This window comes from Crocinitomix catalasitica ATCC 23190 (genome assembly GCF_000621625.1).
Taxonomy (GTDB): Bacteria; Bacteroidota; Bacteroidia; order Flavobacteriales_D; family Crocinitomicaceae; genus Crocinitomix; species Crocinitomix catalasitica.
Genome location: NZ_JHXV01000001.1, coordinates 230,687 through 288,357, shown reverse-complemented (window position 1 = coordinate 288,357; position 57,671 = coordinate 230,687). Strand labels below are relative to the sequence as shown.

The window sequence follows — 57,671 nt, the reverse complement described above, 5'->3', positions numbered from 1 at the left end:
TCAAAATTTAAAACATTAGATTTTGGCGGATCCGAAATTGAAGGAGTCGCTAATTTCTTTCGTAAGTTTGGTGCAAGTGATCAAGAATATTTCAGTTACACGCTTGATAATTCACCTTTTTGGTTTAAATTTCTTAAAAAATTGAAGCATAGATAAATGAATACAGACAAAAATAAAACCATTCTTATTATTGGCAGCGCTGGAGGATTAGGTACAGAATTGATTCAATATTTTGAAGATAAACTTTATCAATTGGCGCTACATTTCCATGATCAATCTCCAACTTATACTGATAATAATATCAAAACTTACCAAGCAGACATTACAATTGAAAGCGAAGTGAGTGAAATGATCAAAGCGATTTATAAGGATTTTGGTAAAATTGATGTCGTGATTCATAATGCAGGTGTATCACGAAATAATATGTCTTGGAAAACAGACAAAGCAGATTGGGATGAAACAATTGCAGTGAATTTAACAGGACCGTTTTTAGTCAGCAAATACGTGACACCTTATATGCGAGATGCGAATTTTGGACGAATCATTTTCATGTCCTCTGTCGTAGCGCAAACAGGGTTTATTGGCACTGCTGCTTATGGAGCTTCAAAAGCAGGACTAATCGGCCTAACAAAAACATTAGCGAAGGAATTGGCCAATAAAAACATTACCGTCAACTCAATTGCATTAGGGTATTTCAATGCTGGAATGATCAATGATGTTCCATTGGACATGCAAGAACAACTCAAAACGCAAATTCCAGTAGGCAAACTAGGCAACCCACAAGATTTAGCAGCATTGATTGCCTTCATCATTTCAGACGAATCAAATTACTTAACGGGACAGGTACTTAATTTAAATGGCGGATTATATGCCTAACCATACAATTGTTAACTTGAGTGAAACAGATGCTATTTTACAGCATTATATGAATGAAGTTCGAGACGAGAAGATACAATTGGATCAAATGCGATTCCGTAAAAACTTAGAGCGTATCGCATTTTTAATTGGTTATGAAATCAGTAAAAAACTAAGTTATAAGGACGTAATAACACAAACTCCTTTGGGTAAATCCAATGGAAGAGAATTACAAGACACAGTCGTGATTGCATCCATTTTACGTGCAGGATTGACAATGCACAACGGTTTATTAGACTTGTTTGACAAAGCCGAGAACGCGTTTATCTCTGCCTATCGCGAAGCGAGAGAAGACCATGTCGTAAATGTAAAAGTCGAATATAAAGCAGGACCTTCTTTAACGAATAAAACATTAATAATTGCAGATCCGATGTTGGCTACAGGACAATCCTTATGGTTAGCATATTTAGCTTTAATCAAGAATGGTCAACCCAAGAAAATATTTGTATTAGCTGCATTGGCGAGTGAAGAAGCCATTCATTTTTTAAAACAAAATTTACCAGAAAACATTGAGATTTGGGTAGGAGACATCGATCCACTTATCAACGAAAAATCATATATTGTTCCTGGTTTGGGAGATGCAGGCGATTTGGCCTATGGTACAAAAATATAGGCATGCGGTATATCTATACATTAGGATTCATATTAGGAACATTTAAGTTTCTATTTTCACATTGGTCAATTCACGTTGCGGCTTTAGGGAATGATATTGAGTTGACTTTCTTTCAGCTTTTTATTCCAACTACTGCAGGAGCACTAATTACAATGATTATTTTCTATTTTTCGAGTGAAGCACTCATGAAAAGGGCTGCTATAAAACGAAACATTGCCTATCACAATGCTTTAGCTGCAGGCTTACCTTATGTCGAGAAAAAGAAATTCACTTATTTGAATAAAAAAATCGTCAAAATTAAGAATGGCATTGGTATTTATGGCATTACCTTTTTAGCACCACTATTTCTTTCAATCCCTATTGGTTCAGTAATTTGCGCCAAATTCTATCGCCACAAAAAAAAGACATTTCCTTTAATGCTTTTTACAGTTATAGGCTATAGTTTTTTAATGAGTTTTATAATTGCAATCATATTTTAATGCAACATATCCGTCATATTTTTTTTGATTTAGATCATACACTTTGGGATTTTGAAAAAAACTCAACTGAAGCATTGAACGAATTATATCCATTATTCGAATTAGACAAAATAGTTCCAGATCAAGCCCATTTCATGCGGCTATACAAAGATTTTAACCGAAAGTATTGGGTTTTATACAACCATGGAAAAGTAGACAAATACGAAGTTCGATTGAACAGATTTAAGGATACATTTATGCACTTCACCGGCGATCCACATGTTGACTTATCTAAAAAATTAAGTAGTGCTTATTTGGCTAGAAGTCCTTATAAAACTAATTTATTCCCTGCGGCACATTCCACTTTAGCTTATTTACAAGAAAAGTACACCTTACATATAATCACCAATGGATTCATTGAGGTGCAACATTTAAAATTAACAAACTGCGATTTAACCCAATATTTTGAGGTTGTACTTTGTGGTGAAGAAATAGGAACAAACAAACCACATAAATTAATTTTTGAAACAGCTTTAAATAAGGCTAATGCTTTATCGGCCGAATCATTAATGATTGGTGACAACCTTGAAGCAGATATTTTGGGAGCACAAAACGCTGGGTTTGAAACAATCTTATTCAATCCAAACAAAGAGAATTTAACGATTGATTCGATCCAAATAAATCATTTAGAAGAACTTCAAAAACTCTTATAATCAAGACAAATCGATAAAACCTTATTTAGAATCATTCTAAAATAAATAATTGTCTTTTAAAACGTTTCAAATATGTCAACAGATTTCTATTTTTGTCGCTTAATCTAATTAATTCCATAAAGGATATGTCCAAGACTATCAAGATAAGGAAAGGCTTAGATATCAAATTAATTGGTGAGGCTGACAAAGTGAAAGCTACTGTTTCCGCTCCAATATTTGCAATTAAGCCACCTGATTTTCACGGCCTGGTGCCAAAAATGACCGTAAAGGCTGGAGACAAGGTGAAAGCCGGCTCTATAATTTTTACTAATAAGTATCAAGAAGAAGTGAAGTTCGTTTCTCCTATTTCTGGAGAGATTGCTGAAATTGTTCGTGGTGAAAAACGTAGAATATTAGCGGTAACCATCAAACCTGATGCTTCGAATGAAGCCGAATCTTTCGGCAAAATCGATCCTTCTAACATGGACGGTGAAGCTGTAAAAGCAGCGTTATTAGCGAACGGATTCTGGCCATTTATTAAAATGCGTCCATTAGATATCGTAGCTAATCCATATGACAAACCAAAAGCAATCTTCGTATCTGCGTTTGATTCGTCACCTTTGGCTCCTGATTATGATTATATCTTACACGGTGAGAATGATGCGTTCCAAGCAGGATTGACAGCTTTGTCAAAACTGACTGAAGGAAAAGTACATTTAACGGTAAGAAGTGATATGAATATTGACAGTACTTTCACAAGTGCTAAAGGTGTTCAAATCAACAAGATCAACAGTAAACATCCAGCAGGAAATGTCGGTACACAAATTCATCATATTGATCCTATCAATAAAAATGAAATTGTATGGACAGTGAATGCAATAGACGTTGCTTTAATCGGTCGTTCATTATTAGCTGGTCAATTTGACGGTTCTAGAACGGTTGCATTAACAGGGTCGGAAGTTAAAAAACCAAAATATATTAAAACAGCTATTGGAGCAAATATTGCAGCAATAATTGAAGATAATATTGAAGGTGATAATGTACGTTATATCAGCGGTAATGTATTGACTGGTGATAAAGTAGAAACAACAGGTTTTTTAGGTTTTTACCACAATCACGTCACCGTTATTCCTGAAGGGAATGAATCTAAATTCATGATTACCAAAGGTTGGTTAAGTCCAGGACTTAGTAAATTCTCAATCAATCGTTCATATTTTTCATGGTTAATGCCAAATAAAAAGTACAATCTAGACACCAACTTAAATGGTGAGGTTCGATCTTTTGTGGTAACTGGAGAAATGGAAAAAGTATTCCCTTTTGATATCTATCCTATGCAGTTAGTTAAAGCAACGATGTATAATGATATTGATTTAATGGAAAACTTAGGTATTTACGAAGTAGCACCAGAAGATTTTGCTTTATGCGAATTCGTTTGTACTTCAAAAGTTAGCATCCAAAAATCGATTAGAGGTGGATTGGATGTGATCCAGGAAGAATGTATGTAATTTGAATCATAAAATTGAACTGATATAACAATGAAGTCTTTAGAAAATTTAATGCGCAAGTTTGAGCCTACCAAGGACAGCAAGTGGGCAAAGTTTCATCCGGTATGGGACGCTTTGTACACTTTTGCCTTTACGCCAAACGAAACGACGCACAACGGAGCACATATTCGTGACGGTATTGACCTTAAACGAACAATGTTCACAGTAATCATTGCTTTAATTCCATGTCTTTTATTCGGTATTTACAATACTGGTCACTGGCATTATGTTGCACTAGGTGAAGCTGGTGGATATATGGATTTTTTCGGTGATAAATTAATTTACGGTTTATTACAAGTCTTACCAATTGTCATCGTATCATACGGTGTTGGTTTAGGAGTTGAATTTATCTTCTGTATTAAAAACCAACATGCTATCCAAGAAGGTTTCTTGGTATCTGGTATGTTAATTCCACTTATCGTTCCTGCTGACATTCCTTTGTGGATGGTTGCAGTAGCTACAGTATTTGCTGTTGTGCTCGGTAAAGAGGTGTTTGGTGGAACAGGAATGAATATCGTAAACATTGCCTTAACTGCTAGAGCATTCCTATTCTTTGGTTATCCAACAATGATGTCTGGTAACAAAGTATGGATGTCTGGAATTGCTGAAGCTGGTGATAAAGTTCCAGAAGGCGTTACAGGAGCTACACAATTAGGAGATCTTGCATCCTTCACATTCCCGCAAGAGGAATGGACCTTCCAGTCAGGTATTAGTGGTTTCACTGATCACTGGAGTATTTGGGATTCATTTGTTGGAATGATTCCTGGATCAATCGGAGAAACTTCTGTAATTGCTATTCTAATTGGTGCTGCTATTCTATTATATACAGGTATCGCAAGCTGGAAAATCATGACTTCTTTTGTATTGGGTGGTCTTGCTGTAGGTTTCTTAGCAAACACATTTGCTGTTAACCCTTATATGGAATTAGATCCTTTACACCATATGGTAATCGGTGGTTTTGCATTCGGTGCTGTCTTTATGATAACCGATCCTGTAACAGCCTCACAAACCAGCACGGGTAAATATATCTATGGATTCTTAGGAGGTGCATTATCAATTACAATTCGTGTATTCAACGGGGCTTACCCTGAAGGAGTAATGATGGCTATTCTATTCATGAATATTATGGCACCGATGATTGATCACTATGTTGTTCAATCAAATGTTAAACGAAGATTAAAACGACTTAAAACCGCATAATCATGGCAGTAAATAAAGATAAGAATAGTTATACGTTCCTATTTGCCATCATCATGGTGGTAATAGTAGGATCTTGCTTGGCTGCAATTTCTATGGGATTAAAACCCGCACAAGAAAAGAACCAAGTGGTTAAAAAGAAAATGGACATTTTAAATGCCATTAAAATTCAAGATGTATCGCGTTTAAACGCTATCGAATTATACGATAAGTACATCTTAGAAGACGAATGTATTGTATTAAATGAAAAAGGAGAAATCACTGGTGCAGTTGCTTTTGATGTCGACATTCAAAAAGAATACAAAAACAAAAATTTACCAGTTGCTGAAAGACAATATCCTTTATATGTAGCTGAAATTGATGGAAGCAAAAAATATGTAATTCCAGTAATCGGTTCAGGATTATGGGGACCAATTTGGGGTTATATTGCTGTATCTGAAGATAAGAAAACTATCTTCGGTGCTACTTTTGATCACAAAGGAGAAACACCGGGATTGGGTGCTGAAATCAAGCAGTCTTTCTTTACTAATCAATACGACAATGAAACTATTTCTGAAGACGGAAATTATAAGAAGATTAAAGTCGTAAAAGATGGTAGCGGTACTGAGCCTCAAAAAGTAGATGGAATTACTGGAGGAACGATTACTTCAAAAGGTGTTGAAGAAATGGTTGACCGAACATTGCAAGTTTATGTAAATTACTTTAATAAATAATTGATTGATCATGAGTGAAAATCAAGAAAAAATAAAAGCACCAAAAGAGCCATTGTTTTCTAAGAAAAACAAACGATTGGTGATAGAACCTTTAAATGATAATAACCCGGTTACATTACAAGTATTAGGGATTTGTTCGGCTTTGGCAATTACAGTGTCTATTGAGCAAGCCTTAGTAATGACTGGTTCGGTATTCTTTGTATTAGGTTTAGGGAACGTAATTATTTCAATGTTGCGTAATTTAATTCCTTCTCGAATTCGAATTATTGTTCAATTGGTTGTTGTAGCAGCTTTAGTAATTATTGTAAATGAAATCTTAAAAGCATTTCTACCTGACATGGCAGAGAAACTTTCGGTATTCGTTGGATTAATTATTACGAACTGTATAATCATGGGACGTTTTGAAGCATTCGCAATGGCGAATAAACCATGGCCTTCTTTCTTAGATGCTGTTGGTAATACTTTAGGATACGGATTTGTTTTGGTACTCGTTTCTCTTATGAGAGAGATACTAGGAGCAGGTAAATTCTTTGGTATTCCATTATTCGGAGATAGAATTGAAAATACAGGTTTATACAAATTGGGGTATATGGATAATAACTTCATTATTCTAGCACCTTTTGCCTTATTTGCAGTTGCCATTATTATTTGGGTACAACGTGCCAGAAACAAATCATTAATTGAAGAACATTAATTTAGACGGACATGGTAGATTATATTAACATTGCCTTAAAAGGTATATTTATTGAGAACATGATTTTTGCCTACTTCTTAGGCATGTGTTCTTATTTGGCCGTTTCAAAAACGGTAAAAACAGCAGTAGGTTTAGGTGCAGCAGTAATCTTTGTATTAACTGTTACCGTTCCTGTTAACTGGTTGTTAGAAAATTATGTATTGCAAGCTGGAGCTTTGTCTTGGTTAGGTGATGAATACGCAACAATGGATTTAAGTTTCCTTTCATTCATTATGTTCATTGCGGTAATTGCTTCAATCGTTCAGTTGGTTGAAATGTTGGTTGAGAAATTTGCTCCTGCACTTTATGGTGCATTAGGTATCTTCTTACCGCTTATCGCCGTTAACTGTTCTATATTGGGTGGTGCTTTATTCATGCAAGAAAGACAGTATTCAACTATTGGTGAGGCAACAACTTTCGCTGTTGGTTCAGGAATTGGATGGTTCTTAGCAATTGTTGCAATTGCAGCAATCAGAGAAAAAATAAAATACTCAAATGTACCTGCACCTTTAAGAGGATTAGGAATTACATTCATCATCACTGGTTTGATGGGAATAGCATTCATGAGTTTTAGTGGAATTAGTTTATAATAAGGAGTAAGAATGGGACAAGTTGTTATAGTTACAGTAATCGTTTTTGCAATAATCACACTTTTGTTAGTGAGTTTATTGCTATATGTTAAAGCTAAAATTTCACCTGCGGGTAAAATAAAAATTACCATTAACGGAGATCACGTTTTAGAGGTTGACGGCGGTAATACTTTATTGAGCACACTAAGTAATAATGGTATCTTTTTACCATCTGCTTGTGGCGGTGGTGGAACATGTATCCAGTGTACTTGCCAGGTGAATTCTGGTGGTGGTGGAATTCTACCTACAGAAGAACCTCATTTCTCTCGTAAGCAAATTGCTGACAATTGGAGATTAGGTTGCCAAGTAAAAGTAAAAGAAGACATGGAGATCCATGTTGAGGAAGAAGTATTGGGTGTAAAAGAATGGGAAGCAAAAGTAGTTTCAAACTACAATGTTGCAACTTATATCAAAGAATTCATTGTTGAGATTCCAGAAGATATGGATTACAAAGCAGGTGGATATATCCAAATTAAAATTCCTAAATGTGTTGTAAAATTCTCTGAAATGGATGTTACAGCACATCCTCAAGATCACCCAGGTGAACCTAAAAAATTCGAAAAAGATTGGGCTGAAGGACCATTTGCATTGCGTAATTTAGTAATGAAGAATGACGAAGAGGTTGTTCGTGCTTACTCAATGGCTTCTTACCCTGCTGAAGGAAGAAAGATTATGTTGAATGTGCGTGTTGCCGCTCCTCCTTTCGACCGTAAAACTGGTACTTGGATGAATGTTAACCCTGGTGTTGCTTCTTCTTATATCTTCAACTTAAAAGAAGGTGATCCAGCTATTATTTCAGGTCCTTATGGTGAATTCTTCATCAACGATTCTGACGCGGAGATGTTATATATCGGTGGTGGTGCAGGTATGGCACCAATGAGATCTCACTTATATGAATTATTTAAAACGATCAAAACTGGCCGTAAAGTAACTTATTGGTATGGTGGTAGATCTAAAGCTGAATTGTTCTATATCCACTACTTTAGAGATCTAGAAAAAGAATTTCCAAATTTCAAATTCTATATGGTATTGTCTGATGCATTGCCAGATGACAATTGGGTAGCGAAGAAAGATATGGATGATCCTAATGGAGACGGATTCGTTGGATTCGTTCACCAAGCAGTGATCGATCAACAATTGTCTAAGCACGAAGCTCCTGAAGATATAGAATTCTATTTCTGTGGACCACCAATGATGAACCAAGCGGTTATAAAAATGTGTGATGATTGGGGAGTTCCACCAGAGAACGTAAGATTTGATGACTTTGGAGGATAATTAATCTTCCTTTATAAAATATAAAAAACCAACCTGTCTACGGTTGGTTTTTTTTTTGTCTTATATTTTTAATCTATGATACAAACACTTGTAGTTTTTAAGTTTAATATACTACAGTATCTCATACTATTGTCCGCTTTCTCAAAATTCCTAAAACTTGGTAATCTAAATGAATAATAAATTATAATATTGTCGAAATCAAATTCTTATCCTAAATTCGTACTTCTTTATAAAACACTAAATTACCGCATCACATTGAAACATGGATAACAATAATTCATTCAAAAGCAAGCTGGTCAATAATAAAAGGCATATTGTAAATACTGTACTTGTTATTTTTTCATTGGCATTGATTTATGAGATAATCCGTGATTCATTGAGACCTTCTGATTTTGATGGCTACGTTCGTGCAGGAAACGCAGTGCTAAGTGGGCGATTTATTTATGCCGATCATTTTAATACTTGGCCTCCATTATTTTCAATTTTCAGCGTTCCCCTAGCTTGGGGAGATAGTATAAGTTTTTTTATTGTTCGGTTTGTTTGGAATTTAGGAAGTCTTATGGCTATGTTGGGAACTATTCTACTAACTGTTTCTATTTGTTTTCAGGAATCTATTCAACAAACTCGGAAACGTACTTTGTCCCTTTTACGGAATCCAATTGTGCTCATTCCTTTAGTTATTATGTTGCGTTATATATTGGATAATATGGCAAATGTTCAAATCAATATATACTTACTCTTTTGTTCTGTCTTGAGTATCTACTTATTCATCCATAAAAAGTTTGCTTGGGCAGGACTGTTAATTGCATTAACAATATCACTGAAAGTTTACACCATATTTTTCTTACTCTACTTTATTTATAAACGTGCTTATCGTTTAGTAGGGTTCACTTTTGTATTCATCATTGTTTTGAATTTTATATCCTTATTAGTTTATGGATTTCAAAATGCACACGACTTATATCTTCATTGGTTAACAATTAGCACCGAACAAGCCTATACAGCTATTCATAGAAATCAATCACTCTTTGCGATGTTCTTCCGATTTCTAACAACCGAGGATCCAGAGCAAAGTATGTACGTCAATTTTATGAATTTAAATCCAGAAAAAGTAAGAACAATGGTTTACGCCTTTATAGCTCTCATAGGAATTATACCTCTTATATTATTCAGAAAAAAACACGCCAAAACAGATCATTTTCAGGCTATCCTCGAATATTCAATAGTTTTCACCGTTATACCATTATTAACACCTATTTCGTGGAAAGCTTATTTCATATTTTTATGGTTCCCTTACTTCGTTCTTTTTTTAATTCTTTTTAAGTACAAACCAACAATCAAAAACACCCAACTAAACATTCTAAAAGGAATGCTATTTGGATCTATTTTACTTATTGTATTTTCAACGGAATTAATTGTTGGACGTTATGTTTCAGACTGGTTGGAAGCTTATTCGGCAATCACAATTGGAACCATTCTATTAGTTGTCATACAATTTATGATTTACATAAATCACCACCAATTTTCAATAAAAAGTTTAAATAACAATCAAGATTTGTAGTTGAGAACTTATAACATTCTTTGAAACCAATCTAATAAAGTCAAGTGAGTATTGAAACTTTCGTACTTTAAAGCTTTAATCTTTTTTATGCATTTGATTATAATAGAAATTAATGCTTAATTTAAAAAAATAAAAAAAACGACTGAACACGAATATGCGCGAATTTTTCTCTGTCAATAGAATCATTATTCTTTGTGTATTGGGATCAATTATAAGGCTAATATTTGGATATATCTATACACCTTGGCAGCAAGCGCCTGATCATTTAGCATGGGAAATTATCATTGAGCAGGGTAACCTACAATATGATCACTTAATTCATTACCCGCACGAAGGGGGTAGTTTTTTAATTTCATTACTCGGACAATTCATTGAACTGTTCACAAATATTAGTTCATTGACAATTTCAGCTTTTATACTCGACTTTGTCATTCGTTTCATTCAAATAAAAATTGTTAAAAAAATTTTCAACATTAAAATAGCCACACTGTTTGGCGTATGGACAGTTTTTGCCACACCGACCATAATTCCTTGGGGAACTGTAAATTTTGGCTTACACGCCCTCTCTGCTATTTTTCCTTTCCTCCTATTATTATTACTTCATCAAAAAAGAGACACGATAAAACATCACATTCTATGTGGAGTTTTCTTGGGTGTCGCCTTATGGTTTTCATATATTAATTTAATCTTAATCCCGGCATTCTTTCTCTATCGTTTGATGAGTCGCACCGACATAAAGAGATTGCTCTACTCTCTTTTAGGGTTCATAGGTGTAATAATACTCCATATTTTAGTTAGAAAGTTTTTAGACGCCGGTTTCCAGTTAAACGAATTAGGATTAACCTCTATCAGAGGAGTTGATTTTTCAATACATGATATTGATATCCTAAACCGACTTACGAATCTCCCTACAGTAGTTGCTAATTCAACATTAGCCATCCCACAATCAAACCTCTATATGCCATCATTGAGGTTACTCTACTATTTCGTTTTTATCGTGGCTTGTATTGGCATGATCATTTATCATAAAAAAAACAATTTTGCTTATAGTAACTATATGATCATTCCGATTATCATTTTCTTTTTAGTTGTTTATACATTCAGTCCATTTTTTGAATTAAGAGATATGGGTAGCTATATCTATTTTAGACATTTAACTTACATCTTACCATTACTGTCGCTATTTATTATTGCTGGTTTGTCATCTTATCGCTACAAGGTGATACTTATTGCTTTTTTTATTCTAGGTATGGTAAGAACGGGACAATTATTCACAACTCAAATATCACCTAAAAGTGATGGCATAACAAAAGCTGCAGGATGGATAATTGGAACGAAGTTAGGACACGACGCAAAAGCAATTGTTACAATTATTGAAGATAATCCCGATTCAAAGATTTTATTAAGGCAAGGTGTCGGATGGGGAATTTCCGCATCCTTATTATTCGACAATGACAATTTAGATAAAATCGAGGCTGAAACAAAACTTATAGAATTGGTTGAATTAATTAGCACATACCCAAAAGCCTATCAAATCGATTTACTTGAGGGAGTCAAATTCTCTTTTAATGAAGGCTTAACACCTCGATTAAATCCAGAATTGCGTCTAAAAATTGAGCAAATAGTCAATAGTAAGAAATAACCATTCTTTTTCCATAAATATTAAACAAAATACACTTTTTAAACTAGTTTTATTATTCAGTTGGTGGTTAAAAATCATTCTTATCTTTACTGTCATTCCAATAGTAGATGTTTGAATTTCAGCGGGAAATAGAATCTTTAGACTTAGAAATATATGAAAGAAAAAACGATAGTTATAGGTGCTGGACCAGCTGGAATAAGTTGCGCTTATGAACTGCGTAAAAAAGGTGTTGATGTAGAAGTCTTTGAAGCGAGTAAAAACATTGGTGGAATGGCTAGAAGTTTCGATTTATGGGGTCAAAGAGTAGATATTGGACCTCATCGCTTTTTTTCAAAACAGAAAGAAATCAATCATTTTTTTACAGAACTTATTCAAGATGACTTTACTGTCGTTGATCGTCAAACTCGAATTTACTATAGGAATCGATTTTTTGATTATCCTTTAAAATTAGGTAATGTATTATCTAATTTACCTCTTTTAGTGATTTTTCAAATTTTATGGTTTTTTGGAATCGAAAAAATCAAACCGAAAAAAAAAGCTGAAAATTTTGAGGAATGGATTACGAATCGTTTCGGAAAAAAATTATTTGAAATTTTCTTTAAACATTATACAGAAAAACTTTGGGGCATAAAATGTACTGAGATTGATGCCGATTGGGCAGCACAGAGGATCAAGACACTCACTTTAATGGGAGCCGTTAAATCTGCCATAATTGGGAATAGAGGAAATAAGCACAAAACTTTGGTTGACCAATTCGCATATCCTAAAAACGGATCTGGCACTTTGTATGAACGAGCAGCAGATTATATCACAAATAATGGAGGTAAAATAAATTTAGAAACACCCATCAAAAAAATCATTTTAAATGAGAAGGGGAATAAAGTAGAAGGCGTCGTATTATTAGACGGAACTATCGTCGAGGCAACATCAGTTGTTTCTACTATGCCCATAACAACACTCATTAAAGGATTTGAAAATGTACCTGAAAAAGTAATGCATGCGGTCAACCAACTGAACTTTAGAAATACAATTTTAGTGTATTTAGAAATTGACAAAATTGATTTATTTGAAGACAACTGGATCTATATTCATTCACCTGAAGTTAAGCACGGAAGAATAACAAATTTCAGGAACTGGTGTCCAAGTTTAAATAGAGATAAAAAAACGACAATATTGTGCCTTGAGTTTTGGTGTTTTGAAGAAGATGAAATTTGGACAGCACCAGAGAAGAATGTTGTAGATATGGCAAAAGATGAAATATACAAGATTAATTTAGTTTCAAATGAAGTCAAAATTCTCAACACTAAAGTTTTAAAAATTCCAAAATGTTATCCGGTATATAAAACAGGCTATCAAGACAATATGAATCCTATTATTGATTACTTAAATAGTATTGAAGGCCTCTACCCTATTGGAAGATATGGAGCATTTAAATACAACAACCAAGATCATTCGATTTTGATGGGGTTATTAGCTGCGGAAAAAATTGCAGATCAAAAACCGATTGACTTATGGCAGATCAACACAGATACAGAATACCAAGAGGATGGAGAGATAAAAAACGTTTTAGCCCAATAAATCTACCTTCAACATTGCTTCTACGGTTTTAATACAAATCCACACCCAAAACTAATATTAGTTTCACTCAAAAAACCAATTTCAGGAATTATAGCCCATTTATCAAAATTATTAGAAAAGGCTAAATTCAATGAAAAACCCGGATAATCGATAGGATTAAATTTAAGTTCAGGCGTAGATATATCCATAATTAAGTGAAGTTTTGGAATTAAAGTCAATCTGAAATACGGATTAAAATTAAATAAGCCAACATATAATCTCGGGTTAAAAGATACGGCATGATAATCGCCATAAAAATAATACTGTGCAGGTAATCCTAAAGTAAGACGAACTGGGTGCATAGAGTTTTTAGGATCTCTGCCAAGTGCCCATTTGAATTGTGCTTCAATAAAATTTTGACGAACCCCTTCTTTCAAAAAAGTATTCTCATATCTCACTGAAATATTAGTTTTTTCCCCTATTCCAACTCCGAATCTAAATCCATAACTTAACTCTCGTGTCGACCAAACCGTGTCTTTAAGTGTCTGTGATCTTTCACCATCTTGACTTATACTTGCCGTTCCAGAAACCTTACCTTTTTCTAATATTTGAGCCGTCTCATAATTCAAATTCACCAAACTCACACAACTTGAAAACATTGATATTAAAATAAAAAAGGCATAAAAGTGGAAATTCAATAGTTTCATAACCAGTAAAATATGAAATTTAATTCACAAATACATCAAAATAATACCTTATCTTAATTCCTTTCAGGGTAAACATATTCCGCTCCCATTGTCTCATATCCTTTATCGTGAAACGCTTTGGTTACAATAGGTTGAATACAATAATCGTTTCCAACCTGTCGTCTTGTTTTATCAAATCCTTCTACTTTCTCAAGATTATAAAAAATACCCCAATAACTAATTATCGCAGTCTCCTTTGGGTTGGCTAAATAAATCGAATCAACCTTAAGATTAAATTGTTGCGTTCGTTCAACCAAATTGAATGCGTTTGCTGGAATTTCAGCACCATATAAATAATTCCATTGCCATTGAATAAAATGATCGCATACAAAAACAGCTTTAAAATCACCCTTTTTGACTTCTTCATGCAATGCATTAAAAGCTTCAAGTTTATTTACATCAGAAGGAAAAAAATCCCGTTTTTGCCGTGGGCCAGCACCGATTCCAATCATAAATAACACCAGCATCACAACCGACAATGAACGATTCAATTGATCAGCCAATAAGTCTTTAGACATGAAAAGCAGTAAAAATAAAACACCAGTATAAATTGATATTAAATAGCGAGGAATATAAATTCTCATTGACAACGCTACGAAGAAGATAAGTAGCAAACCAAAAACTGACAATAAATAATATATTTTCTTTTCATTTGAAATTTTAAGGAATAATCTAACAGCTAAAAAACCTATTAATAGCAAGCATATCGACAATCCAATTTTCCACCATAGTGGAATCTCCATATCAGCTGTGAAATAAGTAAAGTTCCCAAACGAATGGAGAATTCCTTTTCCATATATGAGTCCCCTATCATAAAAAGCAGAAAAATCAACATCAAGACTAGGTGAATTCCAAACCAAAACATCTTGAAAATCCAATGATTTTATTCCGAATATAAACAAAACTGAGATGATTCCTATTATAAGCAAGTTCAATATTGACCCTCCTTGTGACCTCCAATTAAATAAGAGTAATGGTAAAATGGGTATCAATAAAAAGACGTGAGATTCGAAAGCGACTGCCAATAAAAAACCTATGATCAAATAGTTTAAAATAGAGAATTTGAATCGACTAGACAAATAAAACAGAATAGAAATGGCGCAAAAAGCCGTGACATACCCACCTCTAACCATGCCTGCCCAAAGTGTCCAGCTGGGGAAACATAAAACAGCAACAACAATCAAAAAACTTAGTTTTAAGGGCTGACCGCGATTAAGTAAACCCTTAAATAGAAATGTAGTTCCCAGCGCAAACAAGGTTAAACCACCCAATCGCAAGGCCCAAACACCAGTACCGATTAATTTGATCCAAAAAGCAACCGAAAAAACTTCAAAAGTGCTTAAACCATACTTCTGACCATAAAAATAAATTGGAAAGTGTTTACCGGCGATTAAATCTTGCGCCATTATGCCAATTATTCCTTCGTCACCGTCGAACCAAAAAGCATTCGATAGAAAATGAGGCAAACGGAACAAAATAGCAAGTCCAAAAAATACGATGAATGAAAAGGCAAAAAACAAAATTGGTTTCTCTTGTAATCGCGAAATAGAATTAAAAATAGAATCGATTAGTTTCACTCAAAAAAGTTTTGGTTCATTTGAAGAAATACAATATAAGTAATAATAAATTTTCTATGATTTATGCTATTGGATTTATTGAAATCAACTATTTTCACATTACAGCTTTTGCAAGATTGCTGAAGCCAATAATCACAAAACATCCAAAACTAATAATAAAAATGAGTGCAACACTTAAAACGCTGATTTCGCTGTTCATTTTGGGACTTTTTTCATGCAGTTATTTGCCCGAAACAAAATCAGAGCATCCGAACTTGATAATAAAAGAAACTGCTGAATACATAATACTAAGTACTATTTCAACAGATAATAGCCAATCTGGCATTATGTTCTATCCTGGAGGATTGGTTGACCCTCACGCTTATATCAAACCACTTGAGAAGTTTGCATTGGAAGATAATCGAACTGTCCTTATTCTAAAAGTCGCTTCTAATCTTGCCATTCTAAATTCGAAAAAAGCATCTACTACCACCAACAAAATAGCAAATGTAGATCGTTGGATTCTTGGGGGGCATTCTTTAGGGGGAAGTACAGCTTGTATTGATATTTTCAATAACCAAGATGCTTTTGAAGGTTTGTTTTTATTGGCATCTTATTCCACAAAAGAACTAGCAGATATTCAAATTCCAATCATTTCAATCACCGCATCCCATGATAATGTTTTAGACCTTGGAAGTCTCAATGAAAACAAAGTAAATCTACCTGAAGCATTGATGATTGATTCGCCCGAATTGCTGCCGAATGAAAGTACCATAGGTAAGACGATATATTACAACATTGAAGGAGGAAATCACGGGCAATTCGGAAATTATGGAGCACAAAAAGGAGATGGAGATGCAACGATCACCACAGACATGCAACATTTACTTGTCTTCGACATGTTACGCAAATTTTTAACTATTAACGATCTTTAAAACTAAGCATCATGAAAAAAATACTTTTGTTCCTGTTCGTTTTTAAAATTTCCATTGCGACCTTATTCAGCCAAAATATTGAATTGAATTTAAAGTCATTTTATGGGGTATGGAACAATGAATTATCTGGCTATTATTATGGCGGTGGTGAAATAGAAATCTTGTACGAACAACCATTATTAAGTGGCGCGTTAAGAACAGGATTGGCATTCCGTTCTGTTGACTGGGGAAACCAAGCTTCAATAAATATAGGATATAAAACAGCATTTATAGTCAGAGATAAATGGATGTTAAACGGCACTACTACGGCAGGAATTGGAATGGCTTTATTTTACAAGAATCCGCAATATATTTGGTCACTTGGATTCATGCCTGAATTAACATGGCTCAGAAAAAAAAGAATGGATTTCAATATTGGTATCGGTTTTCGTTACACGAGTAACCCTGCTTATAAAAATTACGGAGCAATCAATCAGCTTTTTGAATTCCCATTAAAATTGGGCATCATTTATAAATTGAAACAGACTTCATAATTTTTATTCTCAAAAGAATTGCATTAACGAAAGATGTTTAATTTAAAGTCGTTTTTAATATAACCGCAACTATGGAATTACCTATCATATTGGTTTTCATTATTATTGGAGTAAGTGTCTTACTCTTTATTACGGAGTTATTTCCAGTTGATAAAATTTCATTTTTTATAATAGTTGCCCTCGTTTTATTGCAATTAACCAGTCCTGAGGAAGCAATTAGTGGTTTTGCCAATCCTGCAACCATAACCATTTTAGCCCTTATGATTTTAGCAATTGGCCTCGAGGAAAATGGTGTAATACAATTACTATCTGAAGGAATTAAAAAGTTAAAAATATTGCCTCTCATTTTATTGACGCCTGCTTTTATGATTATATCTGCTGGAATTTCTGCCTTTATAAGTACTACAGCTGTCGTTATCATTTTTATAAAAATAGTAAACCAACTATCTGAAAAATACGGATTCTCCACATCCCGTTTATTAATGCCTATTTCATTCGCGGGAATTTTAGGCGGCAGTTGCACATTGATGGGGACCTCTACGAACCTCCTTGTAAATGCCATCGCTAAAAACAATGGCGTTGAAGCTTTTACTTTTTTTGAATTCGCTTGGTATGGTATCGTTTTCTTTTTGATTGGATTGGTAGTAATGACAATTGCTTCACAATTTTTACCTAAACAAAAGGACACAAGTTTGTCTAGTGATTATGAAATTAACTCCTACGTTTTCACAGTTAAGGTTACTGACGAATCACCTTTAATTAGTCAAAAATTCGAGAATATTGAGTTCTTCAATAATGATGATACTAAAGTATTAAAATTGATTCGAGATCAGCAAGTCATTAATGATCCTGGTAAATATGTCAAATTGATGGCCAATGATAACTTGATTTTAATGAGTGATTTGGAAAATCTTCAATCCTTTATTAAAGAAAATGGTTTTATTATTAATGAAGAAAGGCAAAAACAACTGAATGAGTCAAACGATAAAGACGAATCTGAATATAAGATGACTTATGTTGAAACGTTAATTCTACCAGGATCTAATTTAATTGGAAAAACACTCGGTGGATTGCGACGTATCTCTTTTCAAGGAGCGTACCCGATTGCCATCAAAAAACGGAAAAACATTCGAAATACGCGAGAGCGTTTGCTTCGAAAAAACATTAAAGAAATCAGTCTAAAACCAGGTGATAGAGTATTACTTGAAATGCAAGAGCATAAAATTTCGGATTTATATAAAATTGAAAACATTGCGATCTTAAACGAACATGAATTTGAACCTGATGTGCCGAATTATAAAAGATTACTCGCACTTGGTATTTTACTATTTGTAATTTTTCTTGCAGCGACTAGCATATTAAGTATTTTGACAGCCTCTCTGGTCGGCGTCGGAATTATGCTTTTAACAAATATAATTCGACTAGAAAGCGTCTATCAAAAAGTAAATTGGCAAATCATTTTTCTATTGGCTGGAATGATTCCTTTGGGAATTGCAATGTCTAATAGCGGTGCTGATGCTTGGTTATCAAAACATTTAATGGTAATGTTGAACGATCAAGCTCCTTTTATTGTTTTAGGACTTCTATTTGGATTAACAATGTTGATGTCTGGTGTTATGTCCAATAATGCAACAGCCATTATTATGACACCTATTGCTATAGCAGTAGCAAGTGGATTAGGATTGGATATTAAACCGTTTTTATTGGCTGTAATGTTCGGTGCCAACTTTAGTTTTTTTACACCTGTTGGCTATCAAACCAACACATTGATTTATGGAACCGGTGCATATAAATTTAAACACTTCTTGGTTATTGGAGGAGTATTGTCTATCACACTATGGCTCGTTGGCACCTTCTTATTGTCAATGAATTTATAATATGATATTCACTGATTATATCATAAAACTGTTGTTAACCAACGCACAACTATTCCAAATCACTCATTAAATAAACTATCTTTGCGTCGAATTTTATTCTAAATACTGTGCATACACATTTTCAATATTTCGCAAGTCCCATCGACCAAATTGAACTTCCAAAAAAGTTTACATTCCCTTTTTATTATGAGCCACATACTTTGAGCATATTAGCAGCCAAGGAGGTTCAAAATTATTTAGAAACACAGACTGACTTTGAACATAATTTTGGTTTAGACAATACTAAAAAAGGAGCAATAATAGGAAAAATGTTCGGTGTATTAGTCGTTGAAAACCAAAACGGAGAAATTGGATACATTTCAGCAGTTTCAGGGAAATTAGCCGATAAAAACGAACATATAAAATTCGTTCCGCCCGTTTACGACATGTTGACAGAAGCATCTTATTATTTAAAAGAAAAAGAAGCTTTAAAATCATTAGACATTGCGATAAACGAATTAGAAAACAACACCAAATACATCGCCTTATTGGCGCATTTCAAGGCAGAGAATAAAAGAGGTGCAATTGACATTCGAGATAAAAAAGACGCATTAAACGCAGCAAAAAGCGCGAGAAAAGAACAAAGAACAAAAGCAAAGTCGATATTGTCGTCAGAAGAATATGCGGCACTTGAAGAGACCTTAAAAAAGGAAAGTTTAGCGTCTAAATATTTCTTTAATGATGTCACAAGGTATTGGAAGTATACTTTACAGCCGATTAAGGATGAGATCGCGGAATTTGAAGATCGGATTTCGGCATTAAAAGCTGAAAGAAAAGCCAAATCAGTTGCTTTACAACAGTTTATTTCAGATCAATATCATTTTTTTAATTCGAAGAAAGAAATCAAGAATTTATCCGAATTATTTGAAGACACTGCCATTCAAAATTTACCAGCAGGCTCGGGAGAATGTGCAGCTCCCAAATTATTACAATATGCTTTTCAACACGATCTAAAACCGATTTCGATGGCGGAATTCTGGTGGGGACAATCCCCTAATAAGGAAGTACGTAAACATCAGCAATTCTATCCTGCTTGCCAAGGGAAATGCAAACCTATTTTAGCTCATATGCTAGCAGGAATCGAAATGGATAAAAATCCATTACTTGAAAATCCTGCTGTAGGCAAAGAATTGGAAATCATTTTTGAAGATGACGAATTGCTTGTGATATACAAACCTGAGGATTTTTTATCCGTACCTGGCATCCACATTCAAGATTCAGTTTACACCCGAATGAAACTAGAGATTGAAGACATATCTGGACCAATAGTAGTCCATAGATTAGACATGTCAACTTCGGGATTATTACTCATTGCGAAACACAAAAGAGCCCATAAGTTTCTACAACATCAATTTATTAAAAGAACAGTTACGAAGCGCTATACTGCTTTGTTAGACGGGCTCGTTAAAGAAGATAAAGGAACAATAAATCTTCCGTTACGGGTAGATTTAGATGATAGACCTAGACAATTGGTTTGCTATGAACATGGGCGCCCATCAGAAACACGCTGGGAAGTGGTTGAACGTAAAAATGGAAAGACCAAAGTCCACTTCTACCCTATCTCAGGACGCACACATCAGTTGCGCGTTCATGCATCCCACACAGCTGGATTAAATATTCCAATTGTTGGGGATGATTTATATGGTACAAAAGCTGATCGCCTCTATTTACATGCGGATACTTTAGAATTTACGCATCCTACTACAAGAGAGAAAATGACCTTTTATAAGGAAGCTGAATTCTAACTGTTCTTTTTAAAAAACCAATTAGCTCTCGCAGCTGAACCTAGACACTTAAAAACTTAATAAACAAATCGTTAATTGAACTATTTATTTTTGTTTTTTTAAGCAAATCATGTATTTTGTCTATATTTGGAATAGTAAAAAGATTATGTAGAGATATGAGTCTACATTACCCAAATATCAACATCTTTTTAATACCTAACTTTAATAAAAAGACAGCTATCCCAAAACAGCATGCAAAGACGCGAAGAAACTATTTTATTAGATAACCTTTTCGATGAACTTTTCCCTATAATGCGAAGCATTACTGGGCCTGGAATTGAGGCATCCATGAAGATTTTCAAGAGATATATGCCATTGGTAATTACCAAAACACCAAGTGGAAGTGAAGTCTTCGATTGGACAGTGCCACAAGAATGGCATTTTAAAAAAGCTGTACTTAGAGGTCCTAATAACAAAATTATTTGTGATGCTGATGTATATAATTTACACGTTTTAAACTATTCGGAAAGTGTAGATAAAAAATTGAGTTTAGACGAACTTTTACCACATATTTATACGAATCCTAAATTGCCTCATTCAATACCTTACGTCACATCTTATTACAAAAAGAAATGGGGCTTTTGTTTAAGTGAAGACCAAAAAAAAAGCCTTAAAGAAGGAATCTATCATGCAAAAATAGAAACCAAATTTGTTGATGGAGGATTGCCTATCGCCCAATGTATTTTACCAGGTGAAAGCAGTAAAGAGATTTTATTGACAAGTTATTTATGTCATCCTTCAATGGCGAATAACCAATTGTCAGGACCATTGGTTATTTTAGCTTTATACAATAGAATAAAAGGGTGGAAAAAAAGAAGGTATACCTATCGATTTTTATTAAATCCAGAAAACATTGGTTCTATTTGTTTTTTGAAAGAACATGGTAGTCATTTAATGGAAAACCTGAAGTCAGGACTTGTTTTAACTTGTTTAGGGGGACCGTCCAATGAGCTAAATTATAAACAAAGTAAAGAAGGTAATTCTTTAATGGACGTGGTTGTTTCTAACTTTCGAAATAAATCGTTGATGCCTATAAATATCATTCCCCATAGCGGAAATGATACCTCAAATAAAAGTCCGTTTAGTTCAAATGGTTTTAACTTACCAATGGGGCAATTTTCAAGAATCCTAAACAATAGAAATGACGAGTATAAGAATTCACTTGATAATAAAAACACAATGCGAATTGAGAATCTAGTTGAAAGTACCAACGTCATTGAAAAAATATTAAAATATGTTGAAATTTGTGGGAATCCGATTAATATGAAACCATTTGAGAAACCTCAAATTAGTAGAAGAGTCGCATCACCCAATCTAAATTCAAAAATAAATGGAGATAATTCTTACGATAATCAATTAGATAGTAATAAAGAACTTAATTATCGAATGATTCTTTTAAAAATGGCTAATGGAAAAAATAACCTATTTGACATCGCCGAAAAATGCAATTGTTCAGTCGATCAACTAATACCAATTGTAGAATTATTAGAATCAAAAGATATAATTAAATACAACGAAAAAACTCCAATAATATAATCAGTTTCATCCTCGGGAATGATCCGAATCAAGAGAAGATCTTATTCCTGCCCTAGTACTTGAAACAAGGCCAAGTTGAAATGATTTTTGTGACCATCACTTTCAAAAATAAGCGATCGAATTAAAAAATTCTTAATCATTGAGAATTACCGAGGCAAGAAAATATGTCCTAGCATTTCAATTCCGCTGATAATAGTGGAATAGAGCGTTTTTTTATATTAATAAATTAAGAGCAGACTCATATATCCCATTCAATTGTATTCTCTTCTTTAAAATCAATTGCCTATATTTATTGCTGTGTAGCTCAGAACTTTTCAAATTCACCCGTTAGGATAATCATTGTCTTACAATGAGGAATTGCTAATTGGGAGCTATTATAATTAATTGGTGGAATTATAATAAATTCAAAGCAAAGATATATCTGCAAATGAATACAAAAAAAAAGTATCTAATTTTCTTTTCAGTAACCCTGGGACTTATCATTTTTAACCAATTAATTATCCAATACTTCTTATATCAAAAAAATGAAGACGCGCGCATTATCAATATAAGTGGTAAGCAAAGAATGCTCAGTCAACGTGTAAATTTACAGACATACCAAAACTACGTAGACAACGATAAAAACAAGGAATTAAATCAAACTATTACAACTTGGAAAAAATCTCATATTGGTTTAATGGAAGGTGATCCTGAATTAGCCATTCATGGAACATCCGATGAAAAAATTTATTCCAAATTAGAGAAATCGCTAGTAATTATTGAGAAAATTGAAGACATTATCCAGCGCACAAGTCCTATAAACAAAGCTGCATTAACGCAAATAAATGATGAAGTTGATCAATTCTTAGTGGTAATGGAAACAATTGTAAACGATTTCAATAAAAAAGCTGATCATAAATTATTGCTGCTCGTAATAATTGAAATACTCTTAGCCCTTCTAACTCTGATCTTTATTTTCTTTGAAGTGAATTATGTGATCAAACCAGCTTACATAAACATTTTGAAACAGAATGAAGCCATGCAAAAAATCGCGTGGCAACAATCACACGAGGTTAGAAGACCACTAGCGAATATTCTTGGTTTAGTCGATGTACTTGAAAGAAATAAATTCAAAACTGAACAAGAGAAAAAAATGACACTCAAATACTTAAAACAATCGTCTAACGAATTAGATGAGATTATACATGAGATCGTTAAAAATACGAACGCAAATAGTATATCGGTAGACTAATCCACAAAATAACTTTAAAGAAAAAAAAATCGAACTAATTATTGTTGCTTCAATAATTTCGTTTACATTTGCATCGTACACGATTTAATCTTAAACGATATTAAAATGAAAACGAATACAATACAAAATATTCTTAGAGTAGTATTAGGCGCTTTAATGACAACAGCCGGAGTTGGGCACCTTACCTTTCAACGCGATGAATTCTTAGCACAAGTTCCGAGTTGGTTACCATCCAGTCCTGCATTTATGGATTTTGTGGTCTTGTCATCTGGAGTAGTTGAAATCTCTCTTGGCTTATCAATGATATTCCTCTTCAAACACAAAGTAAAAGTTGGTATTGCATTGGCCATTTTCTACATCCTTATTTTCCCTGGTAATATTTCGCAATATATGAACGGTATTGATGCATTCACGTTGGATACTGACCGAAAACGATTGATTCGTTTATTCTTTCAACCTGTACTAATTCTTTGGGCTTTATGGTCAACAGGCGGATTAAAATATTTAATGAATAGGAGGAATAAATAAGCCATTCCTTCTAACTTTGTCGCATCCGTCCTAAAAACAGAGGAATGAAAAAGAAGTTCACCAATCTATATTTAGAAAATCAATTGTGTTTTCCTTTATATGCTGCATCGCGTTTAACAACTAAACTCTATGCGCCACATTTAAAGAAATTGGATATCACCTACCCTCAATATTTAGTTTTATTGATTCTATGGGAACATCAAACGCAATCGGTAAGTGAAATTGGTCAGCAATTAATGCTCGAATCAAATACACTTACGCCGCTTTTAAAACGATTAGAACAGAAAGAAATCATTCAACGCAATCGTTCTAATAAGGACGAACGAACGGTTATTATTTCATTGACCAAAGCAGGAGAAAACTTAAAAGAACAAGCGGCTGTTATTCCAGAGAAAATAATGGGCTCTTTTAGAGATGATAATATTTCAGATACGGAAGTAGCAGCCTTTGAAAAAACACTCTTAAGTTTGGTGAAAATACTCAAAGAAAAGTCGACTAAAAATGAGGAATAAACAGTAAATTAAATGATAAAAAAAATCTTAAAAAAGACACTGCTTTATTCCTCCGTTTTAATCGTATTGTTGGTTATTTTCTATTTTCTATTCACTACTTTCTATCCAAGTTTTGGAGGAGATGTTTCTGAAGAGCGACAACTTAACTACACATCATCACAACAATTTAAAACGGGTCAATTCCACAATACGAGGGATGTCCCAAAGAAGATGAGTTTTTCAGACTTGATGGGTATCGCCTATAAATTTTTCACAACCTCTACCCCAAATGGTCGACCGAAAGCCAACCTTGCAGTCAATCATATAGATTCTATTGAGATCGCTAATTATGTTGGTGAAGCGCGATTAGTTTGGTTTGGACATTCCTCTTTCTTATTCCAATTGGATGGTAAAAACATTTTAATTGATCCCATGTTTGGTATGGTCGCAGCACCTCATCCTTGGTTAGGTGCCAATCGTTTTAATAAGGAAATGTCTATCTCTATCACGCAATTACCTATAATTGATGCCGTGATTTTTTCACACGATCATTATGATCATTTAGATTATGAAACCGTATTGCAACTCAGAGATAAAACCAATCATTTTTATGTACCATTAGGCGTAGGTGTTCATCTTGAGGAATGGGAAATTGGCAGTGACAAAATAACAGAATTAGATTGGTGGGAAGAAGTAAAATTCGAATCATTGACTTTTATTTGCACGCCTTCTCAGCATTTTTCTGGAAGGAAACTGAGCAATAATCAAAGTACATTGTGGGCCTCATGGATCATTCAATCGTCTGATGCCAATATATTTTTCAGTGGAGACAGCGGATATTCGCCCCATTTTAAAGAAATAGGTGAGAAATATGGACCTTTTGATATTGCTTTAATGGAATGTGGGCAATACAATGAAAATTGGCCAGATGTACATATGTTACCTGAAGAAACAGCACAAGCAGGACTAGAAGTAAAAGCTGATAAAATTATGGCCATTCATTGGGCAGGCTTCCAATTGGCGATGCATTCGTGGACAGAACCTATTACCCGATTGAGAACTAAAGCAGCAGAATTAAATATCCCTGTAATCACCCCAGAAATTGGTCAGCTTTTTAATGTGAAAGATTCGACCAATAATTACGAAATTTGGTGGGAAGGATTATGAAATTCAACCTATAAAACGAATGTATGATGAAGAATCTACAAGTATTATTGACCAACCTCATCGGCTTATCTGAAATTGAATGGAATGCATTCCAGCAACAACTCGTTAGAAAAGAATACAAGTCTAAAGAGATCGTTATAGAATCGGGGAAAACAGCCCAAAACATCTACTTTATCGAATATGGATTAATGCGCACTTATCATTTAGAAGATGGAAAGGAGATCAATACGTATTTTGCTTGTGACGATCAATTCATCTCTACTTATTCGAGTTTTATTTCACAAACCCCTTCTTTTGAGATATTAGAAGCGATTGAAGAGAGCATCGTTTATGCTTTATCCTTTGAAACATTAAACACCTTGTACGAAACATCCTCTAAATTCGAAAAACTCGGTCGTATCTTAGCTGAGAAAAACTATTTATGTGTACTTGATCGAACGTATGCCATGCAGACAAAATCGGCTAAAGAAAAATATTTAGCATTCATCAAAACCAACGATAAGAAAATAGTACAGCGTATACCTCAACTTCATATCGCTAGTTTTCTAGGCATAGCACCCGAATCACTCAGTCGGGTTCGGAAAGAAATATCCATTTCTTAACAAATGTCAATGTAGGTAGGTTAGAAAGGTTGTTGCTTTGCATTTTAATTTTAAATGTAAAAAAGATGAGTAACTTAAAACGATCACTCCTATTTATCACAACTGTAATTATTATTATTTTTTTTATTCAAGCCTGTGCGTTAAAACCATTGGCATGGACACCTCCAGTCAAACCTGAATTAACAGGTGTTTTAGCGGAAAACGACCTATTGAAAAACACAAAATGGATTGATTTAGAAGGTTGGTATGGCCCAGAAGATATAGCAGTTGATACGCAAGGAAATTTGTATTGTGGGGCACATATCAGTAAAACAGATTTCTCTGATGGACGCATACTAAAAATAGACACAAATGGAACGGTATCTGTATTTTGCAATACAAATGCTTGGGTAACGGGTTTACACTTTGATGCCAATGAAAATTTAATTTCTTGCGTGCAAAACAGAGGATTGGTTGCTATCGATAAAAAGGGAAACATCACAGATTTAGCAAATGAAGATGCTGAGGGAAATAAATTTTTAATCCCCAACGATGTGGACATTGCCAGCGATGGCATCATCTATTTTTCAAATACATCATCGCAAGTAAAGTTTACCAGGAAAAGCGCCCGCAAAATATTAATGGAAGCAAAACCTGACGGCGGTCTTTACTGTTATGATCCTAAAACAAAAATCGTTCGAACACTTATTGACAGTTCGTTTTTTGGAAACGGCGTTGCTGTATCGCAAGACGACTCATTTGTATTAATGGTCGATTTAACCAAATACCGCATCGTTAGACATTGGTTAAAAGGAGAAAAGAGTGGAGAAACAGACATTTTTATTGAAAATTTACCCGGTTTACCGAATGGTATTTCAAGAAGAGAAGACGGTAGTTTTTGGCTGGGTTTCACAACAAGAAGAGACGATGTATTAGATAAAATTCAACCAAAAAAAGGAATTAAAAAATTCATCTATGCCATTCCACTTTGGATGCAGCCAAAACAAGAACCTTTCGGTATGTTGATGCATTTAAGTGAAAATGGAGAGATCTTAAAAACTTATTATGACACAACAGGTAAGTTCGTTTCTGAAGCCAGTTCGATTGAAGAATACAACGGTTACCTATATTTAGGTGGTGATTTGACAGACCACATTGGCAAGTATCAACTGGTTGAAAAATAAAATCGCAAATGAATCGAATAAACCCCCTTCGTAAGTCAATTAGGCCTATATTTAGATTTCTATATGTACAAATCAAGGAGAAAAAGAGAGGTAATTTAAAGGTCATAAATGGGTAATATCAGTTATGTATTCATATTATTGGCTTTAGTTGCTGAAATAATCGGTACGGTTGGCGGATTTGGATCTTCTGTATTTTTCGTTCCTATTGGCAATTTTTATTTCGATTTTCATTCCGTTTTAGGACTTACAGCCGTATTTCATTTGTCGAGTAATTTGAGTAAAATATTCCTATTCAAACAAGGCATTGACAAGAAATTATTGATGAATATTGGTATACCTTCAGTGATATTTGTAATTCTTGGAGGTGTATTGTCAAAATATATGAATGGGAATTTGCTCGAGATCTTTTTGGCTATTTTTCTAATTGCCTTGAGTGGTTTATTCCTTTACAAAAGAAATCTTGTCATTAAAGCCAATAGAAACAATGCGGTTACTGGTGGAATTCTTTCCGGATTTTCTGCAGGTTTATTGGGAACAGGTGGAGCGATTAGAGGATTGACAATGGCAGCATTTAATTTAGAAAAAAGTGTATTCATTGCAACCTCTGCATTTATTGATTTTTTTATCGACTTCACCAGAACAATTGTTTATTATCAAAACGGTTATATCCATAAAGAACATCTTATTTATCTACCTTTTCTATTGGTGATTGGTATCCTTGGCACCTATATCGGCAAACGTATTTTGAATCATATCCCGCAAGACAAGTTCAAACGCATCTCTTTGTTTTTAATCTTGCTAATAGGAATTATAACATTGGTAAATGTGGTTATTTAATAACTATTAAACAGCCAAAATTTCAACTAATCTATTTTCATTCTAAGTAGATAATTCGTACCTTTAAAGTAAGATCTAGCACGAATAAAATTATTCGTTAGTGGATGCTTATTTAACCTAAATTCAAAACACCAAATGGCATTTATTGATTATTACAAAATATTGGGCATTGCTAAAACAGCAACCGAAAAGGAAATAAAATCAGCCTATAGAAAACTTGCCAGGAAGTACCATCCCGACCTCAACCCTGACAATAAAGACGCCGAATTAAAATTCAAAGAAATTAACGAAGCGAACGAGGTATTGAGTGATAAGGAGAACCGCAAGAAGTATGATAAATACGGAAAGGATTGGAAACACGGTGAGGCACAAGAACAAGCACAAAGTCAGCGTCGCCAATCTGGACAACAGCAAGGTGGCCAACAACAATATTCTGATCAAGAGTTTTCAGACTTTTTCGAATCGATGTTTGGAGGAAGCCGTTCTTCAGCTGGAGGTGGTCGCAGTCCAAAATACAAAGGACAAGATTTTAATGCCGAGCTTCATTTGGACTTAAAAGATGTCTATACATCGCATCAAAGAGTACTTAATGTTAACAACAAAAAAATAAGACTTACAATTCCAGCCGGGGTTGAAAATGAACAAGTCATTAAAATAAAAGGAAAAGGCGGACCAGGATCGAATGGCGGTCCAGCTGGAGATTTATTTATCAAGTTCATCGTCAACAATCATACTTCGTTTAAACGCGAAGGAAACAACCTCTATTCTACTGTTGATTTAGATTTATATACAGCAATATTAGGCGGAGAAATTACCGTTGACACGTTTGATGGAAAAGTTAAACTTAAGATTAAACCTGGAACTAAAAATGAAACCAAAGTAAAGCTCAAAGGAAAAGGATTCCCGGTCTACAAAAAAGAAGGCGAATTTGGCGACTTAATTGTGACTTATCAGATTCAAACCCCTACAAATCTGAGTCCCGAAGAAATTGAGTTATTTAAATCATTACAAAAAATTAAGCAAGGATGAGCGAGCAAGAATTAATACCAACCAAGACCCTCTGTTTACATTATAATATCGACATTTCATTTGTTGATGATTTAAATAAAATCGGTCGAATTCAAATTCAGTTGATTGAAGAGCAACAATATATTCATCAAGATCAAGTTGGTGAATTAGAGAAAATGATTCGAATTCATAAAGAATTAAATGTAAATATTGAAGGCATAGATGTTATTTACAATTTATTGGAAAAGGAACAGGCACTCAGAGACGAAGTAAATAGTTTAAAAAATAGATTGAGGCTTTATGAAAATCTATAAAAAATAGATCTTCTTTATTCCTTTCATTCAAGATTGAACAGTCAAGACCCTGTTTTTTTTTGATCTTGACTGAGACTCAATATAATAATCAGAGAGAACGATAGCGTAAACCTTTTCAATATTTATATGGATTCAACCATAATGTTAAATCATTGTAAACTTCTAAAATTCGAATTTTATGGCGGCTCTAAATTCATTAACTTTGCACCCTGTTTGACTTCGGTTGAATATTAGAATTATCTAAATAAAACAAACCTCATTCGTGAGGAATACAAACAATAGAAATGAGCAAATTAAAAAACAAAAAAGCCATCATCACTGGCGGTGGAAGAGGATTAGGAAAAGCAACTGCAATTGCATTCGCTAAAGAAGGAATTGATGTTGCAATTACTGGCCGTAATGAAGCCGTAATGCAAGCAACTGTTACCGAATTAAAAACTTATGGCGTAAATGCTATTTATTCAGTTTTTGATGTTGGCAATTACGAGGAAGTACAAGCAGGAATCAAAACGATTATTGAAGAATTAGGTACTGTAGATATTTTGGTGAACAATGCAGGAATTGCTGCTTTTGGTTCTTTTAATGATATGGATGTTGCTGAATGGAGTCAGATTATGCAGACCAATGTAATGGGAATGTATTATGTAACCAAAGAAGTGTTACCGCATTTAATCGAGAAAAACGAAGGAGACATTATCAATGTATCATCAACTGCTGGACTGAATGGAAATGCAAATACCTCTGCCTATTCAGCTTCTAAATTCGCTGTTATTGGTATGTCAGAATCGTTAATGAAAGAAGTGCGTAAGAACAATATTCGCGTTTGTACTTTAACACCAAGTACCATTGCTTCTGATATGTCTATCGAATTAGGCATAGCGAATAAAGATTCTGTTGATTCAGTTTTACAACCAGAAGATTTTGCTGAATTAATTGTTGCGGGATTAAACTTACCACGAAGAGCAATGCTGAAAAGTGCTGCTTTATGGTCGACTAATCCGTAAATGAATTAAAACTTCTTCCTAGAGATACGAACTTTAGGAAGAAGTTACTTTTCCTTCAAGCGCTTTTCATTAGCCCTTCTTTTACGTCTTATTTTTTTGTCTTTATATCGTTCTATAAATGCCAGTGATTTTTTTCCGCCTGACACCACATAGCCTCCTCTATACATTCCATTTTTAACAATGAGTCGATCAATACAGTTTCCGTCCTCGTCGAATCTCTTTTTATACTCATCAGCTCGATCTTTTCCCTGCCCACTAATAGCCTCTAATTGACCATTCTCATAATAAGTACTGTATTCCCATTTAATTCCTTTTAAATCTTTGTAAATTTCTTTTGGATTTCCATTTTCATAAAATGATTTATAAGCTAGATCTCGTGGTGGATCATTTCCAAAAATATTGGTAAAAACCTCTAATTTTCGTCGTTCTATCGATGCACATTGATATCTGGGCTCAATAAATACTTCATTTATACTATTGGTTTTAAAGTCATAATAAGTAGATACAATCATATAAAATTCATTTGTATCAGATCGGATGCTAATTTTATGTAATCGATTGAGCAAGGAATCTGAATTCCAATGCGCTTCAGCAAGATTAAAAACCCATTCTTCACCAGTAAAAAAACCGCGCTCGAAAGCGTGTAATTTTGATTGATCTTCATAGAAGTGAATAACATATCCAGTAAAAGGAGAATCATCCTTAAAATAAGTACAATTGGAATCAATAAAGGTTAATGAATCTGATAAAACACAAGTTTGTTTAATCTTTTTAACTGCTCCTTCAATTTCAGTAAAAGTCAACGGAAAATCTTGACTAAAAGACCAAAAAGAACAAACCAATAATTTCATTAAACATAAGCGCATTAAGTTATTACGTTGCTTTTTTTATTATATTGTAGAAGCAAAAATTTTCACCGACTATATATCATGTGCAATACCCAATTTTATGTATTGAATTATTAAATTCACTAACTAAATCAGACAAAAAAAAACGATGAGCGGAGGTGCCGGACATATCATGGACATGATCAATAGAATGAAGCAAAATCGTTCTGCAAAAACATCCAATCGTCAAAAATTCGAACCCAATTCGAACAATTCAAGTGCGATTCCTAATCACAGAACTGAATTCAAAAAAGTTCCACATGAAGAACTTGTAGCAATCAAGAGAAAAATTCATAAGGAATTGAAAAGAGACAAGCAAAAGCAACTATATCTTTCAATTATCGTTTTACTTTTGATATTAGTTGTTTTTTATATTCTATTTTAGAATTTACTTACTAAAACCCTTGTTATCAAACACATCAAGCCGAATTTTTAAATGAATAAATTATTGAATACTATGAAACATACATATAAATACCTCCTGATCTTTTGTTTTAGTTTTTCAATCACAATGCTTTCTTGTCGTAAAAAAGAGGAGAAGTATGAAGGTACTTATTATGGCATTGAAACCCAAACTAAGGTTGACTCTACTGGCGAGATTTATTATATAGACACTACCTATCTTCAGGAATTTACCATTACCTATTCCAAAAAAACATATACTTATACTAAAGTTTATAAGAATGATGAAGGCAGCGTTAATTCCGTACACAAGAATGAGATAATTGACAATGAACATTATCCTTTTGGCGAAGTTTACACAGACGCGCAAGGCAATACAATCGGAGTTGGAGGTCATTTAAAATTTTCAGGGGACAGTATGTATTTCACCTCTTCTCATTCTGTTAATTACGAAGCTGAAACGTATGCATTCAGAGGTAAAAAAAATTAAATTTAGCGCCGATAACAAACCTTATTGGACCATTGTCCTAATGAAATAGACAATCCATATTTAAATTATAGAAATAACATATTACATGCCACCTTTCCATGCCGTAATACGTTTTAAATTTAAATTCTATTCTATGAAATTGTTTTATGTCTTTACTTTTCTATTTCTTTCGTTAAGCTCGACAGGACAAACAATTCTTCCTACAGATTCTTCGCCAGTTGGTACCTCAGTTGCTCCTATAGGTTGGACGATAATTAGAAGTACAACAGATATTTCTGACAGTTTAAACTGGGGAGGAATGATTCCTTGGAGAGGCGTTGTTAACAACCCTCCGAATGGTGATACAGTTTGGGTAAGTGGATTTACAAATGAGATAGTTGGAACAACAATTACAGATCTAATTGTAGGCGTAGAATATTCATTAAATTTTTACATGGCAGAAATTGCAGTTTTTCCTGGAGACTTATATGACGATGGTACATTACTGGTAAATATTGGCGGTGATGACATTTTATACCCTTTTACAGGAGGTTTTGATTATAGCTGGTCTGAAGAAACATTAATATTTACTGCAACAGATGAAAGCATGTTGGTCACATTTCAATACGAAGAAATTAAAAATACTTATTGGAATATATCATTTGCTTCTAATTCGGTAACTGCAGAATGTGACCTGTTAACAACAACTATATCTGAAACGGAATTGTGTTTTGGTGAGGAATTAACACTAAACGCCAGTTCTGTAAACGGAGGAACAATTAGTTGGGATGGTGGAGTCACCAATGGTATTTCCTTTAATCCTCCAGGCGGAACCACAACATATACAGCAACTAGTGATAACGAGGATGATTGTACATTCAGTATCGATATACTTGTTCATAAACCAGAAATTTATGCGAATGTAAGTGAAGAAATTATATGTCTCGGAGATGCTGTAATATTCACAGGTGATGGGCTCGCAGATTATATTTGGGATAAGGAAGTAATTAATAACGAACCTTTCGAACCTGTGAGAGTTGGTCTTGAAACTTATACAGTTACTGGCACAGATGAATTTGGATGTTCTGTATCAGCTATGGTAGATCTATTAGTATCCCCACTGCCCAATGTAAATTTAGAATTTATTATTGGGGGAATTTCATCTCAAACGGGTATACTCGGTGGATGTATTGAAAGTGAAATTCAGTTCAATGATCTATCCACTATTGTTGAACCAGAAGATATTGTAGATTGGGCCTGGCTTTTTGGTGATGGCGAGGGATCGGATGAACAAAACCCGATACATAATTATCTCACTGCTGGCACGTATACTGTAATATTAACGGTAACATCATCTAATGGTTGCAGTGCATCATTTACAAAAGAAATTATTATGTCTGATGGATTATTAATCGATATCGTAACGAATGAACCTACTTGTTATGGCTTTTCCGATGGCTCGGCAACAGTCAGTATTATAGGTAGCGGCACTGAATTTATATTTAACATTACAGATCAAGAAGGGCATGTCCTGAATGAATCTAATTCAAATACGGCTAATTCTTTAAATAGCGGTTGGTATTATTTTGATATTTCTGATGGTTATTCTTGTAGCGCCATCGATTCTGTATTTTTCAACCAACCAAATGAATTAGATATTGAAATGAGTACGGGGGATGTAATTTGCCATGGTGAAAATACAGGTTGGGCTCGTGTAGACGAAGTAATTAATGCGACTGGTGACTATAACGAAATAACATATATCTGGAATCCAAACCCCGCAGATATTGGAGGTGTTTTTGCAGACTCATCCTATAATTTGAAAGCGGGTAATTATGTAGTATCTGTAATTGATGAAAACGGATGTTCTAAAGTGTTTGATTTTGATATAATACAACCTGACTCTATGTATTTTATTGATTTTGGGACAGAACCTGCCCATTGTAGGTTGTATAATTATCAATCCGGAAATGGCGTTGTTTTTGGCGCAGTTATTGGCGGCACATCAGGATATGACTATAAATGGAAAAATCTAGACACAGATGAAACAATCTCAAACTCTACTTGGGGGGCAAGAAATCCTGGTTATTATGAACTAACAGCTACAGATGCTTTAAATTGCACCATAAAGCGAACAATATATCTAGATTCTATTAACCCAATCGCTAATTTCACTGTTGATTCCGAGCAATTTGAAGGAAATTTAAAAGGAACAGCTCCAATCGAAGTCATTCTGACTAATACCTCTGAAAATTTTACGAATCCAAACAATCCATTCGCAGATACAAACTTCTTTTGGAATCTCAATCAACCTAATGCCGACTGGCAATTAAGTCAAAATTATTTTGAAATACTAGATACTACTTACAAAGCAAAAGGTCAATCTTACACTATTGATATTTGCCTTGTAGCACTTAACAAAAATGGATGTTCTGATACGACTTGTAAAACATTAACCATCTTTGAACCAATTTCTTTCTCACAAATAAATGTTTTTACACCAAATGGAGATGGTATAAATGATGTGTTTTCCTTCGAATATAAATCTGCCTCAATTTCTGAATTCAATTGTGTTTTTGTCAATAGATGGGGCAATACTATCTTTGAAATGAATAATATTAAGGACAGTTGGAACGGTACAAACAAAAGCGGAGAAATGTGCCAAAATGGTGTTTACTTTTACACTTATTCAGTAAAAACAGATAATGGAACGATTCTAAAAGGACAAGGTAGTGTCAGTTTAATCGATAAAGAATACTAAAGTTTACAATAATCCAGAAAGTAACTTTAATTCGTTTCATAAAAATTCAGTAAAGGATGACATCCACTATGCTTTTGGTGAAGTTTACACAGACGCGCAATGCAATACAATTGGTGTCAGAGGTCATTTAAAATTTTCAGGGGACAGCATGTATTTCACCTCTTCTCATTCTGTTAATTACGAAGCTGAAACGTATGAATTTCGAGGTATAAAAAATTAACCTAAGAATCTGATTTAATGCGTAATAAGCAATATAGTATTTGCTAAAACATTCAGCTCCAATAATTAATTTGTATTTTAGTCATTATCATTAAAACAATTACAATGACTAAATCCATCATTTTTTGTCTTTTCATATTTGCTACTTTATTCTCAACGGCTCAAGACATTACCCCTTTGCTTAAGATGGACAAAGCTGAAGCCATTGCTTTTGCCAATAAAGTAAATTCGAATATTAGAACACCATGGATTCAAGTCGAACTCGACGAAGGGAATACTAGCTTTCTCGTTTATTTTGTGTCAGCAACAACGAGTAAGGAAGATATCGCAAAGATAAAAGATACCGGTATTCGACTAGCTGGTATAGAATATTATACGGTAGAATTTACGCATTCAATTCAAGGAGCTGAGAAGAATTAGAGATAGAAGGCACCAAAGTATATAAATTTGATCGGCTCAAACTTCCTTTCCTCGATGCTTTTCAAGTATGGGAAAAACTATTCTTTAATGGAACTACAATTAATCGTGTTCGTGCCGACGAAGATGGCATTGTTAAATATGAAAATTCGAGTAAAAAAATTAAATTTAGCGCCGATAACAAACCTTATTGGACCATTGTTCTGATGAAATAAACAATCCAATTTTAAATGACTGTAATAGTGATGAACGAAAAATTGAAAAACTATTTAACCTCATTTAATGTGCTTTCCGAAGAAGAAATAACCTTTGTAGCCAACAAAGTCACACCGACAATCTTGAAAAAGAGCGATTATTTTATTCGAGAAAACGAAACAAGTAAAGAAGTGGCGTTTATTAGCTCAGGTATATTCCGGTCTTTTTATACAACATCTGCCGACGAAGAGGTTACTTATTGTTTCCGATTCGAGAATTCTTTCGTGACAGCTTACTCTTCATTTTTAACACAGACAAAATCAATCGAAAATGTACAAGCCATTACAGATACAGAAATCTTCAAGATTTCAAGAGATACAATACTAAAATTAGAAAAATCAAGTCCAAATTGGGTAAAACTTCTTAAAATGTTGGCCGAACAAGAATATTTATATTTAGAGAAAAGAGTCTTTCTATTACAAAAAGAATCGGCAGAGAAGCGTTACAAGGATTTACTGATTAATACACCCAATTATTTACAGCAAATTCCACTGAATTATTTAGCCTCTTATTTAGGAATAACACAGCGCCATTTAAGTCGCATCCGTAAATCAATAGCGAATTAGACATATGTCCTTTTCTGCCTTCATCTTTCTACTGTTCTTTGTTGAAATAAAAAGTAGGAAATATGAAAGAAATATTAATCATCAACGGACATCCAGATAAAACGAGTTATAATTATGCGCTTGCTAATGCTTATTGCAATGGAGCGAAACAAACGAATGCAACCATCGATCAAATTGATATTGCAGCATTGGCATTCAATCCAAATTTAGCTCATGGATATTCGAAACGCACAGAACTAGAGCCAGATTTGTTGATTGCCATAGAAAAAATAAAAAAAGCAGACCATATTGTTTGGGTTTTCCCCATGTGGTGGTATGGCTATCCAGCAATAATGAAAGGATTCATAGATCGCACATTTTTACCTGGAATTACTTACCAACCAATACCAGGAAAACCATTTCCCAAACAACTGCTAAAAGGCAAATCGGCAAGAATAATTATTACAGCTGACACACCAAGATGGTATGATTTTTTAATGATGAAAAGTCCAGCCATTAATCAATTTAAAAAAGGAACATTGGCATTCTGTGGAATTAAAAAAACGAAGGTATCTTATATCGCAACGATTAAAGGTTCTAGTCCTAAGTTTAGAGATAAATGGCTGCGTAAAATAACTGAATTGGGGCGTCAATTAAAGTAAAACATATTCAATAGGTATCCTCGTTAAATAAATTCAGTATTTTTCCATAGAAAACTTAATTAGAGTCGAATAAGAATTAATATATGATAAATTTCAATAAATTCGTATAGAATCAAAAATCTTTAAAAATGAAAAAAATATTTTTATTATTTATGCTTTCTGCTGGTCTTTTCATGTTCTCATGTGGAGGAAATGAAGAAGGAACTGAAGGCACTGAAACATCGGCTACAGAAGTTGCTGATCACAAATGTTGTGATGAATCATGCGCAGACGATTGCAAAGTTCACGAAGCTGAGAAAAAGTCATGCAAGAAAGACAAAGGTGACATGGCTAAATGCGACAAAACGAATTGCGATAAAAGTAAATGTTGCAAAGCAAAAGGTGACATGGCAAAATGTGATGGAACTAAATGTGATAAAGCTTGCACAGTTGATCACACAGAAGAAGCTGAAAAAAAAGCTGACGAAGCAATTGAAGCTTAAAAGAATTAACATTATTGAAAGCTCTTCTTGACTTGTTGAGAGGAGCTTTTTTTTGTATAGCGATTTATTCTACCGAAAATATTAATTTTAGATCCATTAAACCTAACTTAAATATTGCTTCATGAAAAGTATATTATCCCTTTTTATCATCTTCTTTATTGGTTCGAACATATCATTCGGTAAAGACACCATCACTGTTTATTATGACAGTGATTGGGAGAAAGTACGATCAATAAAGAAAGCGGTTTATTATAGAAAAGCATTCAAAGATACACAAGGTCAATATATTGTAAAGGATTATTTTCTGAATGGAGACCTTCAAATGTCAGGAACTTATATCACTAAAAAATTCGAAATTAAAAATGGTACATTTATCTACTATTATGATAATGGTCAAAAGAAATCGGAATATAATTATGTAAAAAATAAGCGATATGGAGATTGCGCTACTTGGTTCGAATCGGGGCAAATTGCTTCTAAAAGCAGTTATGATGCCAATGGTAAAACCGGAAAATGGATAGAATGGTTTAAGGACGGAGGTACGGACAATGAGGAACATTTTCTTAATGACCTAAAACACGGTGAATGCACTTATTACCATTATAGCGGTAAAATTTCAGCAATCGAATATTATACAAACGGTAAATTCATTAGAAGCAGATATTTTGACGAACAAGGTTCCGAGTTACCTGAAAATTTATCCAAAGAAGTTGACCCTGAATTTGTAGGTGGTGAAGATATGATGGCACGTTTTATCCAAGACAATATCAAGTACCCAAGTCAAGCTGTCAAAAAGAATATTAAAGGCACATCTTACATACATTTTATAGTACAAACAGATGGATCCCTGTCTGATGTAAAGGTGCTCAAATCGGCACATCCACTGTTAGATGCTGAAGCAATCCGTGTCATTAAAAAGATGCCCAATTGGATTCCTGGCAAGCAGTACAATAGAGTCGTTAGGGTGAAATTTGTTTTACCCATTCGTTTTAATATTTAGTATTAATTGATTTATACTGATCGTTAAATATCGATTCCAGAAAAAAACACCTGCCGAATTAAACCTTTTTTATAAACCGGAGTCTTAGCATTATTGTCGATTTAAAAACACAATAAAAATGCAAAGGGACTTAAAATTTATTCTTACTGGATTAAGTATAATATTGATCAGTTTCGGGTTCACTTATTCGTATGATGAACCATTTATTCAAACTGAAAAAACTGACATTCCTGTTTATAATTTTGATGAATTAGAACCATTATTATATACCGATTCTGAGAAAACGGTTATCGTTAACTTTTGGGCAATGTGGTGCATTCCTTGTGTAAAAGAACTTCCCCATTTTAAAGCATATGCTGATCAACATCCTGAAGCGGAAGTTATTTTTGTCAGTCTAGATTTCCCAAAAGACATTGAAACCAAATTAAAACCCTTTTTAAAAGAGAAAGGTATCACATCAAAAGTCGTTTTATTAGACGACGCTGATGCCAATACATGGATTGATAAGGTAGATCCAAATTGGTCAGGAGCATTACCATTCACCATAATATTCAACAATCAAAAACGTGCACATTACGAACGATCTTTTGAAAGTTTAGCAGATCTAGAAAACGAAGTAAATAAATCAATTCTCAAATGAAAAAACTAAATGTTATTTTCCTAATTACCCTTTTAATGGGGACATTATTTATTACAAATTCTTACGGGCAAGATCGTAAAGGTCCACCTCCAGGAGATAGAAAAGGACCACCACCAGAAAGTAAACACAGTCCCATTCAATCTAAATCTATAGATGAGATTGGCGGTTATAAAATCGGTGATACAGCAACTGATTTTATATTGAAAAATGTAGACGAAACGATGTTTTCTTTAAGTGATATTAAAAATGCTAAAGGTTATATCGTTGTCTTCACTTGTAACGAATGTCCTTTTGCTAAAATGTATGAAGATCGATTGATTGAGTTACACAACGAATACGCCGCCAAAGGTTATTCTGTAATTGCAATCAACCCAAACAGTCCAGAGAATGAAAGTGAAGGTTTTGAAGCGATGCAAAAAAGAGCTGCTGAAAAAGAATTCCCTTTTGTTTATCTAGTAGACGAAGGTCAAAAAATATATCCAGAATATGGAGCTGTTCGAACGCCACATGTTTTTTTACTAGACCAAGACAAAAAGGTGCAATATATTGGAGCCATTGATGATAACGCAAAATCACCTGAAGATGTAAAGGTTAAATTCCTTGAAGATGCAATCGCTGCATTAGAAAAAGGTGAAGCACCAAATCCAAACATCACAAAAGCAATTGGCTGCCCTGTAAAAGCGGCAACTTCTAAATAAGATTTAAAGATAATTCTGAGTGAGTTTAATAATTAATTTTTATTAAACATTATGAGCAGTTAAAGACAATTAATTTTGTTTTTAACTGCTTTTTTTTTGCAATAAGTAGCGAATAAACATGAGAAATATCATCAAAAACAAGTCATAATTTGTTGAATTATTTCTATATTCATGATACTACGTAAGCATAAAAAGATCAAAATAATACAATTACCTATGAGTTGAATTTAGGGTTCTATGGAAACTGTGAGTAAATACGTTCTGTTCGGTAAAAAAAATGTATCGTAAGCGGCAACACAATTATTTGGTTAAATTAAAAAAAAGCGTTTTAACGATGAGTACTAAATTCCAAAACAAATACCGAATCGAATCTACCCGATTGCAAAATTGGGATTATCGATGGGATGGTGCGTACTTTATTACCATTTGCACCAAAAACAGAGATCATTATTTTGGTAAAATAATAAATGGAAAAATGGTTTTATCAAATATTGGTGTTTTGGCCAATGTGTTTTGGCACGAAATTAAAAACCATACAAAAAATGTAAAATTGGGTGAATTTGTGGTAATGCCAGATCATATTCACGGTGTATTGATTTTGAAAGGGAATAAAATAGAAAACGAAATAGAAAATCACGGATCGACGGATAATATGATAGAGGCGTTGCATGCAACGCCTCTATCATATTATCAAAAACCCGCAATCAATGAACAAAAAAACAAAACAATGGCAAATATTTCGCCCAAATCAAATTCAATATCAACCATTATTCGTTCATACAAATCTGCCGTAACAAAACACGCCAACCGGTTGGGTTTTGATTTTGCATGGCAGCCTCGATTTTATGACCATATTATCCGTGATAAAAAATCGTTTGAAACCATATCACGATACATTATCAACAACCCCACAAATTGGGGTAAAGATAAAATTCGAGACAATGATTAACCGATAACATATATTAAAACACAACATTTTCAGCAAAGCATGATCGATCTATAATTATCAATATTTGCTCATTATTCAATTGAAAACATTTTAACAATACCAGTTATTAAGTAGCGAATAAACATGAGAAATATCATCATCATAAATCCAATCATTCCTCTATTAATAGTTAATTTTGCCGACTGATTAAAAACAACCACCTATGAATAAGCACTGGCAAAAAAAATCACAAGAGGAGATCAAATCAATCGTTTTTAATGCATTGCAAAACAATGTAAATTATGACGAAGAGAATATTTTAGGCATTCCAGCTTCTTACCTCGATGATAAAGTGTTTAATCAAGATGCAACATTTGTCAAAGACGCTCCTTTTATTTCGAGTTTAATTCAAAACCCGAATCATATTGGATGCCATACATTGGGGAAGTCTGAATCGTTTTTTCAAGGTACACAAGACCTCGAAAAGGAGTTGATTGAGATTTGCGCAGTCGACATCCTTCAAGGTGAAACTGGTGCACAAGATGGCTATGTAGCTTCAGGTGGAACAGAAGCAAATATTCAAGCGATTTGGATTTACCGTAACTCCTTTGTAAATCATCATGCAGCTAAAAGAGAAGAGATTTGTATCATCTGTAGTGAAGACAGTCACTATTCGATGGATAAGGCTTCCAACCTCTTGTCAATCGACATATTTAAAACAGCCGTTGATCAGGATACAAGAAACATATCAGAATCGGCAGTGAAAGCAACCATTCAACAAGCAAAAAGTAAAGGCAAAAAGTACTTCATTGTAATTTGCAATATGATGACAACCATGTTTGGTTCTGTGGATAATATTGAGGCTTATACCAATCCACTTACCGAATTCGCTTGCGAATTTAAATTACATATTGATGGTGCGTATGGTGGATTCTATTATCCATTCACAGATGCTGAAAGTCGACTTACATTTAAGAATAAAAACATCTCATCTTTTACTTTAGATGCGCATAAAATGGCACAGGCACCTTATGGAACAGGGATTTTCTTGATTCGAAAAGGATTGATTCAAAATGTAAATACCCAAGAAGCGAGTTATGTTGAAGGAGAAGATTTTACATTAATCGGCAGTCGATCGGGTGCAAATGCAATAGCCGTTTGGATGATTCTAGTGAAAAACGGACCTTTTGGTTGGCAAGAAAAAATATTCATCCTTCAAAAAAGAACGGAATGGATGTGCAAACAATTGGCTGCTTTAAACATCGAATTCTACCGACATGACATGTCGAATATTATCACAATTCGCAGTCAATTTGTTCAACCAGCGATCGCCAGCAAATTCGGATTGGTTCCGGACAACCACGCTGCACCAAAATGGTTTAAAATTGTAATTATGGAACATGTTACTATTGAGAAATTAATGTTATTGATTGATGATTTGAAATAAGTTACATCACTAATTTCATTCGATTCTACAAATTTATTTTGTCTTCCTTTAAATATTTTTAAAAAATAAGTGTTTACAATAATGACCTCACTTATTTTTTAAACTTTATGAAAAATTATCTAATTCTTCCCTTCATTTTCTTTTGCCATTTAACATTTGCGCAATTTCAAATTGAATCGAATTTTAATGTTGTCGGCACCGGTCGGAATCAGAGCTTATTGGTCAACTATAAATTTGATAAATTACAGATAGGTATTGGTGTTAAATATCATATAAATAAGTTAAATAATTTCCCTCAATCAGTATTCTACAAAAAGACATTTTACTCCACGACTCAAAGTGAGCATTGGGGTACCGATTTAAATTTAAAATATCGTCTATTTAATTTAAAGGATGTTTTTGTTGCTCATGTTTTCTATAGCAATCAATTTACAAAATCACATATTCGTTTTGAAACACATTATGCACTTGATAAATTAGTCGAGAATCCGACTTCTGAACTCGATTATAGCTACATCAAACACGAAAACGAAATTGGCCCAATTTTAGCGGTCGAAAACAATATTGGAATCGCTTTTGAAATTTTTATTTTAAAAAATATATACCTTTCTCAAAAATTCGGAGTTGGCATTATGTTCTATAAGAATCTAGATGAAAACAATCAAATTTTAGCTTTAAACAATTGGGTTTTTACAGAAATGCTAAGCTTTGGTATAGGATATAAATTTAATGAGAAAGTTAAATAGATTGATCTAAATAATTATTTTTTTTGGATTAAAACTTCATTGCAATTTACTCCAAAAATGATAAAAACCAACAGACTGCTTTAGAACTGTCTTTTATTCAATACCCTAACTAATTATCTATTGACTAGTTTAATTAAACCAGATCGACTATCTTTGGTACACCCAAAACTTCAATTTTAACAGTTTTTTAAATTTAAAAAGAATGTCTACTGTTAAAGTTTATGTATAGTACGAATTTGTATTTTTAGGTTTAGAGAAATAACCATGGACAAAAATCACAACTTGCAAGCAGAAATACAAAACGCTGAAAACAAAAGATTTGAACTTGCCATCAATGCCGCTAACATTGGTATTTGGGACTGGCATGTCCAAACTGGAGAGGTTTATTTCTCAAAAATATGGAAAGCGCAAATTGGCTACCAAGATCACGAATTAGATAACACTTACGAATCGTGGATTAGCCATTTACATCCTGATGAAACTTATGTAATTAAGAAGAGAATTGAGGATTATATGCAAAATCCTCAAATGGAATACAAAATGGAATTCCGCTTCAGGCATAAAGATGGTTCCTATATTTGGATTGAATCTAAAGCTGACGTCATCTTAAATGAAAAGGACGAAGTTGTTCGATTATTCGGCTCTCACACCGATATATCCAAACGGAAACAAGCTGAATTTGGCATTAAAAATATAAATAGAAATCTAGAACAACTGGTTAAAGCACGAACGTCAGAACTAGAAGAAACCGTAGATAAACTAAATAAAGAGATTCAACAAAGAGTAGCTGCGGAAGAAAAAATAAAAGACGCTTTCCAAGTCAAGGAATTACTCCTAAAAGAAATTACACACCGTGTAAAAAACAACCTTCAAATCATTTCAAGTTTAATCAATTTGCAGAAAAATTTGGCACAGGATTCCGAATCAATTGCGCTATTGGGTCAAACAGCCAATCGAATACAAGCAATGGCTTTAATTCATGAAGCTTTGTATACATCTGACGAATATGAGAATGTACATTTTCAAACTTATATAGACTCATTACTTGTAAACATTTCGTTTACATTTGACACTTCATATATTAAAATACACACAGATATCGATCACTTCACTCCTACTTTAGCAACGGCTACAATTGTTGGAATGATTGCATTGGAATTAATAACAAATGCATTTAAACATGCTTTCCCAGATAAGCCAAACGATGCACAAATTAATATATTGATCAAATCTAAAGATGAAAACCATTTTACTTTAATTGTTTCAGACAACGGTGTTGGTTTCCCTAAGGAACTCGACTTTAACGAAACAGAAAGCCTCGGTATGCAAGTTGTTGTAAGTTTAACAGAACAACTAAATGGTAAAATTGAATTATTAAAAGAAGCAGGAACTGCATTTCAGTTGATATTCAAAGCCAATTAGATTCGATTTAAAGGATCTACCGCCTATTCGTAAAAGATATCTCTCCTAACTTTTACATCAATTTTATAGCGTAAGGTTATAAATCAATAAAAAGAATTTTAATCGTCAATTCAAGTAAGTATACCTTACTATACACGTCTATTTAAAGTAGAATAGTTTAAGGAGAAATCTGTTGGTTTCATCGTCAAGTCATTACATGATTTAGCAAGATAAAATTGGCAAAACTTCAAAAAATATAAAATAAATATATGACAAAATTAAAAATAGATATCGTATCAGATGTGGTTTGTCCATGGTGTACGATTGGTTATAAAAGAATTGAAAAAGCAATTGAAGAACTTGGAATTCAAGACCAAGTAGAAATTGAATGGCAACCATTTGAATTAAATCCGCAGATGCCAGCTGAAGGTCAAAATATAAACGAACATCTTAATGAAAAATATGGTTCTACCGATGCACAGCAAAACGAGTCAAAACAAAACATGATTGCTGTTGGCAAAGAACTTGACTTTACTTTTGATTATTTTGATGAAATGCGAATGGTGAACACATTTGACGCACATATTTTAATCGAATACGCAAGAGATTTTGGGAAACAAACCGAATTAAAAATGCGTTTAACAACGGCTTTTTTTAGTGAGAGAAAAGATGTTTCCAAAAGAGATATTTTAAAACAAGCATTGCTAGATGTTGGTCTGGATACCGAAGAAGGAATGGCAAAATTAGATGATAAAGAAGCGAGAGCTGAAGTGACCAAACACCAAGAATATTGGAAAAGTTTAGGTATTAATTCTGTGCCAACTTTTGTATTCGATAGAAAAAGTGCTGCAACAGGAGCACAGCCAGTAGAGACTTTTAAAAAAATACTTGGAGATTTAATTGCGAAGCAGAACTAGGTCGGCCTAGTAAATGAATTCGAATATTTGATTAAAGTAAAATCCCACAGCAAAACATGTTTATACTGTGGGATTTTAAATATTATCCATCAAGCTTGGTGCACTTCCAATTCCTCAATTTTCATTGTACCATTTGATTGCAGTAATGTATGCCAACTCAAAGCTTTGTTTAAGATGTGTGGTGTATGCCCTCCCAATTTATATGCTTCAGTAAAATAGTCTAGCAATTGTTCTTTATAATCTGGATGAACACAATTTTGGATAATAAGTAACGCCCGCTCGATCGGTGCCAATCCTCTGATATCTGCCAGTCCTTGTTCTGTCACTAAAATATCAACATCATGTTCGGTATGATCAGTATGAGAAACCATTGGTACAATATGTGAAATTCGACCTTCTTTAGAAATAGATGGACAAGCAAAGATGCTCAAATAACCATTCCTTGCAAAATCACCAGAACCTCCAATGCCATTCATCATTTTAGTTCCTGTTATATGAGTTGAATTCACATTCCCATATATATCAAATTCAATGGCCGTATTAATTCCTATTACACCTAAACGACTGATAACCTCAGCCGCATTACTGATATTTTGAGGCCTTAAAATAAGCTTGTCTTTGTATTGATCAAAATTGCCAAAAACCTTGTTCGAACAACTCTCTGTTACAGTAATTGATGATGCGGATGCAAACAATAATTTTCCTGCATCAATTAATTCAAACGTACTGTCTTGAAGTACTTCAGAATACATGGTCAAATTTTTAAACTTACTATCCTTGAATCCTGATAGAATAGCATTCGCCGTTTTACCTATTCCTGCTTGCAAAGGCAATAAAGATTCTGTTAACCTGCCTTCTTCAACTTCTTGCTCTAAAAAACGAAGAATATGGTTAGAAATAGCCTTGGTTTTCTCATCTGGCGCCGAAATTACAGCAGGACTATCTGGAACCTCTGTATAAACAATTGCAACCACTTTTTTAGGATCTATTTTTATATACGGATCCCCTATTCTTGTGTAAGCATCTAAAACAGGAATGACTTCACGATTGGGTTGTTTCTTTAGAATTTTAACATCGTGAAGACCGGCTAGACTTTCCGGAAACGAACGATTCACTTCAATGATAATTTTATCCGCTTTTTCTGCGAAAATTGGGGAGTTACCAACCGATGTTGTTGGAATAATATAACCTTCTTTAGTGATGCCAACGGCTTCAATAATTGCAATATCAATCTTAAATGTATCAATATTTTGGAGCATATCAGCAGTTTGCCCTAAATGCTGATCAACATACAGCACCTCATGATTATTAATGGCCTTCCTCAGGGTAGGATCTGCTTGAAATGGCATCCTTTTGTATAAAGCTCCATTCTTCGCCAAATCAGCATCTGTATCATACCCCAAGGAAGCACCGCTTAATACTGTTATTTTTAAATCTTCATGTAAAGCCCTTTTAGCAACTATTGGTAAAACAGTTTTACTATCTCCTGCTTTTGTAAAACCACTCACACCTACTACATGTTTATTTTTAATATTCAAAGCTGCCTTTTCTGGTGTCTGAACAATATCCAAATAAGGGCTATATTTAATTCTATCCATCTTAATAATTATTTAATATCTATTTAATAAACTCTTAGAAGCGAAAAAGAATCTAAAAGATTGATTTACAATTTGTAGTACCGTTTTATATAAAAACGCTTAGCAATTTATGCAAGATATTCATTGTCTTTTTATTTAAATCAGACAATGTTTTATTAATTTAGTGCAATAGCCATTCGAATTGTAATTATATATGAATAGTAAGTACTATTTAACTGAGGTTGATAAGCATCCACAAAGCATTTATTGTTATCATAACTTAATGGGGGAAACATTTATCGAATCTCACAGTCACCAAAAAGGACAATTTTTATATACCGAAGGTGGCGTAGTTCATGTAAAAACAATAAATAGAGTATACTATTTACCTGCCAGACACTATATGTGGATTCCAGCGGGTGTTACGCATGCTATTTATCCTAATTCACCAAAAGTGATTATGAGGAATCTTTACTTCCCTATGAATGTAACTGCGCATGGTTTTTATAAAAAAGAAGGCATCTATCCGATCAATAATCTACTATTAGAATTGCTACTATTCACAAAAAGCTGGACAGGTGACATTGTCAAGACTCAAAAAGATAAATACACCGTTGCTTTGGCCTTTAAATTACTTTTAAAACAGAAGGCTTCCTCCTCTCTATCGGTTGAATTACCGCAGCCAAAAGACGAACGACTGATACATATCATCAATTACTTAACTGCAAAAATTGACGAAGAACATTTATTACCGCAGTTGGCCTCAAAGTTTAGCATGACCGATAAATCGTTATATCGCCTATTTAAAAAGGATGTAGGTATGTCATACATTAAGTATTATACAAAATTACGCATCTTTAAGTCCTTAGATTATTTGATGAATTCGGCCTATAACATATCGGAGATCTCCCATATGGTTGGTTATGATAGCTTACCAACATTTAGCAATACTTTTACTAAAATCATGGGCAAACGTCCCTCCGAATATAGAAAATCAAATCAGATTTATATCGAATCTTAAAATCATCTTTTATTGCTTGCCATCAATCGATTCAAATGAAATGATTTTGGGAAACACATTATGTATCATACATCAAATTCTACCTATTCGACTTCTTAAAACATAGATTTTCAAGGCAAAACCGCCCAAATTCGTTCCTTAAAAAGCGTTTGAATTAAATATCCTTAAGCTTGAACGATATGTCCATACTGGATGGATAATACCTGCCTAAATTTGTCCTGTATTAAAAAAGCAGAGACGCATGAAACACATAAAAGCAAAAGATTCCGCACACCAGTTTATTGGAACAGACATTCAAGGCAATAAAATTGATTTAAAAGATTATAAAGGTCAAAAAGTATTGCTCACCTTTTTTAGAGTTGCCTCTTGTCCATTTTGTAATATGGCGGTTCAAGAATTAATTAGAGGACATGAAGAGCTTGAGAAAAAAGGAATCAAAGTAATCGCACTTTTCGCCTCTCCTGCTGAAGAAATTTTACACTATGCAGGAAAGCAAAACCCTCCTTTTACAATACTTGCGGATCCTGATTTTAAAATTTATAAGAAATATGGTGTTCAATTTTCTTATGGTGGTATGATGAAAACAATTTTCAATCCCTCTAGTGTATTCAAAGCAATGAAAAGCGGATTTTTTAATGTTAAATCCATGTCGAAAAAACCTATCATTCCAGCAGATTTTTTGATCGATGAAAATCAAACAATTGTCAAAGCACATTACGGAAAAGATTTCGGCGATCACATTCCAGTTGCAGAAATTTTAAAAACATTTTAAGGAAGTAAAAGTTGCAATTCAATTGCAGATCATAATAAATAATCAAATAAATAAAAACCAAAATAATGACACAATTTAAAGTACACACAATCGAATCAGCTCCAGCAGAATCAAAAGAAATGCTTGAGGCATCAGTAAAAGGATTTGGTATGTTACCAAAATTACACGGTGTAATGGCTGAGTCTCCAGGGTTATTAGAAGCTTACAAAGCAATAGGAAAAACATTTACAGAAAATACAGCTTTTAACGCTCAAGAGATTACAGTTGTTTGGCAAACAATTAATGTAGAAAACGAATGTCACTATTGTGTTCCTGCACATACTGCAATCGCACATACAATGAAAGTTGATGACAAGATCATTGATGCATTACGCAACAATACGGCTTTGCCAGCTAAATTAGAAGCATTGAGAAATATGACTTTATTGGTAATCAGAGACAGAGGAGTTATTTCTGAAGCAAGTATGAAGACTTTCTTTGATGCAGGATATACGCAAAGAAATTACTTAGATATTTTAGTTGGATATGCTCAAAAAGTAATGAGTAATTATACCAACCATGCTGCGCATACGCCAGTTGATGAACCATTCCAAAAATTTGCTTGGAAAAAGTAAGCTTAAGATTTTTACTTAGGTTAACATAAATGATTTACTGATTCATAATTGATGATTTACACCGCAGCGAATAAATTCCTGCGGTGTTTTCATTTAGGTCTAGACCTTTATGATAAAGCATGATATTCACACCTTATCAAAAATAAGAACAGCTTATTGAGAAATTTAGAATGATTCTTATTTATTAGAATTCTTGCTAATTTATAGCGACCTCCCCAACCAATTCACATTCGGATAGCAGGTCTGGAGATTCATCCTATCAACCTTCCCCCCCCCCCAGATACCAAAGGTTTCGAAAGCATCATAAAAATATCAAAAACCTATAAACGAACCATAACCACAAGAATATCAACCTTTAAACAAGAAATACTTGACACAGGGTTTTTCCTAATTCTATACAGGGTTTTTCCTAATTCGTACGGAACGGCTTAGAAATATGATACGAAAAACATATATTTGAATAACCCTAACTCGCTCAAAACGAAACATCGACTTATATACAAAGCGGTTTAATCAATTATTTGATTCTTGTTTGGTATATAAAAATGAAAGTCTTTGTGTTACAAAGCGTCAATAGTCAGTTATAAAAAAGATGACGATGAAAAAGCTAATTCTTATTTTAATTTTTACTGCTACATGTATTTTTACACATGCCCAGTCTTGCGAAGAATATCTGCAACTCGTTAAGTCAAAAAGTCAAGGAACGACATATACAAGCAGCAATAGTACGGCCATTTCAAAAGTCACATTCTACAATGTCACGTTAGAAAACGAGCCCCTTAATTTTGCGATTGTTTGTTTCAAAGGAAAACGAGCAACGGATAGTTTACTGGAATATATTTATAAGGTCGAACCAGATACAGAATCAATTTACGCATCGAATTATAAAGATAGCGCCGGTAAAGCTTTTTGGAAATACATTCAACCCTTCAATGCGAGCTTGGATTGTGCTCCGAATATTAATAGTAAATAGTTGAAGAGGATATCTAGCGTTTATATTCTAAAATTGAAAAACCCAAGAGGCTTCGCGCAGGTTTATACTGAACTCAATGAAAAAGATCCTGAGAAAAGAGGTAAATACAAATGGCATTATGAAACAACAGTTAAATCAACAAATGAAGACTTAACAATTATTGAGTTTGGAGCCTATTTATTGATGAATGGGAATTGGGAGAAAACGTCCATCTATGACAGACCTTTTAATAGCGAGGAATTTGCAAAATGGTATTCATGCCCAAATGGTGAATTAGAAAAAGGCGTTGGATATTCTGACTTTAATAATTGGAGTAAAGGGGACAAACTTGATAGCAAAACACAAGAAACATTGTGGTATTATATTGGAGTGAATAATGTAGGTAAAAAATTTAAAGGCACTGCCAAAATCATCTCAATCCATAAATTTCAATAATAATCTCAATTTTAGATTAAATAAAACGATTTTTGAACAATTTGTACAATGCAAACAGCAATATCTGCAGATCAATCTACCAAACCGACAATCTAATTCAGCATCTTTTACACAAATATTAGCATACGTATTTGTATGATTTAAAACTAAAAAGAATACATATAAATATTCTTTTATTTGTATATTTATACATATTTGTATATTTTTATATTAAAATACATATGTATATGTATCAAAAATTCAAGAAATGAGAAACAAAAAAAAACTACTCATAGAACAACTGGACCACAAACTGATTCATTTTAAAGATGCTGGAAAGGTTCTGGTCCCACAAAAAGGATGGGTTAATACCATTAGGACCACTCTAAATATGACAAGGGAACAATTAGGAAGCAAACTAGGTTTAACAAAAGGAGCGATACAAAAAATTGAGGAACGTGAAGCTACAGGTCAGATAACCATGAATAAATTAAAGGATGTTGGACAGGCATTGGATATGCAGTTTGTCTATGGATTTGTTCCAAAAGAAGGAACTATAGACAATTTAATAAACGCCAAGGCTGAAAAATTAGCCAAGAAAATAGTATTAAGGACCAATCAAAACATGAAATTAGAGGACCAAGGAATTGGAGACGAAAAAATTAATGAAACAATAAAAGACTTAGCAAGTGAAATAAAAAGAGAAATGAGAAAGTCACTATGGGATTAAAATTAGAATATAAGGAAGGTCAAACACCTTTAGATGAAGAAGAAAAAGAAGGCCTCAAGATAAAGTCAATATCTACTCTAGGAGAATTAGATGAATTTGAACAATTAAATATTGAAAAAGCTGTAGAATGGACCATTCACTCCAAATTAAAACGTGAAAGAATATTAACTGAAAACTTTGTAAAGGATTTACACAAAAAAATGTTTGGCGATGTATGGAAATGGGCAGGGCAATTTAGAAAATCTAATAAAAATATTGGCATTGATTGGACACAAATTAGCATTGAATTAAAGACACTCATTGATGACGTAAAATATTGGATAGATAACAAAACTTTTTCACCAGAAGAAATTTCCATAAGATTTAAACATAGGATTGTAGCGATTCATTGTTTCCCAAATGGGAATGGACGACATTCAAGAATATTAGCTGATATTGTAATGGAGTCCATTTTTGGGTTAGAGATATTTACTTGGAATCAATCAAATATGGTTGAAGCAGATGACACTAGAAAAAAATACATAGTTGCGCTACGAAAAGCTGACCAAGGAGATATAACTGCTCTAATTAAATTTGCCAATAACTAAATCAAACAAAAAGCACCTTACACCTCAATTTAAGGAAGATAGTCAACTCAGTACTAAGCTCATCACATTAATTGAAAGTAATAACAAGTAACTACGCGGTAATATAAATCCAATTTTATGTTCAACTTACCAAGAGTATTTCATGTGTTTCCAATATTAAGGACGAGTGCATTAACTATATTGGTTTTTGCCTTCATTTATTGACAGGAGCAGGAATGTTCATTTTTATGGCTACATTCAAACTTGATCGACTTTTTTAATCTAATTGTGACATGAGAATAATTGAAATAAAACTATTGATTTTTCTATTTGTATTCATACAAATACCTGGTCATGCACAATCAAAAAAGGATATGAAAAACAATACAATGACCATCTCTTTAAAAACCGGGAAAAATCCAATTTCGTACTTTGAGACTTTATCCATCGAACCTACGAATTTATTCATTCAATCAAAACCAGTCAATAATCAGTCACCACATATTCAGTTAGCCTTGAACGTGATTGAAGTCGACAATAAATATGCAACCCATCTATGGTATGCTGCCGACTCAAGCGATAAACAAATAATCAATTACCCCAAAGCGTTTAAACAATATGCCTTTCATTTAAAAGTGAATAAATCGGAAGTAGCTTTGGTTGTGGAAAAATTAGCATTTGAAAAAGCTTTTTTCATTGATCTTGGGCAAATAGCGATTATAGAAAACTTTAGTTTGCAATATGAGCAATGCATAGGAGAATGGTCAGAAGATATAGAAGGTAATCAAGAAGCGGCATTTAATACCTATTCCATTTTACTTTCAGCAGGTGATGCGCAGGAAACAATTTCGTTTACTTCAACGGATCAGTCAGACAAAAAACAACAGACATTGACCTGGAAGAATTATAAGATTTTAGTATTGGAAGATGATGACAAATCTTTAAAATTAATGGTTTATAAAAAAGATTAAATCAATTCGAAATGAAAGACCTTAAGTACTTTAATAATTAAAGTTTTATGGTCGTGACAGAATAACAATATGCTATCGTTAAAATCGTTTATCTAATATGAAATATCTATTCTTCATTACAATTGCGATCCTTGCCATGAGTTCATGCAAAGATAATTGTCAGACATGTACAAAGACAATTGGAGGCGTTGCAGGCAATGAAACCGTTGAAGTACGTGAGGTTTGTGACGAGAATGAGGCGATCGACCTCGAAGCGTCGTCATCTGGAACAACCGTTTGGACCTGTGAATAATGATATTTGAAGCATAAAAAACCTAAAAAATGACGGTAATATTAAAGGTGTTGAAATGGATCTTCATCATTTTATTCTTCCCCCTATCCCTCATGTTTGTTGCATATTTTAAACAAAAAAATGCGGACAAAAACGAATACAATTCGTATGAATAATAAAAACGCACACAAACTATTAGCCCTTCTTGTTTTTACAAATAATTCCTCGACAAACTTCCTCAATTAAACAGGAAATATTATATTTGACTCAACTTAACAAACTGACAATAAAACACATGGGTTTAGCTTAAATTTTTATCACGAAACTTTTCTGGTTATTAAACACTTCAAAATATACCTTGTCCAAAACTAAAATCATAACACTCCATTTCTTGTCATTTATCATCTTGACAACCATCCTATTCTTCTCTGCTGAGTCTCTCTTAAAAATATTCGCTGCCGGATTTCATAATGTTCATTTATGGTTATTACTAATTTTCTGGGGAGCAATATCCATCCTAATCTTGACTATTATTTCTTGTCTTATTTTTTTAAAGTATCGAAAATAATTACCTTCAAAAATTAATATCAAATACAAAGCCCTCACAAAACAAAATGCCCTCCCCTATCTCCATATTCGGATTCATCCTCATCATTATTCTAGCAGGTTGCCAAACTGAGGATAAAAATGAGTCCGTTTTTGAAGATCTAAGTTTCAAAACACCACAACTTATAGGATTTTCTGATAGTGGCGAAAGGATTGATACGATCCATCAAATTGAATCTCGAACTTATCCCTTAATCATTTCAGCAGAGTCAATAATTGACTTCGAAAAAATGTTTCCTTTTAAATCTAGAAACGTACCTGATTCGAGCTATTCTTCAGCAAACGATTTATTGCTAATTGTTGATTCAAAACAGTGTTTTAAATGGAAGCATTGGGAACGACACTCCTTCTTTGAAGATATAATAGAATTGGACGAACAGGCAAATGAAATTCCAAAAGCACCTTATCAACCTTCTTATGACAGCATCCTTAAGACACCCGTTTTCATTGTGAACAACACTGATATCATTCAAGGAATAGAACATCATGATGGCCGTTTACTTGTCATTCAAGAAGCACTAACTGAGCATGGAGAATGGCAACCTATTGAATATTTTATTTATAGTGGATGTGGGAATAGTTTTGGTGTCAATCCATTAAATCCTGCATCGTATTTAATGTTCGGTATACCAAAATATAATGGTGATTTTAAAACCAAACTAAGAGTCAGATTACGCACCAATAATAATACAATTCTCTCGAACGAATTTGATGGAAATATTAATAAAACACAATTGACCCCAATCGAACCAGACGGAATTGCTTGGGATAGATACTTAGACCAAAATCAACCTTAAAAAACATTTGCAACATGAAAAAATATTTTTACACATTATTAGTTTTAGCGCTTGCGGCTTGTGGGCAAGACACCAATAATAAAAGCGGTAATGGAACAGAATTTTCATGGGATTTTAGTCAACCCAAAACAATCAATTATGCGTATACGCAAACGGTGAATAGTTGGAATAAAATGGATCGTGACAGACCTGAAAAATCGATTCATATGACAGCAATTGGAAACTTAACGATTGTTACAAAGGATGACAACTTAGCAGATTTAAGTCTAGTCGACATTGAAATGACGAGTACAGATACTGATTTAGAAGGAAATATCAGTTCACCTATGGTTACACAAGCCCCATTACAACTCATTACCAATATGCAGGAGGATGGCTTGTTTCATAGAGACGCTGAAGACAATATGTTTAAAATGATTTTGCCTTTGCCAAATGAAGTATTAGACCAAGGTGACAAGGCTGAAATTCCTTTAGACATGCCTTTTAACGCAAATGGCACCCGATTGATTTCCGAAGGTTTTAACACACTTGAATTTATTGGAATAGAACAATTCGAGAGCCGCGAATGTGCTGTATTGAAAGGAACAATTGATGTATCAGAAATGGAAATTCCAACTCAATTAAAAGGTGATTATAAAAACTCAACTATAGGTGAAGCAACTTATTATTTTGATTTAAATGAAAGAATTTATGTCGGCGCTGATATCAATATTACCATTGAAATGCTAATGGACAATGAGAAAGAAGAGAGTAATTTGATGGAGATGTACATGGAAATGAAAAGTGAGAACATTTTTAAAATTCGATTACTCAGCGTGGAGGAATAAATACTTACAAGAAAAAAGTCCTAAAAACCGTGTCGATAAGAATGATAAATGGATAATCCCCTGCACAATTCAATTGTTAGGTAATTTGAAATTGTAGAAATCTTGGATAATTAGATAAATAAAAAGATATTATATAATTCCCACATATTTGTGGAAGAAAACCCTTCATATTGACACAAACTGAAAGGAGAATGATAAGTTATTGGAAAGGATATTTATGGACAGCATAATTAAAAGAATGATGTTGCACTTATGTAAATATCTTCTCGAAACAATGTAGTTATGACAAGGAATAATAAGTTTTTTTTAAAAGGCTCAGTGATACTCCTGCTAACCCAGCTTTATTCTCTTTCAATATATACTCAAGAGTTTCTGCATTTACAGCTCTTAGAAAATAAAAAGACCGAAAGAATTAAAACGGAGACAGTTTGGCAGATTCCTACTACTGATAAATTTTCAGAAAATAAAACACTTTATTCTTATCATAAATTTGATTGCCATGAAAGGATTGTTGCACTACGCATGTATTCAAATGACACAATTTTATTTTCTTATGATTCATTAGGTCAACAAAAAAGAAAAGAGCTTCTCCCCTATAATATTGAAATTGATTCGAGCGATACATTTCTCAATCTAACTTTTTACAACCATTTAAATTTAGATTCGCTACAACAACATTACGAAGCTGATAAATTAATATTTGAAACCAAATTTAATTATAACTCACAAATGAAATGTGTCCAAAAAATAAATTGTAGATATACTGAAAGTTCAGTCTGTGACACAATATTTTACACCTACAATAATCTATTCCAAAAAATTTATTCAAAGCAAAAATTTTATAATAGTAAAAAGTCGCTCATATACATTGACGAACGCACCTGGACATATGATAAAAAAGGAAGAATAATTACGGGTACTGACAATGAGAATATATACAAATATTCATATGACTTAAAAGGTTACTTGAAGAAAGTAAAAGGGTATAATCGGAACAATGGACTTAGCTTTTTTGTTAAATATGAGTATACATTCTGGACAAAAAAAGAAATGCGAAATTGCGAAAGCTGATCAGTACAACGCTAAAACAAAAAACTCAGCAATAAAAAAAGTGTTATTTTTAACCCAAACACTTAAACCTCATGTCAGACCTAAGTTTTAGACCCCGCTTTCAATTATTATTCGAGCAAAACGAAGCAGAAATCATTGCGGCTATAAAGACGGCCTTGAACGAAGACAATCCAGATGCCTTTCATGGCAAAGTGAAACACAGTCATTTTACTATATTTATCAATCCAACAAAGCAACACTTTTGGTCGCCCGTCCTCGACATATCATTCGACCCAGAATTTGAAGGCACAACAGAAATGCGTTGTTTATTGGCACCTTCTCCAACTGTATGGACCCTATTTATGTTTGGCTATTCATTGACACTTTTTGGCGTATTGATTGGACTGATGTTCGGAGCAAGTCAAATGCAACTCGACCTGAACCCTTGGGGATTTTATATTGCAGTAGTTTGTGGATTTTTAGCCGTCGCATTCTTCTTAATGGCACAATACGGTAAAAAATTGGCACATGAAGAAATGAAAAGTTTGAAGGGGTTTGTGATGAGGGTGAGGGAGTTGTTAGTGGTTAGTGGTTAGTGGACATCAGACAGTAGGCAACTAACTAAAAATCTGACAAATAACCTATTAATTTTATCGCTTTTTAATCAACTTTGAAATAGTTTTTACTAAATATTTACATTTAAATAAGCCGAATTAAAACATGCTA

The 57,671-nt window shown here is 33.6% G+C and carries 61 protein-coding genes (1 of these 61 cut by a window edge); 57 read left to right on the top strand and 4 right to left on the bottom strand.

What is annotated here, in order from left to right:
* The 14 genes from T367_RS0101420 to T367_RS0101355 form a co-directional block, all read left to right on the top strand.
* A protein-coding gene (locus T367_RS0101420; protein ID WP_027418249.1) for a hypothetical protein crosses the window boundary here: on the top strand, nt 1–156 show its 3' end. The gene continues 732 nt to the left of window position 1, outside the view; the window shows 156 of its 888 coding nt (coding positions 733–888); its start codon lies beyond the left edge, outside the window; its stop codon occupies nt 154–156.
* The gene (locus tag T367_RS0101415; RefSeq protein ID WP_027418248.1) at nt 157–876 is read left to right on the top strand and encodes an SDR family NAD(P)-dependent oxidoreductase; all 720 of its coding nucleotides are present in this window, start codon (nt 157–159) and stop codon (nt 874–876) included.
* A complete protein-coding gene (gene upp, locus T367_RS0101410) occupies nt 869–1,528 on the top strand; it encodes a uracil phosphoribosyltransferase (protein WP_027418247.1) in 660 nt (219 codons plus the stop codon). The genes T367_RS0101415 and upp overlap by 8 nt, the downstream gene beginning before the upstream one ends.
* A gap of 2 nt (nt 1,529–1,530) precedes the next feature.
* Nucleotides 1,531–2,007 carry a hypothetical protein gene (locus tag T367_RS0101405; protein ID WP_027418246.1) on the top strand — a complete coding sequence of 159 codons (477 nt, stop codon included), beginning with the start codon at nt 1,531–1,533 and terminating at the stop codon, nt 2,005–2,007.
* Nucleotides 2,007–2,699 (top strand): YjjG family noncanonical pyrimidine nucleotidase, encoded by a 693-nt coding sequence (locus tag T367_RS0101400; RefSeq protein WP_027418245.1) that lies wholly within the window; start codon nt 2,007–2,009, stop codon nt 2,697–2,699. Before T367_RS0101405 ends, T367_RS0101400 begins: the two co-directional genes overlap by 1 nt.
* A gap of 125 nt (nt 2,700–2,824) precedes the next feature.
* Nucleotides 2,825–4,183 carry a Na(+)-translocating NADH-quinone reductase subunit A gene (locus T367_RS0101395; RefSeq protein WP_027418244.1) on the top strand — a complete coding sequence of 453 codons (1,359 nt, stop codon included), beginning with the start codon at nt 2,825–2,827 and terminating at the stop codon, nt 4,181–4,183.
* Nucleotides 4,184–4,213: 30 nt separating this feature from the next.
* On the top strand, nt 4,214–5,422 hold the full coding sequence (locus T367_RS0101390; RefSeq protein ID WP_027418243.1) for an NADH:ubiquinone reductase (Na(+)-transporting) subunit B: 1,209 nt from the start codon (nt 4,214–4,216) through the stop codon (nt 5,420–5,422).
* 2 nt (nt 5,423–5,424) lie between these two features.
* Complete coding sequence (nqrC, locus tag T367_RS0101385) at nt 5,425–6,132, top strand: NADH:ubiquinone reductase (Na(+)-transporting) subunit C (RefSeq protein WP_035842004.1); 708 nt, start codon at nt 5,425–5,427, stop codon at nt 6,130–6,132.
* 10 nt (nt 6,133–6,142) lie between these two features.
* Nucleotides 6,143–6,826: an NADH:ubiquinone reductase (Na(+)-transporting) subunit D gene (locus T367_RS0101380; RefSeq protein WP_051568268.1), complete on the top strand. Its 684-nt coding sequence runs from the start codon at nt 6,143–6,145 to the stop codon at nt 6,824–6,826.
* An 11-nt stretch (nt 6,827–6,837) separates the two neighbouring features.
* Nucleotides 6,838–7,455: an NADH:ubiquinone reductase (Na(+)-transporting) subunit E gene (gene nqrE, locus T367_RS0101375; protein WP_027418240.1), complete on the top strand. Its 618-nt coding sequence runs from the start codon at nt 6,838–6,840 to the stop codon at nt 7,453–7,455.
* A 12-nt stretch (nt 7,456–7,467) separates the two neighbouring features.
* The gene (gene nqrF, locus T367_RS0101370) at nt 7,468–8,769 is read left to right on the top strand and encodes an NADH:ubiquinone reductase (Na(+)-transporting) subunit F (protein WP_027418239.1); all 1,302 of its coding nucleotides are present in this window, start codon (nt 7,468–7,470) and stop codon (nt 8,767–8,769) included.
* Between the two features lie 262 nt (nt 8,770–9,031).
* Nucleotides 9,032–10,330 (top strand): glycosyltransferase family 87 protein, encoded by a 1,299-nt coding sequence (locus T367_RS0101365; RefSeq protein WP_027418238.1) that lies wholly within the window; start codon nt 9,032–9,034, stop codon nt 10,328–10,330.
* Between the two features lie 154 nt (nt 10,331–10,484).
* Nucleotides 10,485–11,972 carry a hypothetical protein gene (locus tag T367_RS0101360; RefSeq protein WP_035842001.1) on the top strand — a complete coding sequence of 496 codons (1,488 nt, stop codon included), beginning with the start codon at nt 10,485–10,487 and terminating at the stop codon, nt 11,970–11,972.
* Nucleotides 11,973–12,125: 153 nt separating this feature from the next.
* The gene (locus T367_RS0101355) at nt 12,126–13,550 is read left to right on the top strand and encodes an FAD-dependent oxidoreductase (protein WP_027418236.1); all 1,425 of its coding nucleotides are present in this window, start codon (nt 12,126–12,128) and stop codon (nt 13,548–13,550) included.
* 20 nt (nt 13,551–13,570) lie between these two features.
* On the opposite strand, the gene T367_RS0101350 is transcribed toward T367_RS0101355, so the two are convergent.
* Both T367_RS0101350 and T367_RS0101345 read right to left on the bottom strand, forming a co-directional pair.
* Nucleotides 13,571–14,236, bottom strand: a complete 666-nt coding sequence (locus T367_RS0101350; RefSeq protein ID WP_027418235.1) for a hypothetical protein — start codon at nt 14,234–14,236, stop codon at nt 13,571–13,573.
* Nucleotides 14,237–14,289: 53 nt separating this feature from the next.
* Nucleotides 14,290–15,852 (bottom strand): hypothetical protein, encoded by a 1,563-nt coding sequence (locus T367_RS0101345; RefSeq protein WP_027418234.1) that lies wholly within the window; start codon nt 15,850–15,852, stop codon nt 14,290–14,292.
* Between the two features lie 56 nt (nt 15,853–15,908).
* On the opposite strand from T367_RS0101345, the gene T367_RS23530 reads away from it, so the two are divergent.
* The 15 genes from T367_RS23530 to T367_RS0101270 all read left to right on the top strand — a co-directional run bounded on the left by T367_RS23530 (nt 15,909) and on the right by T367_RS0101270 (nt 30,880).
* On the top strand, nt 15,909–16,766 hold the full coding sequence (locus T367_RS23530) for an alpha/beta hydrolase (protein ID WP_051568267.1): 858 nt from the start codon (nt 15,909–15,911) through the stop codon (nt 16,764–16,766).
* Between the two features lie 11 nt (nt 16,767–16,777).
* The gene (locus tag T367_RS0101335; protein WP_027418233.1) at nt 16,778–17,299 is read left to right on the top strand and encodes a hypothetical protein; all 522 of its coding nucleotides are present in this window, start codon (nt 16,778–16,780) and stop codon (nt 17,297–17,299) included.
* Between the two features lie 71 nt (nt 17,300–17,370).
* Nucleotides 17,371–19,176 carry an SLC13 family permease gene (locus T367_RS0101330; protein ID WP_027418232.1) on the top strand — a complete coding sequence of 602 codons (1,806 nt, stop codon included), beginning with the start codon at nt 17,371–17,373 and terminating at the stop codon, nt 19,174–19,176.
* A gap of 107 nt (nt 19,177–19,283) precedes the next feature.
* Nucleotides 19,284–20,960: an RluA family pseudouridine synthase gene (locus T367_RS0101325; protein ID WP_027418231.1), complete on the top strand. Its 1,677-nt coding sequence runs from the start codon at nt 19,284–19,286 to the stop codon at nt 20,958–20,960.
* A gap of 231 nt (nt 20,961–21,191) precedes the next feature.
* Entirely contained in the window at nt 21,192–22,535 is a 1,344-nt protein-coding gene (locus T367_RS0101320) for a DUF4910 domain-containing protein (RefSeq protein WP_027418230.1), read from the top strand.
* Between the two features lie 427 nt (nt 22,536–22,962).
* Entirely contained in the window at nt 22,963–23,766 is an 804-nt protein-coding gene (locus tag T367_RS0101315) for a type IV pili methyl-accepting chemotaxis transducer N-terminal domain-containing protein (RefSeq protein WP_157454082.1), read from the top strand.
* A gap of 105 nt (nt 23,767–23,871) precedes the next feature.
* Complete coding sequence (locus T367_RS0101310) at nt 23,872–24,294, top strand: DoxX family protein (RefSeq protein ID WP_027418228.1); 423 nt, start codon at nt 23,872–23,874, stop codon at nt 24,292–24,294.
* 44 nt (nt 24,295–24,338) lie between these two features.
* Nucleotides 24,339–24,806, top strand: a complete 468-nt coding sequence (locus T367_RS0101305) for a MarR family winged helix-turn-helix transcriptional regulator (RefSeq protein ID WP_027418227.1) — start codon at nt 24,339–24,341, stop codon at nt 24,804–24,806.
* Nucleotides 24,807–24,818: 12 nt separating this feature from the next.
* A complete protein-coding gene (locus T367_RS0101300; RefSeq protein WP_027418226.1) occupies nt 24,819–25,952 on the top strand; it encodes an MBL fold metallo-hydrolase in 1,134 nt (377 codons plus the stop codon).
* 23 nt (nt 25,953–25,975) lie between these two features.
* Entirely contained in the window at nt 25,976–26,554 is a 579-nt protein-coding gene (locus T367_RS0101295) for a Crp/Fnr family transcriptional regulator (RefSeq protein WP_027418225.1), read from the top strand.
* A gap of 65 nt (nt 26,555–26,619) precedes the next feature.
* Nucleotides 26,620–27,717 carry an SMP-30/gluconolactonase/LRE family protein gene (locus T367_RS20965; RefSeq protein ID WP_051568266.1) on the top strand — a complete coding sequence of 366 codons (1,098 nt, stop codon included), beginning with the start codon at nt 26,620–26,622 and terminating at the stop codon, nt 27,715–27,717.
* A 108-nt stretch (nt 27,718–27,825) separates the two neighbouring features.
* Nucleotides 27,826–28,554, top strand: coding sequence for a sulfite exporter TauE/SafE family protein (locus T367_RS0101285; protein WP_027418224.1), 729 nt, complete (start codon nt 27,826–27,828; stop codon nt 28,552–28,554).
* A gap of 135 nt (nt 28,555–28,689) precedes the next feature.
* On the top strand, nt 28,690–29,583 hold the full coding sequence (locus T367_RS0101280; RefSeq protein ID WP_027418223.1) for a DnaJ C-terminal domain-containing protein: 894 nt from the start codon (nt 28,690–28,692) through the stop codon (nt 29,581–29,583).
* Entirely contained in the window at nt 29,580–29,876 is a 297-nt protein-coding gene (locus tag T367_RS0101275) for a chaperone modulator CbpM (protein WP_027418222.1), read from the top strand. The genes T367_RS0101280 and T367_RS0101275 overlap by 4 nt, the downstream gene beginning before the upstream one ends.
* Nucleotides 29,877–30,160: 284 nt before the next feature.
* Nucleotides 30,161–30,880 carry a 3-ketoacyl-ACP reductase gene (locus T367_RS0101270; protein ID WP_027418221.1) on the top strand — a complete coding sequence of 240 codons (720 nt, stop codon included), beginning with the start codon at nt 30,161–30,163 and terminating at the stop codon, nt 30,878–30,880.
* A gap of 44 nt (nt 30,881–30,924) precedes the next feature.
* On the opposite strand, the gene T367_RS0101265 is transcribed toward T367_RS0101270, so the two are convergent.
* Nucleotides 30,925–31,746, bottom strand: a complete 822-nt coding sequence (locus T367_RS0101265; protein WP_157454081.1) for a toxin-antitoxin system YwqK family antitoxin — start codon at nt 31,744–31,746, stop codon at nt 30,925–30,927.
* A 130-nt stretch (nt 31,747–31,876) separates the two neighbouring features.
* Between T367_RS0101265 and T367_RS0101260 the strand changes: the two genes are divergently transcribed.
* From T367_RS0101260 to T367_RS0101185, 15 genes are all read left to right on the top strand, one after another.
* A complete protein-coding gene (locus T367_RS0101260; protein ID WP_027418219.1) occupies nt 31,877–32,152 on the top strand; it encodes a hypothetical protein in 276 nt (91 codons plus the stop codon).
* A 72-nt stretch (nt 32,153–32,224) separates the two neighbouring features.
* On the top strand, nt 32,225–32,659 hold the full coding sequence (locus T367_RS0101255) for a hypothetical protein (protein ID WP_157454080.1): 435 nt from the start codon (nt 32,225–32,227) through the stop codon (nt 32,657–32,659).
* Between the two features lie 133 nt (nt 32,660–32,792).
* The gene (locus tag T367_RS0101250; RefSeq protein ID WP_169736006.1) at nt 32,793–35,399 is read left to right on the top strand and encodes a T9SS type B sorting domain-containing protein; all 2,607 of its coding nucleotides are present in this window, start codon (nt 32,793–32,795) and stop codon (nt 35,397–35,399) included.
* A gap of 324 nt (nt 35,400–35,723) precedes the next feature.
* On the top strand, nt 35,724–36,038 hold the full coding sequence (locus tag T367_RS0101245; RefSeq protein ID WP_157454079.1) for a hypothetical protein: 315 nt from the start codon (nt 35,724–35,726) through the stop codon (nt 36,036–36,038).
* A 227-nt stretch (nt 36,039–36,265) separates the two neighbouring features.
* Nucleotides 36,266–36,856 (top strand): Crp/Fnr family transcriptional regulator, encoded by a 591-nt coding sequence (locus tag T367_RS0101235; RefSeq protein WP_245593008.1) that lies wholly within the window; start codon nt 36,266–36,268, stop codon nt 36,854–36,856.
* Nucleotides 36,857–36,918: 62 nt separating this feature from the next.
* Nucleotides 36,919–37,497: an NAD(P)H-dependent oxidoreductase gene (locus T367_RS0101230; protein ID WP_027418214.1), complete on the top strand. Its 579-nt coding sequence runs from the start codon at nt 36,919–36,921 to the stop codon at nt 37,495–37,497.
* Between the two features lie 128 nt (nt 37,498–37,625).
* Nucleotides 37,626–37,979, top strand: a complete 354-nt coding sequence (locus T367_RS0101225) for a hypothetical protein (RefSeq protein WP_027418213.1) — start codon at nt 37,626–37,628, stop codon at nt 37,977–37,979.
* Between the two features lie 121 nt (nt 37,980–38,100).
* Nucleotides 38,101–38,979 carry an energy transducer TonB gene (locus T367_RS23525; RefSeq protein ID WP_051568265.1) on the top strand — a complete coding sequence of 293 codons (879 nt, stop codon included), beginning with the start codon at nt 38,101–38,103 and terminating at the stop codon, nt 38,977–38,979.
* A 118-nt stretch (nt 38,980–39,097) separates the two neighbouring features.
* Nucleotides 39,098–39,619 (top strand): TlpA family protein disulfide reductase, encoded by a 522-nt coding sequence (locus T367_RS0101215; protein WP_035841997.1) that lies wholly within the window; start codon nt 39,098–39,100, stop codon nt 39,617–39,619.
* The gene (locus T367_RS0101210; protein ID WP_027418210.1) at nt 39,616–40,317 is read left to right on the top strand and encodes a thioredoxin family protein; all 702 of its coding nucleotides are present in this window, start codon (nt 39,616–39,618) and stop codon (nt 40,315–40,317) included. The genes T367_RS0101215 and T367_RS0101210 overlap by 4 nt, the downstream gene beginning before the upstream one ends.
* A 334-nt stretch (nt 40,318–40,651) precedes the next feature.
* On the top strand, nt 40,652–41,266 hold the full coding sequence (locus T367_RS0101205) for a transposase (RefSeq protein WP_035841994.1): 615 nt from the start codon (nt 40,652–40,654) through the stop codon (nt 41,264–41,266).
* Nucleotides 41,267–41,468: 202 nt separating this feature from the next.
* Complete coding sequence (locus T367_RS0101200) at nt 41,469–42,692, top strand: pyridoxal phosphate-dependent decarboxylase family protein (RefSeq protein WP_027418208.1); 1,224 nt, start codon at nt 41,469–41,471, stop codon at nt 42,690–42,692.
* A 107-nt stretch (nt 42,693–42,799) separates the two neighbouring features.
* A complete protein-coding gene (locus T367_RS0101195; protein WP_027418207.1) occupies nt 42,800–43,438 on the top strand; it encodes a hypothetical protein in 639 nt (212 codons plus the stop codon).
* Between the two features lie 264 nt (nt 43,439–43,702).
* Entirely contained in the window at nt 43,703–44,860 is a 1,158-nt protein-coding gene (locus T367_RS0101190; protein ID WP_027418206.1) for a histidine kinase dimerization/phosphoacceptor domain -containing protein, read from the top strand.
* A gap of 248 nt (nt 44,861–45,108) precedes the next feature.
* Nucleotides 45,109–45,756, top strand: a complete 648-nt coding sequence (locus T367_RS0101185) for a DsbA family oxidoreductase (RefSeq protein WP_027418205.1) — start codon at nt 45,109–45,111, stop codon at nt 45,754–45,756.
* 89 nt (nt 45,757–45,845) lie between these two features.
* On the opposite strand, the gene T367_RS0101180 is transcribed toward T367_RS0101185, so the two are convergent.
* The gene (locus T367_RS0101180) at nt 45,846–47,354 is read right to left on the bottom strand and encodes a succinate CoA transferase (protein ID WP_035841991.1); all 1,509 of its coding nucleotides are present in this window, start codon (nt 47,352–47,354) and stop codon (nt 45,846–45,848) included.
* Between the two features lie 193 nt (nt 47,355–47,547).
* Here T367_RS0101180 and T367_RS0101175 point away from each other — a divergent pair, with 193 nt between their 5' ends.
* From T367_RS0101175 to T367_RS0101115, 13 genes are all read left to right on the top strand, one after another.
* Nucleotides 47,548–48,354, top strand: a complete 807-nt coding sequence (locus T367_RS0101175) for an AraC family transcriptional regulator (RefSeq protein ID WP_027418203.1) — start codon at nt 47,548–47,550, stop codon at nt 48,352–48,354.
* 241 nt (nt 48,355–48,595) lie between these two features.
* Nucleotides 48,596–49,126 carry a peroxiredoxin-like family protein gene (locus T367_RS0101170; protein WP_027418202.1) on the top strand — a complete coding sequence of 177 codons (531 nt, stop codon included), beginning with the start codon at nt 48,596–48,598 and terminating at the stop codon, nt 49,124–49,126.
* Between the two features lie 65 nt (nt 49,127–49,191).
* Nucleotides 49,192–49,740, top strand: a complete 549-nt coding sequence (locus T367_RS0101165; RefSeq protein WP_027418201.1) for a carboxymuconolactone decarboxylase family protein — start codon at nt 49,192–49,194, stop codon at nt 49,738–49,740.
* A 598-nt stretch (nt 49,741–50,338) separates the two neighbouring features.
* Nucleotides 50,339–50,713 (top strand): hypothetical protein, encoded by a 375-nt coding sequence (locus T367_RS0101160; protein WP_027418200.1) that lies wholly within the window; start codon nt 50,339–50,341, stop codon nt 50,711–50,713.
* Nucleotides 50,714–50,746: 33 nt separating this feature from the next.
* Nucleotides 50,747–51,148 carry a hypothetical protein gene (locus T367_RS0101155; RefSeq protein ID WP_027418199.1) on the top strand — a complete coding sequence of 134 codons (402 nt, stop codon included), beginning with the start codon at nt 50,747–50,749 and terminating at the stop codon, nt 51,146–51,148.
* Between the two features lie 247 nt (nt 51,149–51,395).
* A complete protein-coding gene (locus T367_RS0101150) occupies nt 51,396–51,857 on the top strand; it encodes a mobile mystery protein A (protein WP_027418198.1) in 462 nt (153 codons plus the stop codon).
* Entirely contained in the window at nt 51,848–52,444 is a 597-nt protein-coding gene (locus T367_RS0101145; RefSeq protein ID WP_027418197.1) for a mobile mystery protein B, read from the top strand. Before T367_RS0101150 ends, T367_RS0101145 begins: the two co-directional genes overlap by 10 nt.
* Nucleotides 52,445–52,716: 272 nt before the next feature.
* Nucleotides 52,717–53,394 carry a hypothetical protein gene (locus tag T367_RS0101140; RefSeq protein ID WP_027418196.1) on the top strand — a complete coding sequence of 226 codons (678 nt, stop codon included), beginning with the start codon at nt 52,717–52,719 and terminating at the stop codon, nt 53,392–53,394.
* Between the two features lie 97 nt (nt 53,395–53,491).
* Complete coding sequence (locus T367_RS24800) at nt 53,492–53,686, top strand: hypothetical protein (RefSeq protein WP_157454078.1); 195 nt, start codon at nt 53,492–53,494, stop codon at nt 53,684–53,686.
* 593 nt (nt 53,687–54,279) lie between these two features.
* Nucleotides 54,280–55,068 carry a hypothetical protein gene (locus T367_RS0101130; protein WP_027418195.1) on the top strand — a complete coding sequence of 263 codons (789 nt, stop codon included), beginning with the start codon at nt 54,280–54,282 and terminating at the stop codon, nt 55,066–55,068.
* Between the two features lie 14 nt (nt 55,069–55,082).
* Complete coding sequence (locus T367_RS0101125; protein WP_027418194.1) at nt 55,083–55,895, top strand: hypothetical protein; 813 nt, start codon at nt 55,083–55,085, stop codon at nt 55,893–55,895.
* Between the two features lie 282 nt (nt 55,896–56,177).
* The gene (locus tag T367_RS0101120; protein WP_027418193.1) at nt 56,178–56,966 is read left to right on the top strand and encodes a hypothetical protein; all 789 of its coding nucleotides are present in this window, start codon (nt 56,178–56,180) and stop codon (nt 56,964–56,966) included.
* 71 nt (nt 56,967–57,037) lie between these two features.
* Nucleotides 57,038–57,541 carry a hypothetical protein gene (locus tag T367_RS0101115; protein ID WP_027418192.1) on the top strand — a complete coding sequence of 168 codons (504 nt, stop codon included), beginning with the start codon at nt 57,038–57,040 and terminating at the stop codon, nt 57,539–57,541.
* The last annotated feature ends 130 nt before the right edge of the window (nt 57,542–57,671 follow it).

What these genes read in the sequence shown, in the direction of transcription:
- nqrE (WP_027418240.1), top strand. Translation starts at nt 6,838, where the DNA reads ATGGTAGATTATATTAACATTGCCTTAAAAGGTATATTTATTGAGAAC.
- T367_RS0101395 (WP_027418244.1), top strand. Translation starts at nt 2,825, where the DNA reads ATGTCCAAGACTATCAAGATAAGGAAAGGCTTAGATATCAAATTAATT.
- T367_RS0101265 (WP_157454081.1), bottom strand. Translation starts at nt 31,746, where the DNA reads ATGCGCTTATGTTTAATGAAATTATTGGTTTGTTCTTTTTGGTCTTTT.
- T367_RS0101215 (WP_035841997.1), top strand. Translation starts at nt 39,098, where the DNA reads ATGCAAAGGGACTTAAAATTTATTCTTACTGGATTAAGTATAATATTG.
- T367_RS0101315 (WP_157454082.1), top strand. Translation starts at nt 22,963, where the DNA reads ATGAATACAAAAAAAAAGTATCTAATTTTCTTTTCAGTAACCCTGGGA.
- T367_RS0101260 (WP_027418219.1), top strand. Translation starts at nt 31,877, where the DNA reads ATGAGCGGAGGTGCCGGACATATCATGGACATGATCAATAGAATGAAG.
- T367_RS0101185 (WP_027418205.1), top strand. Translation starts at nt 45,109, where the DNA reads ATGACAAAATTAAAAATAGATATCGTATCAGATGTGGTTTGTCCATGG.
- T367_RS0101180 (WP_035841991.1), bottom strand. Translation starts at nt 47,354, where the DNA reads ATGGATAGAATTAAATATAGCCCTTATTTGGATATTGTTCAGACACCA.
- T367_RS0101400 (WP_027418245.1), top strand. Translation starts at nt 2,007, where the DNA reads ATGCAACATATCCGTCATATTTTTTTTGATTTAGATCATACACTTTGG.
- T367_RS23525 (WP_051568265.1), top strand. Translation starts at nt 38,101, where the DNA reads ATGAAAAGTATATTATCCCTTTTTATCATCTTCTTTATTGGTTCGAAC.
- T367_RS0101270 (WP_027418221.1), top strand. Translation starts at nt 30,161, where the DNA reads ATGAGCAAATTAAAAAACAAAAAAGCCATCATCACTGGCGGTGGAAGA.
- T367_RS0101150 (WP_027418198.1), top strand. Translation starts at nt 51,396, where the DNA reads ATGAGAAACAAAAAAAAACTACTCATAGAACAACTGGACCACAAACTG.
- T367_RS0101405 (WP_027418246.1), top strand. Translation starts at nt 1,531, where the DNA reads ATGCGGTATATCTATACATTAGGATTCATATTAGGAACATTTAAGTTT.
- T367_RS0101165 (WP_027418201.1), top strand. Translation starts at nt 49,192, where the DNA reads ATGACACAATTTAAAGTACACACAATCGAATCAGCTCCAGCAGAATCA.
- T367_RS0101140 (WP_027418196.1), top strand. Translation starts at nt 52,717, where the DNA reads ATGAGAATAATTGAAATAAAACTATTGATTTTTCTATTTGTATTCATA.
- T367_RS24800 (WP_157454078.1), top strand. Translation starts at nt 53,492, where the DNA reads ATGAAATATCTATTCTTCATTACAATTGCGATCCTTGCCATGAGTTCA.
- upp (WP_027418247.1), top strand. Translation starts at nt 869, where the DNA reads ATGCCTAACCATACAATTGTTAACTTGAGTGAAACAGATGCTATTTTA.
- T367_RS0101245 (WP_157454079.1), top strand. Translation starts at nt 35,724, where the DNA reads ATGACTAAATCCATCATTTTTTGTCTTTTCATATTTGCTACTTTATTC.
- T367_RS0101330 (WP_027418232.1), top strand. Translation starts at nt 17,371, where the DNA reads ATGGAATTACCTATCATATTGGTTTTCATTATTATTGGAGTAAGTGTC.
- T367_RS0101335 (WP_027418233.1), top strand. Translation starts at nt 16,778, where the DNA reads ATGAAAAAAATACTTTTGTTCCTGTTCGTTTTTAAAATTTCCATTGCG.
- T367_RS0101195 (WP_027418207.1), top strand. Translation starts at nt 42,800, where the DNA reads ATGAAAAATTATCTAATTCTTCCCTTCATTTTCTTTTGCCATTTAACA.
- T367_RS0101125 (WP_027418194.1), top strand. Translation starts at nt 55,083, where the DNA reads ATGAAAAAATATTTTTACACATTATTAGTTTTAGCGCTTGCGGCTTGT.
- T367_RS0101365 (WP_027418238.1), top strand. Translation starts at nt 9,032, where the DNA reads ATGGATAACAATAATTCATTCAAAAGCAAGCTGGTCAATAATAAAAGG.
- T367_RS0101175 (WP_027418203.1), top strand. Translation starts at nt 47,548, where the DNA reads ATGAATAGTAAGTACTATTTAACTGAGGTTGATAAGCATCCACAAAGC.
- T367_RS0101255 (WP_157454080.1), top strand. Translation starts at nt 32,225, where the DNA reads ATGAAACATACATATAAATACCTCCTGATCTTTTGTTTTAGTTTTTCA.
- T367_RS0101170 (WP_027418202.1), top strand. Translation starts at nt 48,596, where the DNA reads ATGAAACACATAAAAGCAAAAGATTCCGCACACCAGTTTATTGGAACA.
- T367_RS0101250 (WP_169736006.1), top strand. Translation starts at nt 32,793, where the DNA reads ATGAAATTGTTTTATGTCTTTACTTTTCTATTTCTTTCGTTAAGCTCG.
- T367_RS0101280 (WP_027418223.1), top strand. Translation starts at nt 28,690, where the DNA reads ATGGCATTTATTGATTATTACAAAATATTGGGCATTGCTAAAACAGCA.
- T367_RS0101275 (WP_027418222.1), top strand. Translation starts at nt 29,580, where the DNA reads ATGAGCGAGCAAGAATTAATACCAACCAAGACCCTCTGTTTACATTAT.
- T367_RS0101360 (WP_035842001.1), top strand. Translation starts at nt 10,485, where the DNA reads ATGCGCGAATTTTTCTCTGTCAATAGAATCATTATTCTTTGTGTATTG.
- T367_RS23530 (WP_051568267.1), top strand. Translation starts at nt 15,909, where the DNA reads ATGATTTATGCTATTGGATTTATTGAAATCAACTATTTTCACATTACA.
- T367_RS0101380 (WP_051568268.1), top strand. Translation starts at nt 6,143, where the DNA reads ATGAGTGAAAATCAAGAAAAAATAAAAGCACCAAAAGAGCCATTGTTT.
- T367_RS0101230 (WP_027418214.1), top strand. Translation starts at nt 36,919, where the DNA reads ATGAAAGAAATATTAATCATCAACGGACATCCAGATAAAACGAGTTAT.
- T367_RS0101130 (WP_027418195.1), top strand. Translation starts at nt 54,280, where the DNA reads ATGCCCTCCCCTATCTCCATATTCGGATTCATCCTCATCATTATTCTA.
- T367_RS0101200 (WP_027418208.1), top strand. Translation starts at nt 41,469, where the DNA reads ATGAATAAGCACTGGCAAAAAAAATCACAAGAGGAGATCAAATCAATC.
- T367_RS0101305 (WP_027418227.1), top strand. Translation starts at nt 24,339, where the DNA reads ATGAAAAAGAAGTTCACCAATCTATATTTAGAAAATCAATTGTGTTTT.
- T367_RS0101235 (WP_245593008.1), top strand. Translation starts at nt 36,266, where the DNA reads ATGACTGTAATAGTGATGAACGAAAAATTGAAAAACTATTTAACCTCA.
- T367_RS0101160 (WP_027418200.1), top strand. Translation starts at nt 50,339, where the DNA reads ATGAAAAAGCTAATTCTTATTTTAATTTTTACTGCTACATGTATTTTT.
- T367_RS0101210 (WP_027418210.1), top strand. Translation starts at nt 39,616, where the DNA reads ATGAAAAAACTAAATGTTATTTTCCTAATTACCCTTTTAATGGGGACA.
- T367_RS0101300 (WP_027418226.1), top strand. Translation starts at nt 24,819, where the DNA reads ATGATAAAAAAAATCTTAAAAAAGACACTGCTTTATTCCTCCGTTTTA.
- nqrC (WP_035842004.1), top strand. Translation starts at nt 5,425, where the DNA reads ATGGCAGTAAATAAAGATAAGAATAGTTATACGTTCCTATTTGCCATC.
- nqrF (WP_027418239.1), top strand. Translation starts at nt 7,468, where the DNA reads ATGGGACAAGTTGTTATAGTTACAGTAATCGTTTTTGCAATAATCACA.
- T367_RS0101285 (WP_027418224.1), top strand. Translation starts at nt 27,826, where the DNA reads ATGGGTAATATCAGTTATGTATTCATATTATTGGCTTTAGTTGCTGAA.
- T367_RS0101205 (WP_035841994.1), top strand. Translation starts at nt 40,652, where the DNA reads ATGAGTACTAAATTCCAAAACAAATACCGAATCGAATCTACCCGATTG.
- T367_RS0101295 (WP_027418225.1), top strand. Translation starts at nt 25,976, where the DNA reads ATGATGAAGAATCTACAAGTATTATTGACCAACCTCATCGGCTTATCT.
- T367_RS20965 (WP_051568266.1), top strand. Translation starts at nt 26,620, where the DNA reads ATGAGTAACTTAAAACGATCACTCCTATTTATCACAACTGTAATTATT.
- T367_RS0101350 (WP_027418235.1), bottom strand. Translation starts at nt 14,236, where the DNA reads ATGAAACTATTGAATTTCCACTTTTATGCCTTTTTTATTTTAATATCA.
- T367_RS0101190 (WP_027418206.1), top strand. Translation starts at nt 43,703, where the DNA reads ATGGACAAAAATCACAACTTGCAAGCAGAAATACAAAACGCTGAAAAC.
- T367_RS0101310 (WP_027418228.1), top strand. Translation starts at nt 23,872, where the DNA reads ATGAAAACGAATACAATACAAAATATTCTTAGAGTAGTATTAGGCGCT.
- T367_RS0101390 (WP_027418243.1), top strand. Translation starts at nt 4,214, where the DNA reads ATGAAGTCTTTAGAAAATTTAATGCGCAAGTTTGAGCCTACCAAGGAC.
- T367_RS0101415 (WP_027418248.1), top strand. Translation starts at nt 157, where the DNA reads ATGAATACAGACAAAAATAAAACCATTCTTATTATTGGCAGCGCTGGA.
- T367_RS0101115 (WP_027418192.1), top strand. Translation starts at nt 57,038, where the DNA reads ATGTCAGACCTAAGTTTTAGACCCCGCTTTCAATTATTATTCGAGCAA.
- T367_RS0101355 (WP_027418236.1), top strand. Translation starts at nt 12,126, where the DNA reads ATGAAAGAAAAAACGATAGTTATAGGTGCTGGACCAGCTGGAATAAGT.
- T367_RS0101145 (WP_027418197.1), top strand. Translation starts at nt 51,848, where the DNA reads ATGGGATTAAAATTAGAATATAAGGAAGGTCAAACACCTTTAGATGAA.
- T367_RS0101320 (WP_027418230.1), top strand. Translation starts at nt 21,192, where the DNA reads ATGCAAAGACGCGAAGAAACTATTTTATTAGATAACCTTTTCGATGAA.
- T367_RS0101120 (WP_027418193.1), top strand. Translation starts at nt 56,178, where the DNA reads ATGACAAGGAATAATAAGTTTTTTTTAAAAGGCTCAGTGATACTCCTG.
- T367_RS0101225 (WP_027418213.1), top strand. Translation starts at nt 37,626, where the DNA reads ATGAAAAAAATATTTTTATTATTTATGCTTTCTGCTGGTCTTTTCATG.